This is a genomic window from Bradyrhizobium sp. BR 10261, assembly GCF_019455395.1.
GTDB classification, from domain to species: Bacteria; Pseudomonadota; Alphaproteobacteria; order Rhizobiales; family Xanthobacteraceae; genus Bradyrhizobium; species Bradyrhizobium manausense.
Map to the genome: position 1 here is coordinate 1 of NZ_JACOFQ010000037.1, position 57,084 is coordinate 57,084.

Sequence of the window (57,084 nt, forward strand, 5' to 3'; positions counted from 1 at the left end):
CGAAGAACGAGCCGATCGCGGCGATCGCCAGCGCCGGGCCGGCGCGGCCCTGCTTGGCCATGGCGTGGCCGTCGATGGCGGTGACGACCGATGTCGCTTCGCCCGGAATGTTGACCAGGATCGAGGTGGTCGAGCCGCCATACTGGGCGCCGTAATAGATGCCGGCGAGCATGATCAGCGCGCCGACCGGCGGCAGTCCGAAGGTGATCGGCAGCAGCATCGCGACTGTCGCGATGGTGCCGATGCCCGGCAGCACGCCGACCAGCGTGCCGACGAGCGCGCCGATCAGGCACATCAGAAGGTTGATCGGAGAGAAGGCGACGGCGAAACCGTGAGCGAGGTTGGCAAAAAGCTCCATGACGGCCTCACTGAACCAGGAAACGCGGGAACATCGGCATCGGCAGGCCGAGCACGTAAGGGAAGAGCAGCGCGCAGCCAGCTGTCAGGCAGGCGCCGACGATGGCGGCCTCGACCCATCGTGTTTCATGCGATCCGAGTGCGGCGATCATGAAGCTCATGAATGCCGAGACCACGAGGCCGAGCGGCCGGATCGCCAGGGCAAAGAACAGGATCGCACACATCACGAACAGCGGCCCGCGCCAGGAATAATGTGCCAGCGCCGGTCCCTCGCTCAAAAGGCCGGTCAGCGCGATCGCGGCGGACAGGCCCACCAGCAATCCGCCGAACATCCGCGGCGCGGTGCCAGCACCGAAGGAGAAGCCGCGCATGCCCTGCAAATCGCTCGAGGCCCACAGTGCGAACAGCGCCAGCGCCATCAGGATGACGCCGCCGATATAGTCCTGCGCCGACTTGATCGTCATGAACAGGGTGACGAATGCCACTGCGAACAACGGATAGGAATAGATCAGCGCCAGCAAGACATCCGATGACGCCTTCTTGGTCTCACCGCCGATCGCGCCAAGCAGCGCAGCGGGCGCGCCGGCGACGAGCGCCGTCGTGTGGCTGATCAGGACCGTAGCCGGACCGCGTCCAGCGCCCCAGCCGAAGATCGTCCCGATCGACCAGATCAATTCGAAAATCTGGGGCGCGAGCGCCAGCAGGCAGAAGCCGAGCGCCACCGAGGTGTTTCTGGTGGCTGTTGCCGAGTGGCCCATTGTGTCGGCCATGCATGTCTCCTCCGCGACCCGTAAGTCACGAGCACTGTTGTTCTAATCGGCTGGAAATGGATCCCCGCCCCGGATCATTGCCTAGCGATTTTCATCACACAATACCAGCAAAACCCAACAGTCCGCCCGCGAGCAGAAGCCACAGCGGATTGACGCGCGAGACGGAGGCGATCATCGCAATTGTCGCGGTCAGAAGCAGCGCAGCAATGCTGCGATCGATCGCCTGCGCGAGGATCAAGGCACTTGCCGCCATCAATCCAATCGACAGCGGAACCAGGGCAGCCTGGATCAGCGCAGGCCAGTGCGATTGGCTCGGCCGGTTCAGCAGCCGGGCGACACAGTAGGCTAGCAGGGCGGTCGGCAGGCACATCGCCAGTGTCGCGGCCAGCGCGCCTGGAATGCCGGCAACGGCATAGCCGATCAACGTGACGATCAGCACGTTTGGACCCGGCGAGAGCTGGGCGATCGCATAGGCGTCCGCGAACTGCTTCTCGGTCATCCAGTGATGGACATCGACAGCGATGCGGTGCATCTCGGGCACTGCGGCGGCAGCGCCGCCGACCGCGAATAAAGACATCAGTCCAAAGGTGGAGATCAGCGCCCAGATCGGGTTCTGGCTGCTCATGCTGCTGCCTTCCGTCGCATCGCATAGGTAGCCGCGATGCTGAACGGAATCGCGATGAGCAACACCGCCTGCAAGGGCCAACGAAACGCGCCAATGGCTGTGAACACGCCAAGCATCAGGATGAGCACGACAACGTCCATCCGCTTGAGCAGCGGGGTCATCATCCTGAAGACCACGGCGATCAGCAGGCCAACCGCGGCGCAGGAGGTGCCTGCGAGACTACGACGCAGCACCTCCGCATCGCCGAACCTGAAGTAGATGATCGCGAGCACCGTCATGATCAGCGTCGGCGGCAATAGCAGCCCGGTGAAGGCCGCGACACCGCCGGCGATGCCGCGCAGCCGCGATCCGAACACCATCGACAGATTGACGATGTTGGGCCCAGGCAGGAAATGGCAGAGCGCGAAGGTCTCGTTGAACTCGTCCGCGGTCATCCAGCGGTGCTGGTCGACGATGGCGTGCCGGGCGAATACCAGGACGCCGCCGAACCCGGCCAGCGACATCCGGCCAAAGGCCAGGAACAGCGCTATCAGGCCGGGCGGAGGGACGTGAAAGGCGGGATCATCCGACTCTTGGGCGGCCGGCGCTGAATCCGTGGACATGTCAGGAGTTTAGAACGCGAGCCGGAGGGCGGCCAAGATCAGGCTCCGGCCCATCGCGGACCTATCCAAAGGGAACCGGCCCTTTCCGCTTGAAACCCCTGTTTTTTGAAACCTTTGCCCCCTATATTGGGAGTGCCGGTTCGCCGGCTATGGAAATAAACGGTCGTCGCAATAAACCATTCGGACCCGGGGGCGGTACCCGGCGCCTCCACCAAAGCCCACCAGCGGGCACACCCGAAAGCGGGCTTTGGCGGGGGCGAAATAGGATCGACGAGGGCGTAAAGGGCGTACTTTTTCCCGGTATTGTTCCGCCGTTATCGGGCTACTGCAATAGTTGCCAACGACAACTTTGCTCCGGTTGCTCAGGCTGCGTAACGCAGTTTGAAAGACCAACTTAAAGTCCTAACGGGTTAAGCTCCGTTAGGCGGGGTTCGGAGGCACCTGGCAACAGAAGCCTCCACTTAAGCTCTGATTTCCTTCCCGGCGGGGACTCCTGCTGACCCGTCAGGCGCGGTACTATTGCGGCTTGGCGAGTCGGGGCCGACGGGGCCCGTCTCCTGGAATGCAACAGGACCACCATGGCGACCGATCACATCCGATACGACGTGCTGGCGAGCGAGGCGATGCGCGGCGTGGTCAAGAAAGTGCTGACTGACGCTGCGGCCCACGGCCTGCCGGGTGAGCATCATTTCTTCATCACCTTCGTATCGAAGGCCGAGGGCGTGAAGCTGTCGAGCCGGTTGCTGGCGCAATATCCGGAAGAGATGACGATCATCCTGCAGCACCAGTTCTGGGACCTGACCGTGCACGAGGACCGTTTCGAGGTCGGCCTGTCCTTCGGCGGCATTCCGGAGCGGCTGGTGGTGCCGTTCAGCGCCATCAAGAGCTTCCTCGACCCGTCCGTGAAGTTCGGCCTTCAGTTCGAAACCTCCGACGCCGAAGTGGCGGGCGAGAATTTGCCGGCCGCCCCTGCCCCGTCGGCTGTGCCGATGCCCGCGCCTGCTGTTGAGCCGACAGAGACCGCGGAAGAGCCGAGCCCGCCGAACCCAGGCGGCGCGGAAGTCGTGCGGCTCGATCGTTTCCGCAAGAAATGATCCAGGCTGGCCGCGAACCGTCGCGTCCGGCCAAACTCCCTATATAGAAGACCACATGAAGAGGCCGTGCGGCACCTCGCGCGGCGGAATGGATGTGCCCATGGCCAAAGCTGCGAAGACTGCTCGCCTCGCGACCCGCATCGAGACCGACAGTTTCGGTCCTATCGAGGTGCCCGCCGATCGTTATTGGGGGGCGCAGACCGAACGCTCGCGGCAGAATTTCCGCATCGGCATCGATCGCATGCCGATCTCGCTGGTCCATGCGCTTGGCATCGTCAAGCTTGCGGCGGCACAGTCCAACCTCGAGCTCGGCCTGCTCGACAAGCGCAGAGCCGGCGCCATCATCCGTGCCGCACACGAGGTGATCGAGGGCAAGCTCGACGATCATTTCCCGCTGGTGGTGTGGCAGACCGGCTCGGGCACCCAGAGCAACATGAACCTCAACGAGGTCATCGCCAACCGCGCCAACGAAATTCTGGGCAGCGAGCTTGGTGCCAAGAAGCCGGTGCATCCCAACGACCACGTCAATATGAGCCAGTCGTCGAACGACTCCTTCCCGACTGCGATGCATATCGCCGCGGCAAGCCGCATCAATGCCGATCTCGTCCCTGCCCTCGGCGAACTGCACCGCGCACTGCGTAAGAAGGAGAAGGAGTTCGCCAGGATCGTGAAGATCGGCCGCACCCACACCCAGGATGCGACGCCGCTCACCCTCGGCCAGGAATTTTCCGGCTATGCCGCCCAGGTCGAAAGCGGCATCGCGCGGCTGAAGGTCGCAGTCAGGGATCTCTATCCGCTGGCGCAGGGCGGCACGGCCGTCGGGACCGGCCTCAACTCGAAGCCGCGCTTTGCAAAGCTGTTTGCAAAGCACGTTGCCCGGATCACGAAGCTCCCCTTCACCAGCGCCGCCAACAAATTCGAGGCGCTCGCGTCCAACGACGCCTATGTGCTGGCGCACGGCGCCATCAATTCGGTCGCCACCGGCCTGTTCAAGATCGCCAACGACATCCGCCTGCTCGGCTCTGGCCCGCGCTCGGGGCTAGGCGAACTGATCCTGCCGGAGAACGAGCCGGGCTCATCGATCATGCCGGGCAAGGTCAATCCGACGCAATGCGAGGCGATGACCATGGTGTGCTGCCAGGTGTTCGGCAATCACACAACGATCACACTCGCCGGCAGCCAGGGACATTTCGAGCTCAACGTCTACAAGCCCGTGCTCGCCTACAACATGCTGCACTCGATCCGCCTGATGGCGGACGCGGCGCGCTCCTTCACCGAACATTGTGTCAGCGGCATCCGCGCCGACGAAAAGCACATCAAGGAATTGATGGAGCGCTCGTTGATGCTGGTGACCGCGCTCGCGCCGAAGATCGGCTACGACAACGCCGCCAAGGTCGCCAAGACTGCACATGCCAACGGCACCACGCTGAAGGAAGAGGCGCTGCGGCTCGGCTTCGTCTCGGCCGGCGAATTCGACCGCCTGGTGCAGCCGGACAAGATGACGCGGCCAGGATGAATTCCGAATTCCGATAGCCATCCGTAGTGATACGGAGCCCTAAAAGCTCATAATTATAAGGTTTAAAGGACAGGATTTGATTACCGTCAATGTGGCGGCCGGGATGCGTGTTACGGAAGGCCCCCTCCGCTCCTTGACGGGGCGAAATTCATCGTTTGATGGCCTCGAGGCCGATTGACGAGGACGAGCGAATGACGACGATCAAGTCTTGTTGGGCGCGAGGCTGCGCCCTGTTTCTGAATGTAACATCCTGCCCGAAAAGGATCGGGTGATGGAGACGCGGCATGGGGAACGTCATCAACCTGAATCGTTTCAGGAAGCGCGCCGAGCGGGAAGCCTCGGCGAAGCAGGCGGACGCCAACCGAACGAAGTTCGGCCGCACGAAGGCCGAGCGATCGGCGGAGGCGAAGCAGGCGGACCAGGCGAAGGCGCATCTGGACCAGCACCGGATCGATCGCGAGGAGCAGCCATGAAGTCGCCCGTGGTGAAGCGTTCGATCGTGGTCGCCGGCCACAAGACCAGCGTCAGCCTGGAAGAGGCGTTCTGGAACGGCATGAAGGAGATCTCGGGCCTGCGCAACATGACGCTGTCCGAGCTCGTCGGAGAAATCGACGGCGCCCGCCAGCAGGGTAACCTGTCCTCGGCGATCCGCCTGTTCGTGCTCGACTACTTCAAGAGCCGCGCCATGCAGCCGGACAAGGTCCCGGCGCAATAGCGACCGCCTGGCCACGCTTTTCGTGATCTGCACTTTAAAATCGCTCTAAGGTGCAGTTTCCACGGGCGCGCGCGCTTGACCTGCATGCCCTGCGTTGAAAATACAGGGCATGACCGACACTCATGATATGAGCCGCGAGATGCCGCTGGGCCTGGCCCAGCGCGGCTACACCGGCGTCATTCAGCACCTCGCCGCCAAGGAGGCGGGTTCGGCTCTCTCGGATATCGAGCTCGAGAGCCGGCTGATCGAGCTGGGCTTCGTCGAGGGCGCCCGGGTCGAGGTCCTGCACGAGGGGCTGGTCGGGCGCGACCCGATCGCCGTGCGTGTCGACAACATCACCATCGCGGTGCGCCGCCGTGAGGCCATGGCCATCATCGTCGCTTGAGTCACGCGACCGGAAATCCGATTCCATGGAATTACCCCTTCTGCATCTCGCCCTGGTGGGCACGCCAAACAGCGGCAAGACCTCGCTGTTCAATGCGCTGACCGGCAGCCGGCAGAAGGTCGCGAACTATCCGGGCGTCACCGTCGAGCGCAAGGAAGGTTTTTTCGTCACGCCGCTGGGGCGCCAGGTCTCGATCGTGGACCTGCCCGGCACCTATTCCTTGCGCGGCCGCAGCCCGGACGAGGAGATCACCCGCGACTTCGTGCTGGGCAAGGCTTCCGGCGAGATCGTGCCCGACCTCGTGCTGTGCGTTGCCGACTCCACCAATCTGCGCCTGACCATCCGCCTGCTGCTCGAGCTGAAGCGCACCGGCCGGCCGCTGGTGCTGGTGCTCAACATGTTCGACATTGCGAGCCGCCGCGGCATCTCGGTCGACGTCGTCAGGCTCGCCAAGGAGCTCGGTGTGCCCGTGGTCACCTCGATCGCGGTGCGCAAGGGCGGCACCGCCGACCTGTTGAAGCTGACCGACGATATTTCCGCCAGGCTCGCCGCCGAACCGCGGGAAAACAGCTGGCGCGCACTCAGCGTCTCCGAACTGCGCGCAACCCAGCGCGAGGCCGACCGCATCATCTCGGACTGCGTCAGCCTGCCTGCGAGACCCGACACCTTGACCGCGCGGATCGATGCGATCGTGCTGCATCCGGTCGGCGGCCTGATCGTGCTGGCGCTGATCCTGTTCGTGATGTTCCAGGCCGTGTTCGCCTGGGCGCAGCCCGCGATGGACCTGCTCAAGTCCGGCTTCGACGCGCTCGGGGCGCTCGTGCAGGCCACCCTGCCCGACGGCCTGCTGCAGAGCTTCCTGCAGAACGGCGTGATCGCGGGCGTCGGCAGCGTGATCGTGTTCCTGCCGCAGATCATCCTCATCTTCCTGTTCATCCTGCTGCTGGAAGATTTCGGCTACATGGCGCGCGCGGCGTTCCTGATGGACCGCATCATGGGCGGCGCGGGCCTGCACGGCCGCGCCTTCATTCCGCTCCTGTCGAGCTTTGCCTGCGCCATTCCCGGCATCATGGCGACGCGCGTCATCGACAACAAGCGCGACCGGCTGACCACGATCCTGATCGCTCCGCTGATGACCTGCTCGGCGCGCATCCCGGTCTACACGCTGATCATCTCGGCATTCATTCCGGCCAGGGACGTCTGGGGCTTCATCAACCTGCAGGGCCTCGTGATGTTCGGCCTCTACGCCGCCGGCATCACCAGCGCGCTCGTTGTCTCGTTCCTGATCAAATTCTTCATGCTGCGCGACTATGCGCCGGCGCCGTTCATGCTCGAGCTGCCGGACTACAAGGTGCCCAGGCTGAAATCGATCGCCATCGGCATCTTCACCCGCGCAAAAATGTTCCTGCAGCGCGCCGGCACCACGATCTTCTCGATGATGGTGCTGATCTGGTTCCTGGCCTCCTTCCCGCAGCCGCCGGCGGGCGCGAGCGAGCCCGCGATCAACTTCAGCCTGGCCGCCATCATCGGCAAGGCGATCGAACCGCTGCTCGCGCCCGTCGGCTTCAACTGGCAGATCGCGGTCGCGCTGATCCCGGGCATGGCGGCGCGCGAGGTCGCGGTTGCTGCGCTCGGCACCGTCTATGCAATCGAAGGCGGCAAGGAAGCGGCCGAGCAGATCGGCCAGGTGCTGGCGAGCAAATGGTCGCTCGCCACCGCGCTGTCGATGCTCGCCTGGTACATCTTCGCCCCGCAATGCGCCTCCACGCTCGCCGTCATCAGGCGCGAGACCGGAAGCTGGGGCTGGATGGCGGCGACCTTCGGCTACATGCTGGTGCTGGCCTATGCGGCGAGCCTTCTGACCTACAATGTCGCGGTCGCGCTCGGCGCCGGCTAGCGCCTCGTAAACCAAAACGCGAAAACAACCCCATGCACAGTAGACGGGGTTGTGAAATCGAATCCGGGATTCCTCGCACGGCTCCCCGCCGGTCCCGGATTGCGCTCCGCTCCATCCGGGCTACGGACTATGCACTTCGGAAAATCCGTTGACCCATCGGGCAAAACAATGGCAAGATGCCATCATCCCCGACAAGCATCTGCTGCCATGAATAGCTTCAGCACGACATGGCTGCTCGCCGGGCGCCTGCGCGAGGACACCTCGACTCTCGTCGCACCGCATCCCGATCCCGACGTCTCCCGCTAAATCCAACGCTGCCAAAGCGGCTTGTGTGCAATTGTGAACCGACCCTGCCTGGGCTGTTCGCGTCCTATGTGCCGGGATCGGATGAGGAGCCGCCGGGAACTCGATCGCTGATAGCGAGTTCCTATTGCGGACCTTTTTTCCTGACTCGCCTCGTGGAGGCTCGGGGCAATAGCGGCCTTTCCAGAGCGTATAGAGGTTTCAATTGACCGGTTCGCCCAATGCTTCAGGCAGCAATCCCTCGGATTTGCCGCGAATTTCGACCGGCAGCGATGGCCTGGATGACATCCTCGGCGGCGGGTTCGACGCCAACCGGATGTATCTGTATGAGGGACGACCCGGGACCGGCAAGACGACGATCGCGCTTCAATTCCTTCTGCGCGGCGTGCGCGATGGCGAGCGCGTGCTCTACATTTCGCTCTCCGAAACCAAGCGTGAACTGACTGTCGTCGCGCAGCGACACGGATGGACGCTGGAGGGCGTCGACATCTTCGAGCTCGTCCCGCCGGAAACGACGCTCGATCCGGACCGCGAGCTCACCGTATTTCATCCGGCCGAGGTGGAGCTGAGCGAGACCACCAGCGTGATCTTCAAGGAGGTCGAGCGGATCAACCCGACCCGCGTGGTGCTCGACAGCCTGTCCGAACTTCGCCTCCTGGCCCAGAACCCGCTGCGCTACAGGCGTCAGGTGCTGGCTTTGAAGCACTTCTTCACCAACCGCAACTGCACCGTCGTCCTGCTCGACGACCTGTCGTCCGCTCAAGACGATTTGCAACTGCATTCGATCGCCCACGGGGTCGTGATGCTCGAGCAGCTCGCAATCGATTACGGCGCGGAGCGGCGCCGGCTTCGCGTTATCAAGATGCGCGGCATCCGCTTTCGCGGCGGCTATCACGACTTCATCATCGAACAGGGCGGGCTGACCATCTTTCCCCGGCTCGTGGCCGCCGAACACCACAAGTCATTCACCGGAGATTTCACGCCGAGCGGCAACGCAGAGCTCGATCAGCTTCTGGGCGGCGGTCTTGAGCGCGGCACCAACGCCCTTCTCATAGGCGCGGCCGGCGTGGGTAAATCGTCGGTGGCTCTGACCTATGCGATCGCGGCGGCGGATCGCGGCGAGCATGCCGTATTCTTCGCGTTCGACGAGGGCCGCGGCACGGTCGAAGCACGTGCCAGGACGCTGGGGCTGCATCTCGACAAGCATATCGATTCAGGCCGCATCCGCTTCCAGCAAGTCGATCCGGCCGAGCTCTCGCCCGGCGAGTTCGCTGCCAATGTGAGGGACAGCGTCGAGCGCGACAATGCCCGAATCGTCGTCATCGACAGCCTGAACGGCTATCTGAACGCGATGCCGGACGAACGCTTTCTCATCCTGCAAATGCACGAGCTGCTCAGCTATCTCGCCCAGCAAGGCGTGTTGACCATCCTCATCCTTGCCCAGCATGGCTTGGTGGGCCCGACCGACACAAGCCTCGACATCAGCTATTTGAGCGATTCGGTGCTGATGCTCCGCTATTTCGAAGTCGGCGGAACGGTCCGGCGCGCTCTGTCGGTCGTCAAAAAGCGCAGCGGCAATCACGAGCATACCATCCGCGAGTTTCGGCTCACCAGCAGCGGCATCAAGCTCGGTCCGCCACTCAAGGACTTCACCGGCATCTTTTCCGGCACACCGCATTATACCGGTCCGGGGATGTCCGAAGAGACCGCTGCATGAGCGCCGCGCCGGATCAGCGGATTCTCGTCTTTGCTCCGATCGGGCGCGACGGGCCTGCATCGGTCGAGCTGTTCCGTAGCTCGAATCTGGACGCGATCAACTGCCGCAACCTGACCGAACTTGTCGGCGAGATGGCGCTCGGTGTCGGCGCCGTCTTCGTGGCCGAAGAAGCCCTGTTCGGCAAAGACACGGTGCCGCTGGCACAATGGATCGAGAGCCAGCCGCCCTGGTCGGATCTGCCCTTCGTCGTGCTGACCAGCCACCGTGAACAGCCGGCGGTCATGGCGTGGCGCCGCAGCCTTGTCTCGCTGCTTCGCAACGTTTCGCTGCTCGAACGGCCGGTGCAGCCGATGACGCTGACGAGCGCCGTTCAGTCGGCGTTGCGCGCCCGGGGACGCCAATATGAGATCCGGGCGCTGCTCGCCGCGCGCGAGCAGATCGCGCAGCAGCTCGAGAAACTCGTGGTCGAGAGGACGCGCGCGCTGGCGGAGGCCAATGAGCAGTTACGCCTGGAAATGGAGGAGCGCGCACGCGTGGAGGAGACGCTGCGCCAAGCTCAGAAAATCGAGGCTATCGGCCAGCTCACCGGCGGCGTCGCGCACGACTTCAACAATCTGCTGATGGTCATTTCCGGGGGCCTCGACATGCTCGACCGTCAGACCGATCCGGGCCGCCGTCGTCGCCTCATGGATGGAATGGTTCAGGCGGCGCAGCGCGGCGCCAGCCTGACCCGGCAGCTTCTTGCCTTCTCTCGCCGGCAGACACTCCGGCCAGAGCCGGTCGATGTCGCTGCGCAGATGGGCGGCATGCGCGAATTGCTCGATCGGAGCCTGCGAGGCGACGTCCACGTCGAGTTCGAGTTTCCGGACACGCTCTGGCCTGTCGAGGTCGATCCCGGCGAGCTCGAGCTCGTGATCCTCAACCTCGCCGTCAACGCCCGTGACGCCATGCCCAATGGCGGCACGATCATCGTGCGCGGGGAAAACCTTCCCGATCTGAAGGACGAGCAGATCGTGGGAGACTTTGTGCGCTTGTCGGTCATCGACACGGGTGTCGGCATGGGGCCGGAAATCCTGTCGCGCGTTTTCGAGCCGTTCTTCACGACCAAGGAGGTCGGAAAGGGCTCGGGGCTCGGGCTCGCCCAGGTCCACGGATTTGCGACACAGTCGCGGGGGACGGTCCGTATTCGATCGGAGGTCGGCAAAGGCACCAGCATCGAACTTTACCTGCCGCGATCGCACAATGTTCCCTCCCGAGAGCTGCACCTCGTGGATCTGAACATGGTACGGCCGAAGAAAAGCACCCACGGCCGAATTCTTTTGGTCGAGGACGACGACGAGGTCGCCGCCCTGGTGAGCGAGATGCTCGCAGACCTCGGCTACGAGGTCACCCACGCAGCGAGCGGCGCCGCCGCGCTCGGCGCTCTCGCCGACGGCCGGACGGTCGACCTCGTCTTTTCCGACATCATGATGCCCGGCGGCATGAATGGCGTGGAGCTCGCCCGCGAAATCAGACGGCGGCGAAGCGACATACCCGTGCTTCTGACCAGCGGATACTCCGAGGCCGCGGTTCACGAGGCCGAATTGGCGGGGATCCAGATCCTGCCGAAGCCCTACCATATCGAGGAACTGGCGGCAGCGCTGAGCGCGGTGACGTCAGACCTCGGGCGCGAAAAGGACACCAAGCGCTCCAACCGATGCTGATTTCGCTCGGCTTCTTTCAAACATACATGATGCCGTCGCGGCCCTTGATCATCGGACCGGGCACGCAGAGGATGCCTTTGCGAGTGGCGTCATCGATCCAGCCGTTATAACCGCCGGCGCCCGGAGCCTCGGCAGCGCGTGCACGCGCTTAGCGCTATCTCCGGCAAAAAAAGGCCCCGGACATGCCGGGGCCCGAGGTCACTGGGAGAACGCAAGCTCAATAGCGGGCGGTGACCGGCGCATTGAAGCCACCGAAGCGGTAGTTCACCCGAAGCGTGACCATATCGACATCCTGCTTGACGCCGTCGCCAAGGAGGGTGACCCCTCCAGGAGTGACGAAGCCGGCGAAGGTGGTGTTGTCACGCCCCATCCAGAGATGATCGTATTCGATACCGAACGACCAGTTCGGCGCGAAGCCATATTCCCAGCCGACACCAGCCGTACCGCCCCAGCGGGTGTGGCCTGCGGAGGCCAGCCCGACACCGGTGACGTTGTTGAAGACGTCAAAGCGGTTGTGCGTCACGGCGGCGCCGCCCTTGACGTAGAATAAGGACGCGTTCCACGCCCAGCCGAGTTGGGCCGTGAACAGGCCAATGCCATCGGTTTTGCCCGTGGTGGAGACCAGTGGATCGATCAGGGTCACCCGCGTGCGCTTGAGATCGGCCCAATCGCCTTGTGCTTCGAGGCCGAACACAAATTGATTGGTCTGCCATCGATACCCGATCTGCCCACCCAACACGCCACCGGAGCGATCAGCGCAACCACCTGCAACTGTTCCCGCTGGCGTCAGGAAATCGACGCAATTGTGACTTTGCCCCCAGCCACCATTGGCGCCGATGTAAAATCCGCTCCAGTTGTAGATTGTCGCCACCGGTGCCGGCGGCGGCGCCTTGACAGCCATGTCGGCCGCCATGGCCGGAGCTGCCAGGCTCAGCGTCGCGACGCTGATCGCCGCCATTGAGAGCTTTTTCATCGTTTCGTCCCCTTTTTCTCAATTCTCGACCGTTCAAAAAAACCGGCCCTTATGCAGGTTGGCGTGCATAAGTTCCACGAACATCCTGAAGTTTAAGCGCGAGGGGTGTTTTGGCCCGTATCAAAATGGCAACACCCAAGCGATATCGAAGTGCACGATACCGTGCTTACTCGTTTTGCAGGATTCCTCGCGACGGGGCACCATCGCTGTCATCGGCGAGCCATGCCTGGATGTCGGACGCGGGAATGAGCCGTCTGGGAACGTGGGGATTGATCGTTCCTGCAAACACGGCGAGCCCCTGGTCGAACTTTTCGCGCGCGAACTGCTTGGCTTCATCCTCGGTTGCAAATGTCATTGTCTCGCGCGGGCTCCGCTGCCTCGGCAAAAGTCCGCTCTTTCGATTTTCAAAGGTGACGTACCAGGTCGGATTCATTGCACCCATCGATTGCCACCCGCCCCAGCGCTGGTTGTCATATGGCCGTAATCTTCGCGATTGATCCAGATCAACCCCGCGCTTGACTGTCTGACGCGGGCAATCGACACGTTGGTCGCCATGGATCGTTTCAGCACCGACAGATTGAGCGCCGAGAAACTGCGCGAGGGCCACCTCGCCGACCTCGTCGCACTCCACCTCGACCCCGATGTCTCCCGCTATCTCGGCGGCGTGCGTTCCGCCGAGGTCACGAAGGCCTATGTTGCGACCAACGTGGCGCATTGGGACCGGCACGGCTTTGGGCTGTGGACGCTCCGCACCAAGGATGGCGCATTCGCCGGGCGGGCGGGCATCCGGCACGTCCTCATAGACGGCGTCGACGAGATCGAGATTGCCTACACGTTCAGGCGCGACCTCTGGGGCCAGGGGCTCGCCAGCGAGATCGCGACCGCGCTGACCGACATCGGGTTGTCACAGCTGAAGCTGCCGTCCCTGATCGGTCTCGTCTCTGTCGCGCACGGCGTCTCGCGGCGCGTGCTGGAGAAGTCAGGCTATGCACTGGAGAAACACACGACGCATCACGGCGAGGACGTCGTGATCTATCGGATCAGGCGATGACGCATGATATGCCGGCGGCTCACGGCCTCGTGAGCGCCGCAACCAGGTGTTCGGGATGAAACGGCTTTTCCAGCAACAGGCTGTTGGGCACGCCTTGTGACTTCCACAATGCAGCACCCGCGCCGCCGGTGATGTACACGACCGGAAGGGCCGGGTCCTTTTCCCGCATTCTCCGCGCGAGATCCCAACCATTGAGCTTGCCGCTCAGATAGACGTCGGTCACCAGCGCCTTGTGACGCTTGCCGCGCGCGAGGAACACCGTCATCGCCTCTTCGCCGGACGCAAGGATGTCGGAGGCAAAGCCTGCATCCGCCAGCACGCTCTCGAGCACGCCCTGCAGCGGATATTCGTCCTCCACGACCAGGATCGAAGGCGGTTCCGACATGTTGGACCTTTGGCTCACGCGATACAAATGTTCCAGTTCATCCCAACGCAACATATGTTTTTGGCTTTCTGACGATGGCCTGCGTGAAACCTGAACACCCATTCAAGAAAGTTTCTTGTCAGTTCCTGCAACAGGCGGCGGCGGCATCCGTTGACGAACCGACGATGCAGAAGGAGGAGGAACAGATGAGGAAGCTGACTTACGCTCTTGCGGCAGTTGCGACACTCGCAATCGGTGCCCCCACCATCGCCAACGCGGCCGGCTTCGGCGTCTATGTCGGCGGCGACCGCGACGACTATTACGGTCCGCGTGCCCGCATCTACGAGCATGATCGCGGCTGGCATCATGGCTGGTACCACCATGATCGCGACTACGATCGCGGCGTTGTGATCCGCCGTCACCACTGGGACGACGACTAGTTGGTGCCTGCACCGTGAGACAAGGAGGCCTCGCTTCGGCGGGGCCTTTTTGTGATGCTACGGACTGCGATCAATCGCATCGCGTCCGCCCTTGGCGTTAAAGCGTCACGCGCTCGTTCGGGCAAGGCCGCTGCGTCGCGTGGATAGGAGCTTGAACGTAGCGGTTCTTTCCAGCACGAGATTGCGATACGCGTCTGCATCAAGATTGCGATCGACGACGGCCGAAAGACCACGCGAAACTGGGAGGAGGAGATCGCCATCGAATTGTCCGCGCAGGGCGCCGATCGTGGCGGCATCCGCGCCCTGCGCGCCCAGCCCCGGTGCAAGTATGATCGATCGCGGCATGAGCTGCCGCAACCGCCTGCCCTCATGAACAGCCGTTGCACCAATAACGGCGCCAATCGCGCTCAGACGCTGCGCACCCTCCTGCGGAGACCCAATATGGGCGATCAAGTCTGCAACATGTTCAGAGATCAGCCTGTTCCCTGCCACCTTGTCTTGAAGCCAACCTGCGCCCGGATTCGATGTTCTGCAGAGAACAAACAGACCCTTACCGTAGCTACGCGAGCAATCGACGAAAGGCTCCAGCGTATCCGGGCCCATGAATGGAGCGACTGTCAGGCAATCGACTTCAAAGTCGCCGCTGCCACCGGCTGAGGCCGGGGTGAGATAGGCCCGGGCGTAGGCCGCTGCAGTCGATCCGATGTCACCTCGCTTGGCATCGAGAATGACCGCCATCCCGTTGGCCTTCGCCTGTCCAATGCCGGCCGACAGTGCCGTCAGGCCCCTTAGTCCGCAGGCTTCAAAATATGCGGACTGAAACTTTACAAAGCCCACCTGGCCCTTGAGTAGCTCAAGCATGAATGTGACGTAGTCTTCAATCCATGAGCCGTCTCCTCTATGATCGAAGAAGGCAGGAAGCTCAGGCAGATATGGATCGATGCCCGCCACCAGTTCGCCAAACTCGGTGGCATTGCTCTCGACGAGGTCGATCCAAGAGATAGTGGTCATCGCCAGCTCTCCAACGGCATCAGGAAGTTTCGGTCGAACTGTGGACAGGATGGTTTGAGTTTGTAGGACGGGTTGAGCCCCTGCGAAACCCATCACGCTGCAACACACTCGTATGCAATGATGGGTTTCGCAAGAACTCAACCCCTCCTACGCGCTGAAACAAACAAGGGACGTCGCTATGGCGAGAGACCGCCGAAACCGGCAAAGTCCCTCGCAACCGAGGGCCATCGCATACGGGCTCGTTGCGCGACCTGCGTGCACGCCTCGTCCTTCGAGACGACCGCTTCCAGCGGTCTCCTCAGGATGAGGCTAAACAGTTTCCGCACCCACTGATACTGCTGCCACAGGTCGAGGTACGACGACTGCTTCTGGCCCACGCCTGCAACAATCCCCACTCGGATTTGAATGGCGTTCGCGCGACCGGCTGTCTATGGTCTGACCATGTCACGCCTTCTCTGTCCCCTCGTTGCTGTCATCCTGTCGCTGCTGCCGGCCATCGTGCCTGCCGAGGCCGTCGCGAAAAAGCCCAGGCAAAGCTGGCACGGCTACGGCTTCCTGCCGGGCTATCGCCAGCCGCTCAGCAACACCCAGCCGATCTTCATGCAGAAGAATGGCTTTCGTCGTTACGCGCGCGAAAACCAGCGCCCCTGGTACATCGATCCGGTGCCGGCCTATTACCGTTTCTTCGACGGCGAATGGCATTATTTCGGCCGACCCGGGTTTGGCGGCTCGCGCTACAATGGCGGCAGCTTCGGTCCGTGCTGGACACGGACGCCGATCGGCGCGATCTGGAACTGTGGCTGATTGCGCGGCCGATTCATCAATCCCCGCCCGTTGAAGATCGTAGGGTGGGCAAAGGCGCACTTGCGCCGTGCCCACGAATCCGGCGCTACGATAGAAAGTCGTGGGCACGCTTCGCTTTGCCCACCCTACGATAGCTCGCGCCACTGTGAGGGGTGAGCTTGACGTCGTTACCTGAAATAACCCACCACCAGATCGGTATCCGCGCTGGCGGCGACCGTGCCGTTCAGCTCGGCGTCGATAACGCGGCGGCAGGCTTCGATCGCGGCGTGGTCGCCGAGATCGTTGGCGGCTTCCAGCACGAGCCAAGCGGCGTCGACCGTGGCCTTCTCCGGAGCCGCCCCGCCCGTCTCGGCGGGAAGCGTCTTGGCGAGGCTCTTGTTCTTGCGAATCGCGGTGCCGAATTGAGGCAACATTGCAAATACTCCCTCGATGTCCCGCTCAGTGGACCTGGAGCTCGGGCTGACGACCCGTGGCGGGATCGGCGCCGGCGTTGTTCTTGCGCGACTGGTAGAATTTCAGAATGCTGCGCGAGGTCTCGATCTTGAGCCGGCTGAAATCGCGCTCATTGTCGTGGAGCTCGCGCGCCGTGATCAGATGATCCTTGGCGCCGAGGAACAGCAGCGACATCGTCGTGTCCCAGGAGAAGTCGAGCGCCTTGCACAGCACCAGGATCATCTCGCGATTACGATCCATCAGCGCACGCTCGATCACGTCGACCGGCAGCGAGGACAGCAGCGACAGGCCGATCTGGACCTCGTCGAAGCGATGCTGGCGCGCATAGTTCGAGATCGAGACCTGGTTCAGGTTGCCCTGCCGGTACTGCGTCGTCACCACGCGCTTGGCGACGAAATAGCTGCGCGAGGACGGGCCGAACTTCGACTGCAGGTCGCCGGTGACCTCGGTCACCGAGCTCTGGATCTGCGACATCATCTCCGGGCGCTCGGTCTCGAGCCGGCGACGGACGTCCTCCGACGCCTTGGAGATGAGCTGCTGGAAGACGTGGCGCGGCACGTCCTTGCGCAGACCAAGTTGCTCGGCAAGAATCGAATCTCCCTCGGCGCGGCGGACCATGTGCAGCAGGCCCGAGCCGGAGAAGCGCGCCCCCTCGTTCCTGGCGACCGAGGTGACAACCTCCTGGTTACCACGCTTGACGAGAACGTCGGTCACGGCCTCGCCGATCGCCTCGCGCTGGGAGATCGCGAGCAGATGCGCCTGGCCCTTGGTCATGGCGCTCTCGACCAGCACCTTCTCGCCGATCCTGACGGAGTCGCGCAGCACGGGGCCGGCGACCGCGATCTCGTCGTCCAGCGCGAGCTTCTCGATGACGTTGAGCGGCGCGTGATCGCAGCCTGCCATCAATTCGGAGAGCTGCGCCCGCGCGGCGACCTCGATCTCATCGGCAAGCCGGCCGATGACCTCGCCGAACATGCTGATCTCGTCGTCGACGTAGCGACCGGTGATCAGAAGATCAGTCGCATGCCACAACGCCTTTGCCCGGCTCTCGTCTGTGCCGCGCGCGATTGCGTCGTCCAGATCCTGTAGAAGCGTTTTCGCCCCATCCATCGCGATAACCCCAGTTCTTGGTCCAGTTGCTGGCGAGCGATCCTGCCGATGCGGGCAGGACGCCGGATTCCTCTGGGGACCAACGCTAGGGAACAAACGCGAGAATCCAGTAAAACCGTCGCATCAGTTTTGCCGACGAAAATTCGTTCAAATGCGAGGGATTGTGGTGACCGGCGAGTAATGAGACGGTGCGCCCCTCTCGCGCTTGCCGGAGAATGGCGCCGGATGCGACTGCAGTAGCGTAGGGTGGGCAAAGCGAAGCGTGCCCACCAACGGTCTCGTGGGCACGGCGCTCTGCGCCTTTGCCCACCCTACGATTTTGGAGTCGCGGAGACATACCTCCCGGCAAGCGGGAGAGGTAAGAGGAGCCCGGGGCTCGAGCTCGCCAAATCAACTACGGGTTCTGCGGCGTCAGGACCAGCGGCGGCTTCGGCCGCGGCTTTGCGGGGGGTGGGCCCGGAGCGGGCCGCACCTCGATCGGCGGCGGCAAGGGGGCGACTTGCTGGCTCGCCAATGGCGGGCTCGGCGCGGCGGGCGCGGCCAGCGGCGGCTTCGGCGTCGGTGCGGCTTTGGGCTCCAGCTTCGCCTTCGGCGGCGGGCGGCGCGGATCGCGGCCGGGCATCGGCACCTCGGTCGGCGACGGCTCAGGCTCCGGCGAGACCAGCGTCGGCAGCGCGGCGGTTGCCGGCGGCGGCTCGCCACGCTCGATGGCATCGAGCCGTCGCGTCTCGCGATCGATCGTGCGCACCGCGAGCCACGACGACAACGGCGTGAGATCGACGGTGCGGCTGAGCTTGTCGGGAGGTCCGGCCGCAAACAGCTGGATCTCCGGCGGTGCGCCGGAGAGACCGGTCATGATCGGGGTCAGGCTGGCGCGGATATCGGCCTGGTCGGCGGGAATGTCGTAACCGCCGGAGACGATGGCATGGGCGTTCTTCGCTTCCAGCGGCGTTGCGCCGACGCGCAGGCGGCCGTCGCGGATCGTGAACGGGATCTGCGCCGAGGCGACCGCGATCGGCCCCGCGGACAATGCGGGCTCGACCAGCTGACGCAATCTGGTGTCGTCGGAGATCTGGCCACCGTCGCTGGCGCGAATGGCGATCTCGAAGGCGCGCGGATTGAGGCCGTTGATCTCGGCCGCATCAAGCGTCACCGTACCGTTGCCGGCGAGTGCGCCTGTCAGCGCCGAGACGCTGCGGCCCTGGCTCGTCAGCGTCATCTGCGCCGAGATGCGCCCCTTCGGCAGCGCCAGATCACGGTAGCGCAGCGAGGCCGCATCGACATTGCTGAGATCGAGATGCGCATTCAGCGCCAGACCGTTGGGGCCGTTGCGGGCATCGAGGCTTGCGGTCATCTCGCCGCCACCGAGGCTGCCTTTGAGTGCGTCGAGCGCGAGCGACTGGCCGTCGCCCCTGAGCGCGCCACTGAAGGGACGAATCTCGATTCCCCCGGGCAGGTTGCCGCGCAGCGCCTGGAACGCGACGCGGCCGCGCCAGCCGGTGATGAGGCCCGCGCTGAGCGGCTCGCCGCTGTCGCGCCCGGCGGCGCCGACGGCGAGCGCGAGCGCCGGCATCAGGTCGAGCGTGTCCAGCCCGACTTCGCCGTCGACGCTCTTCTCCTGATCGAGGGTCACGACGAGACGGCCGCGCAGGCGTGAACCCGATGCGGTGCCGTCGAGATCGTCGAAGGTCAGGCGATTGCCCGCCAGCGTGAGGCGGGAGGACAGGCTCGCAGTCTGAGCCGATTTATCGGCCGGACCGGTCCCGAACAGCGGCGCCAGATTGGCGTTGCGGACGTGCAGGTTCACGTTTGCTTTGGGCTCGGCCGCCGACAAGTCGACGCTCCCTTGCGCATCCGCGTCCAGGCCGCCGCCACCGAGCTTTGCGTTCAGCTGCATCGGCCGACGCCAGGCGCCGCTCAGCCTGCCCTCGATCTGCGCGGCGCCCGCGCCGGCGGCAACGATGCGATCGAGGCCGAGCAGCGCCGCCAGCGCGGCGGCCTGCGGCGTCGAGATTTTCGACTCCAGCGTGAAGTCGCTGCCCCGTAGTTTTTCGATGTCGAGGCCGCCAACCGCCGCGACCTGCGGCTGCGCGGCGAACGTCGCGGCGGCCTTGAGCTGCGGCGCGTCGAGGTCGAGCACGATGCGGGCATCGCTGCGATCGGGATGTTCGGCGTTGTTGTCGAGACTGAGGTCGAGCTTCAGGCGCGTCGCGCCCGGCAAGGCCGGGATGGCATCGAAGCGCGCGCGGACCGCAGGCGCGATCGGCTCCAGCAACGCCGTGAGATCGCGCAGAGAATTGGCCGACGATTTCAGCGCGAGCTTGCCGGTGGCCCTGGTGCGGTCAAAGCTGCCTGATGCCTCCGTGGTCACGCCGCTGGCCTGGCCGAAGTGCAATTGCTCCAGCGACAGCGCGGTCGGGCCGTAGCCGAGCCTGGCCGCGAACGGCCGCAGCTCCTGTCCCGCCGAAATCGCGCGGCCGATGTCGAGCGAAAGTTTCGCCTCCTCCGGCCACTCGCCTTGGGGACCTGCGAGCGCGCGGACAAAGCTCGTGGCGGCATCGAGATCGAGACGGTCCGCCTTCAGCTCCGCGTCGATCCGCGAGCCTTTGTTCGCGCCCGTTTGCACGAAGGCGATCCGTCCTTGGACGGTGCCACCTTCAATGTCGGCCTTCAGGGCGTCGATGGCCAGATGATTGGCCGCGATCGTCACATTGCCATCGAGACGGAGCGGCCGCGTGCTGCGCCTGATGATTTCGTTGCGGCCCTGCAGCCAGGCCACCAGCGTATCCGGATCGGAGGACTCGACACTGAGGCGGCCGCTGAAACTGTCGGCGCCGGGCGCGGCGCCGTTGAGCGAAACCTGCGTCATGCCGGGTGCGCGCAGCTCGAGCCGCTGAAAGGTCCAGGAGCGGCCATCGGTCTGAAGCTCGGTCGTGATGTTCTGGAGCGGACGGCCGCCCAGCATGATCTGGTCGGAGTTGAACTCGATCTGCGCCGGGATCGGCGCCTGCGGAATCGCCGCGAGACCCGCGCGCAGGGCCGGCAGGATACGCAGCGGCTCGGCATCGTCGCGGCCGGCGAGCTTGTCGGCATCGACCTGCCGCGCCGACAGCACAGCGCGCAGCAGCGGCGAAGCGCCGAACCTGAGGTCGCCGACGCCGCCGACCTTCAGCGCGCTGTCTTCCGCGCCGAAGCTCGCGTCGATCTGGTCGAACTTGGCACCGGCCGGATCGGCCTTGAGCTTTGCGGTGAGCTTCCAGGGCGTCGGCCCCGCCTCGCCTGCTTTCTTCGGTGGCGGCACGGCCAGCGTCAGCGCGCCATCGAATTTCGGCGAGCGGTTGTCGAAGGCAAGCACGCCTTCGAGATCGGCCAGAATGGCGCGCTCGCCGGGATCGATATTGAGGTGCACGCGGGTGGCGCTGCCGTCCGGGCTGGGGCCGGAGGAGACGCGGAACGGATAGCGCACGCCGTTGGCGGTGAAATGACCGTCGCCCCGCACCGATCCTGCAAGCGAGCGGACGTCGCCGGAGAAGCCGACGTCAATCAGCTCGAGCGTCGAGCGGCTGGCGACGTCGTGAAGGGCGATGCGGCCGGTGAGGTTGACCCGCTCGATGGCGAGCGAGGCGAGATTGAAGGTGCCGCTCGCGGTGGAGGGCAGATCGACCTTGCCCCTGGCGTCGAGGCCGAGATCGGCCGCCATGCCGCCGACCGAGAGCTCGGTGGCACGCCATTCGCCGCGCATCAACGAGCTCAGGCTGAACTCGACGTCGAGCTTGTCGGCGCGCAAGCGCCCGAGATCGTTGTTGCCGCCGAAGCTGACCGAACGCAGTCGCAATGTCGGCGCCGGCAGGAGCCGCGCATCGAGCTCGCCCGCCACGCGCACCGGCACGCCAATGATTCGGGTCGCCTCTGCCTCGAACTGGGGCCGGAACTGGTTCCAGTCGATGAAGTAAGGCCCGATCAGCGCGGCCAGCAGCGCTAAGATGAAGGCAATCGCCAATCCGAGCAGCGTCGTCTGCACGGGTCTCCCCTCGGCCAAGCCGGCACCCGGGTCAAACCCAAGCTGACAAACCAAGCTTCAGGCGCGCCGGAACAGCCCCTTATATAGGGGGAAGTGTGGCGAAGTCACAGCGACTGTTGCGCGCGGCGGTTAATGCAGGTGGGCGTGACCTCGTCATTAGGGGGCTCGCGCCCGAAGGAGGCGCGCCCCGGAATGACGAGATAGCGGCGATCACCAGCTGGCCGCAAGGCGCCTCAAGCCCCGCAACACGAAGGTCGGCCGCCATTCCGGGTTCTCGACGTCGTCGATGCGCAGATCCGGCAGGCGCCGCAGCAGCGTGGCGATGGCGATCTCGGCCTCGATGCGCGCCAATTGGGCCCCCAGGCAGAAATGGATGCCGCCGCCGAACGACAGCGGCCGGACGTTCGGCCTGGCGATGTCGAGCCTCTCGGGGTGGTCAGGATAAACCGCCGGATCGTGATTGGCCGAGCCGAGCAGGCAGAGCACGGTCTCGCCCTTGGGGATGGTCTTGCCGCCGAGATCGTCGATCTCCTCCAGCGCGACTCGGCCGGTCATCTGCACCGAGGAATCGTAGCGCAGGAATTCCTCGATCGCCTTGGTGATCAGCTCAGGCCGCGCCTTCAACAGCGCGAGCTGGTCCGGATTGCGATGCAGCGCGAGCAGGCCGTTGCCGATCAGATTGACTGTGGTCTCGTGGCCGGCGCCGAACAGCAGGATGATGTTCGCCGTCAGCTCCTCATTGGTGAGCTTGTTGCCGTCCTCCTCGGCCTGCACCAGCTGGGTGATGAGGTCGTCGCCGGGAGTCTTGCGGCGTAGCTCGAACAGCTGCTGGAAATACATCTGCGCCATCATGTTGGCGGCGTTGCCCTTGGCGATCTCCTCCGGCGTCATCGGCACCGGGTCGAGCAGCCGCCCGCCGTCGCGCGAACTCTTGTAGAAGACCTCGCGATGGTCCTCGGGAATGCCGAGCATCTCGCAGATGATGGTGACAGGCAGGCGGAAGGCGAAATCCTCGATCAGGTCCATCTGGCCGCGGTCGAGCACGGCATCGATGGTCTGGTCGACGATCTGCTGGATGCGCGGCCGCATGTCCTCGACGCGGCGGGCGGTGAACGCCTTCACGACGAGGCCGCGCAGGCGGGTGTGATCGGGCGGATCGGCCTGCAGCATCCAGTGCGCCATGCTGCGGAACACCGGCTCCTTCATGATGTCGGGGCCGTAACGGCGCGTCGTGCGCTCGACGAAATCCTTGCCGAAACGCTTGTCGCGCATCACGAGGCTGACCTCGGCGTGACGGCTGGCCACGAACTGGCCGAACGGCGTGACGTGGATCGGGTCGATCGTGCGCAGCCGGTCGTAATGCGGATAGGGATTGCGGATGAAGTCCGGCGCGAGCGGATTGAACAGGGGATCGCTGGCGACGCTCTGCACTTGCTCGTTCATGGTGACCTCACGTCGGTTGCCGCATGACACGATACGCCGGTTTGCAGCTCCGGAGCCGGCGTAACCATCCCTGATGATTTATCAACTCGATACATTGTTGTATCGAGTTGCATTCTGCCCTAACCTTGAGGGATGTCAAGACTGAGAACCAGGCCGACCAGGGACGACACGCGCGAGGCGCTGTTCGAGGCAGCCGCGCGCGTGTTCGAGCAGGACGGGATCGGCGGCGCCACCATCGAGGCGATCGCGGCGGAGGCCGGCTTCACCCGCGGCGCGTTCTATTCAAATTTCAAGAGCAAGGACGAGCTGATCTTCGCCATGCTCGAGGACCATGTCGAGCGATCGATCCGGCGCAACATGGAGATCCTGGCGCAGCACAGGAACCTCGACGACTTCATCGCGGCGCTGAAGACGATGGACCGCGCCCGGCAGGACCCCCTCGCCCGCTCGCCGCTGCTGCATATCGAGATGATCCTGTTCGTCGCGCGCGCCGAGAAGCGCCGGCCCGAGCTCGCCAAGCGCTTGCGGGCGCGGCGCAAGCTGATCGCCGACATCGTCGAGGCGACGTTGAGAGACAGCGCCAAAGGCGAGACGCTGAACCCGCCCTGGATGGCCTCGGTGGTGCTGGCGCTGGAAGACGGCTTTCGCCTGCACCGGCTGATCGATCCCGAGACCACGCCGGCGGACAGTTTTCTGCGGGCGATTACGGATTTGCGGCGGAGGACGGGGTTGGCCGAGGAGTGAGGGCGCAGTTGCGGCGCGCGCTTGCGGTCAAAAGGACACACTCAACTCCGGCGCCGCATATTGTACCAAAATTTAATTTGCACCTCGCGATTGCGCAACGTAACTGCCATTCGAGAGCGACGTATCCGGCAACGACCGGACGAAAACGCTGCACTAACAGCAAGAAAAGCAAGCACAGCAGCTACTTTTCGTTCAGGAGAATTCATTGCCCGGCATCGTCCATGTCGTGGATGACGACGCATCGTTCCTATCGGCCATCCAGCAAATTCTAGAGGCAAGCGGATACCGCGTTGCCACCTATGCATCGGCGCAGCAATTGCTGGAGCAGCAGCCCGACGAAAGCAAGGGTTGCATTCTGCTGGATGTCAGGATGCCGGGCATCAGCGGACTCGAGTTGCAAAGCCACTTGACGGAACGCGGCTCGACACTGCCCATCATCTTTCTGACCGCCTATCCTGATGTCAGCATCACCGTGAAGGCGATCAAGGCGGGCGCGGACGATTTCCTCATCAAGCCAGTTGGCTCGAGCGATCTTCTGAGAGCTATCGCACGCGCGATCGCGCGGCATCGCCATGCGCGCGAACTCGACGGCGAGCTGGAAGCGCTTCGAGGACGGCTTTCCACGCTCACGCCGCGCCAGAGGCAGGTCTTCGAGATCGTGGTCCGGGGCAGGACGAGCAAGCATGCCGCGCGCGAACTCGGCAGCAGCGAGCGGACCATCAAGGCGCATCGGAGCGCGATCATGGGCAAGCTTCAGGTCCAGTCGGTGGTCGAACTGGTCAGGATCGCCGAGCGGCTCGGCGTGCTCGACGCAGAGGACGAAGGGACGCGAGCGAATGAGGCGACAAACGGCCGCTAGCCAGCGATTGCGTTCGCCTTTGTTCGTGAGCAACGGGCATTGATCGGCTTCTCCTACGCCGAGCGCTTCACCGCAACAGCGCTCGCCGGTTCGACCTCAAGCCGCCCCAGCATCGCCCGCGCCTGCTCGGCGCAGTGCTCGATCAGCCAGCGCTCGAAGGCGACGGGCGCCAGCGCGGGGGCGTAGAGGAAGCCTTGCACGACGTCGCAGCCGAGCTCGGCCAGCATCTTGCGCTGGCCTTCGGTCTCGACGCCTTCGGCGACGACGGTCAGCCTAAGGCCCTGGCCGACCCGGACGACGGCGGTAGCGATCGCGAGTGCGCCGGCATCCTTCTCGATGTCGCGCATGAAACTGCGGTCGATCTTGAGCTCGCGGATCGGCAGATGGGCGAGCCGGCTGAGGCTCGAATAGCCGGTGCCGAAATCGTCCACCGACAGGCCGATGCCGAGGGCGCGGATCGCGTGCATCGTCTCCAGCGCAGCGGCGCCGTCCTGCATGAAGGTGCCTTCGGTGATCTCCAGCATGAGGGCATCGGGCGGCAGATCGTGTTCGGCGAGGACATCTTGGAGCCGCGCGGCCAACGTGACGTTGCGGAAATTGATCGGCGACAAATTCACCGAGACGCTGGGGATGTTGAGCCCGGCGCGACGCCAGGCCGCCATCTGCCGACAGGCCTCGCGCACCGACCACAGGCCGATCTGCTCGATCAGGCCGCATTCTTCGGCGAGCGGAATGAACTTGGCCGGCGAGACGTCGCCGAGCACGGCATCGTGCCAGCGCGCCAGCGCTTCGACGCCGTGGACGGCGTCGTCGCAGCTGCGGATCTGCGGCTGGTAGAACAGGCTGAGCGCACCCTCGGCAATGGCGCGGCGGAGTGCTGCGATCATGGCCAGCCGCTGTTCGGTCAGGCCGTTCATTTCGGTGTTGAACATGCAATGGGTGGAGCGGCCCGCCTGCTTGGCCATGTACATGGCGGCATCGGCCTGCTGCATCAGCGTGTCGATATCGGTCGCATGGTCGGGATAGAGGCTAATGCCGATGCTGGCCGACATCGGCATCAGCTTCGATCCGAGCCGCAGGGGCGCAGCCAGCGCCTCGGTGATGCGGGTCGCGACCCGCTCGGCGCTCTCGGCATTGCGATGCGGCAGCAGGATGACGAACTCGTCGCCGCCAAGCCGGCCCAGCATATCCTCGGGCCCGATCTGCTCGCGCAGGCGCTGCGCGAGCTGGATCAGAAGCTCGTCCCCGGCGGCATGGCCGAGCGTGTCGTTGACGTCCTTGAAGTGATCGACGTCGAGGAAGGCCAGCGCGACATGGCTGCCGGTCGGACAGGCATCGATCGCGGTCGTGATCAGGTGCCGTAATTGCGCGCGGTTGGGCAGGCCGGTGAGAATATCGTGATAGGCCAGCCGCGCGATCTCGGCGCGCGCTTCCTTGCGTTCGATGGCGAAGGCGGCGAGGTCGACGCAGGCATCGACGATGCGCCGGTGCCAATCGCTCGGCGCGCGAGGCTCGCGGTAGTAGAATGCGAAGGTGGCAATGACCCGGCCGTCCTTGGCCTTGACCGGGGTCGACCAGCAGGCCCGCAAGCCGGTCGCGAGCGGCATGGCCTTGTAAGGCTGCCAGCGCGGATCGGTGTCGAGATCTTCAGCCAGCACCGGCTCGCCATAGAAGGCGGCGGTGCCGCAGGAGCCGACGTCAGGTCCGATCGCGATGCCGTCCAGCGCGCTGGAATACTCCTCGGGCAGGCTCGGGCCCCCGAGCGGGTGAATCAGGCCTGCGGCATCGACATGCAGCAGCGAGCAGACGACGTCGGGTGCGATCTCCTCGACGCGGCGGCAGAGCCGGTCGGCGATCTCGGTGATCGGGACCTCATCGGCGAGCGCGCTCATGATGAGCTGCTGCAGCGAGCGCAGCTGCCTGCTCTCGGTGATGTCCTCGACCAGCGCGAAGATGTGCCTGAGCCGGCCTTTGTTGTCGCGGAAGGCGTCGAGCCGCGCACAAACCCAGATCTCCTCGCCGCTCTTGTCGTAAACGAGTGTCTCGACCTCGCCGCGGCGGCCGCCGGCCATGAGCCGCTTGACGAGCTTCGCGATCGCCCTGCGGTTGGTATGGCAACCGGCGATGAGCTCCGCCGCAGGTCGTCCCTCGGCTTCCTCGCTGGTATAGCCAAACAGCGCGGTGAAGGCCGAATTGACGTAGCGGATGTTGTGCTCGACGTCGGCGATGATCACGGCGCGATTGGTCTGGTCCGAGACTGCGTTGAGCAGCCCGATCCTGACGCGACGCTCGGCCTCGGCGGTGACGTCGCGCGCGAATATGATGTGATTGATAGTACCGTCGATGCTCGTCGACGACAGCGCAATCGTGGCCTTGATCCGGCTGCCGTCGCGCCTGACGAGGCTGATCTCGTCGCGAAAGTCCACGACCGGATCGGCTTGAAGACATTTGAGCGTGAGAATGGCGGCGTCTCCGCCGAGCACGTCGGCACGCGCAAGCTTCCAGATCCGCTCAGCGCCGGCGTTGAAATAGGTGATGCGACGCGCATCGTCGACGATGACGATGCCGTCGTCGGCGCATTCGAGCGCGGCGCGCAGCACGTCCGGCATTCTGGTCAAGGGGCAGTCGGAGGCAGACATCATTCGACCCGGCAGCATCGGCAAGATACGGCAAGCAGCCCAAGGCTACCGCGCCGATGGTGTCCAAGACCTTTTTGCAACCGGCCCGGGTTCGGCCAAGCCGCGACATGCTTAACAGTCCGAGAAAAATGCCGTGCTAATGCAGAGCGAGCGGAACCTATTCGGCGCGGGTTCCCGCCCGGAGCATGTGCAGCCGGCCGGCCACGGCCCGAACCTTGCCCGGCGAGGCCCGCCAGACCGACAGCGCCGAGAGAAGGCCGACGATGATCGCAATGCCAAATGCGAGCGTGTAGTCGCCGGTGCGGTCATAGAGCAGGCCGGTCACCCAGGGCCCGGCCGCGCCGCCCGCCAATGCCGCGAGCATGATCATGCCGAAGATGCTGCCCTGGTGGCGGCCCGCAAAAATCTCGAACACCACTGCGCCCATTATCGAGGTGAGCCCGTAGCCGAGCGCGCCTTGTGTGAACACCATCAGCCAGACCAGCCAGAACGAAGGCTGGTATTTCAGCGCCATCAGCGCCGCGAAGCAGATCGCAAACCCCACACAGCTGATGGCCCAGACCGATTCCCGCCCGATCCGGTCGGAGATATGGCCGAGGAAGATCTGGCCGGGGATGCCGAGCAGGCTGACAGCGCCGAGCGCCCAGACCGCAACGCTCGGGCTGAAGCCGATGTCGAGCAGGAATTTGGTCTGGTGCACCTGCACCGCGTACCAGATGTACAGACCGCAGAAATAACCAAGCGCGAGCCACCAGAAGCGCGCAGTCGCAACCGCCCGCTTCAGCGTCCAGTCGATCGCGGCCCAGTCGGGATCGACGATGTTGGAGACCGGCTTGGCGGCGCCCGTGACCGGCTCGCCGTCGCCATCGGGCCGCAGGCCGATGTCTTCGGGGTGCTTGTGCAGCAGCAGATTGATCGGCGCCAGCACGACCAGGATCATCAATCCCATCGCGGTGCACGCGGTGCGCCAACCGGTCTGCTCGATCATGTGCTGCACCCATGGCAGCAGCGTCACGGATCCGATGCCGACGCCGGCGAAGGCGATACCGATGGCAAAGCCGCGCTTGCGGATGAACCAGTTCGGCAGGAACAGTGACTGGCCGGAATAGCCGAGGCACACGGAGCCGGCGCCGACCATGACGCCGATCGTCACGTAGAGATGCCAGGGCTGGCTCGTGAGCGGCGCGAGCAGCAGCCCGCCGGCCATCAGCGCCACGCCGAGTTCCATGACGGCGCGCGGGCCGGCACGGTCCATCAGCCTTCCGATCAGCGGGCTGGCCACGGCGGACGCGATGAAGCCGAAGGAGAACGCGCCCGCAGTCACGCCGCGCTCCCAGCCGAACTCGGCAATGATGGGCGGAAAGAACAGCGAGAAGGAGGTGCGCGCGTTGACGCCGATGGCCATGGTGACGAACGTCACCGCAACCACGACCCAGCCGTAGAAGAACGGAAGCCGCATTTTTCTTGTTTCATCCCTAGACGATCCTTCGGACCATCTCGGTGCGCCCGGGTCAAGCGAATTTCGCGAATGCCTCTACATCGTGATGTTCAAATGCTGCGAGGCATGCGCTCACGCGGCGTCGCGCTGCGAGCCTTCGGCCGGCCCGTCAAGCTCGATCTGGTCGATCGGCAGCGGGCGGCTGAACAGATAGCCTTGCGCAAAATTGACGCCGAGTGCCTTCAGCCGCTCGAACTCCTCTGATGTCTCGACGCCTTCGGCGGTGACCGACATGTCGAGCCCGCGCGCCAGTGTCACGATCGAGGAGATGATCGCGGAGGAGCGCGGCTGGTGCGTGAGATTGCGGATGAACGATTTGTCGATCTTGATCTTGTCGAACGGAAATGCGGTGAGATAGCTCAGCGAGGAATAGCCGGTGCCGAAATCGTCGAGCGCGAGCTCGACGCCGATGCTCTTCAGCCGCTCCATGAAAGCAAGGTTCTCGGTGCCGCGCTCCAACAGGACGGATTCGGTGATCTCGATCTCGAGCCGTTGCGGCGACAGGCCGGAATCCCGCAAGGCCGCGTTGATGACGTCGAACAGATCGGCTTCCTTGAACTGGATCGGCGAGAGATTGACCGCGACCATCAGGTCCGACGGCCACGCCGCCGCATCCGCGCAGGCGCGGCGCAGCACGAATTCGCCGAGCGGCACGATCAGCCCGGTCTCCTCTGCAAGCGCGATGAACTGATCCGGCGGGATCAGCCCGCGGGTCGGATGCCGCCAGCGCACCAGTGCTTCGAAGCCGCGCCGCGCGCCGGTGCCGGCATCCAGGAACGGCTGGTAGTGCACCTCGAGCTGGCAGAGCGCGATGGCGTCGCGCAGATCCCCTTCCAGCGTGTTGCGCGCCTCGAGCTCGGCCGACATCGCCTCGTCGTAGATGGTGAAACAGTTGCGGCCGGCCGATTTCGAGCGATACAGCGCAAGGTCGGCCTTCTTCAGCAACTGCTCCTGGTCGCTGCCGTGATCCGGCGCCACCGCAATGCCGATGCTGGTGCCGATCTCGACGCGATGCCCCGGCAATGGGAACGGCTCGGCGAGGAGCTTGGCGATCCGCGCGGCCAGTTCGGTCGACGATGCGCGCTGATCCTCGCAGCCCTCCTGGATGATAGCGAACTCGTCGCCGCCGAGCCGCGCCAGCACGTCGGTGGCGCGCGCGGCGGATTTCAGCCGCTGCGCCACCAGGCGCAGCAGCGCATCGCCGGCGCCATGACCAAGGGAATCGTTGACGTTTTTGAAGCGGTCGAGGTCGAGCATCAGGATCGAGAAGGTCCAGCCGCCGTTCTTCAGCTGATCATTAAGCTCATCGAGCCGGGCAAGGAAGAAGGCGCGGTTCGGCAATCCGGTCAGGACGTCGGTCTGCGCAAGCTCGAGCACGCGACGGTTGGCCAGCGAGAGCCGCCGCGAGTTGCGGCTTGCCAGCGTCAGATAGATCGACAGTGACATTGTCAGCAGGATGCCGACGGTGAGGACCGCGCCGGCGCGGTCGTAGGTCATCTCGAGCGAACCGCCGACCGTCGGCATCGCGCGCACCTGCCAGTCGGTGTCCCCGATCTTGAGATGGCCCGACCAGTGCAGGCCCCGCGCGACGTCGCGCATCGACTGCGGCGAAGAAGGTGCCGACGAATAATCCGGCATCGTCTCCTCAAGGCCGACGATCCGCGCCGTGAAAGGCGGATACACGTTCACGCTGACCGCAGGGCTTGCGCCGGTCGTGACACGAATGGCCTCTATCAGCAGCGGCAGGTCGAACACGCCGACCACGTAGCCTGTGAGATTGCGGCGCCGGTCCGCGACCGTGTCGCGAGAGGTCCCCTTGGCGTAGACGGGAACGGCGACGAGAGCATAGGACAGTCGGCCACCCCCGCGCGGATCGTAGAGGCGCGCACGAACGCCGGCGATTCGGTCGTTGTCACGCGCGCGCTCGAGCGCCGCGGCGCGTTCCGGAACACTGGCATAGTCCATGCCATAGACGGGCGACGTCTTCGGGTAGGTCGAATAGAACACCGGAAAATATTCATCGCTTTGCGGCGCAGTCGCAAAACGCTCACCCTGGAGCGACTTGACGCGATAGCCGGACAGGCCGTCCGCGACCGCGGCGGCCTCGTATTCGGCGCGTTCCTTGCGGTTGACGCGCGGCAGCCAGGAGATGCGCAGCATGCCGGGATGATGCTCGAACAGCCGGGCGCTGAACGTCTCGAACTCGCTGCGGGTGATTTCCTCGTTGGCCGATTCGAACAGGGTGCGCAGCGCGACGAGCCGGCTGATATATTCGTTCATGCCGTTCTGCATGACGATGGAATCGGTCTCGGCCGTGCTTTCGAACTCGATCCTGTTGACGCGGTCTTCCCACCGCGCCACGGCCGCGGCGCCCGCCAGGGAGAACAGCAGACCGACGCCGGCTGCGACGAGAGCAGGACGATAGAGCCCGAGCAGCGGCGCGGCGTGCCACCATCCGGCAGCCCATTTCCGACCCTGAACATTCTGACCGCGATCGCCCATCCGTAAAGCCGCCGTCCACTCTTCGCAGCGGGCCGCACTTCTGGTTGAACCGCCGAGGTGGCAATCGGACAAGGGACGCGGTTAAGAACTGCACAATTTCGGAACCCGGCTCTCCCACATTGCGGGGATTAGTTAACGAAGTGAGCGGGTGAACTGGCCGGATCAGCGCAACCTGCCTGTTCTACCCGGATTACTACGGAGCTGCCGAAAGCGCTGATTAGCGAGCTATTCAGGCTGCCCGACTATGCTCGGCGCGCTTTCCAGCATCCGGCAACACTTCCTGATGAACCTGTTTCGATCAGCGACACGCATCATGCTGACCTTCGTACTGCTCGCCGCAGCCACGTGTGCTGCAAGCGGCGACGAGGTCGGCGTCAGTGCGGACGCGATCCTGTTCGGCCAGACGGCTGCGTTCGCAGGCCCCTCAGCTTTGCTCGGTCAGCGCATGCGGCAAGGCATCGTCGCAGCATTCACCGAGATCAACGCAAATGGCGGCATCCATGGCCGCAAGCTGCAGCTGATCACCCGCGACGACGGCTACGATCCCGACCGTTCGGTGGCGCAGACGCTGCGGCTGATCGAGGACGACAAGGTGTTCGCGCTGATCGGCGGGGTTGGCACGCCGACGGCGATGGCAACGATTCCGATCACCAGCGCCCGGAACATTCCCTTCATAGCACCGTTCACCGGCGCCGAATTTCTGCGCGACCTCAAGCTTGCGAACGTCGTCAACATCCGCGCGAGCTATGGCGCGGAGGCCGAGGCCTGGATCAAGCACCTCACCGAGGACCGCAAGTTCACCCGCATCGGCATCTTCTACCAGGACGATTCCTTCGGCCGTGACGGCCTTGCCGGCGTGAAGAACGCGCTGGCCCGGCGCGGGCTCGAGCTCGCCGCCGAAGGCACCTTCGAGCGCAACACCCGCGCCGTCGGCGCGGCCTGGCGGGTGATCAAGCGCGCCGAGCCCGAGGCGATCGTCATGGTCGGGACCTACGGTCCCTGCGCCGAATTCATCAAGCTGGCACACCGCAGCGGCCTTGCGCCGACGTTCGTCAACATCTCCTTCGTCGGCGCCACCGCGCTTGCCAAAGAGCTCGGCCCCGAGGGCGAAGGCGTCATCGTCTCGCAGGTCGTGCCATTTCCGTGGGATCGCTCGCTCAAGCTCGTGGCCGACTACCAGGCCGCACAGAAGATACTCGACCCGACGCTGACCCCGGACTTCGTTTCGCTCGAAGGTTATCTCGCCGGCCGCTTTGTCGCCGCGGCCCTCAAACATCTCGGACCGATCCCGACGCGGGCGGAGCTGATGCGGATCATCAACGACGTCGGCCGCTTCGACATCAGCGGCACCGTCATCACCGTCGGCTCACGCGCCATCGAGACGCCACCGAAGGTGTTTTTGACGGTGATCCAGAAGGACGGGACGTTCAAGGCGGTGGATAGGCTGTAGGGGTCGCTGTCGAGATGAACTCCCAATAGCGCCGCGACGAAGGTGCGCTCCCTCCCCCCTTTGTGGGGGAGGGTTGGGGAGAGGGGTAGCCCAGCAAAAGGTGCCAATGTTGGACGTCGAGCCGCGTGCTGGCTGCGCGATGGAGAGAGTCCCCGTGTGGCCCCCCTCCCTGCCCCTCCCCCGCAAGGGGGGAGGGAACGGAGAGACGCTTCAAGCCCGCCGCGTCCAGCGGTCGGCGTTGACGGCGCCGTGCGGCGCTTCGCCCTTGATGATGGCCTCGACCTGCCGCACCGTCTCCAGCGACTGATATTCGATCGCCTGCGGCGTCAGGCCGCCGATATGCGGCGTGGCGATGACATCAGGCAGCTTTGCCAGCTCCGGCGTCGGCATCTGGTCGGGTGCACGGCCGACATCCATTGCCGCGCCGGCAATGCGGTTCTCCAGCAGCGCGCGTGCCAGCGCCGCCTCGTCGACGAGATTGCCGCGCGAGAGATTGATGAAGAATGCGTGCTTCTGCATGCGGGCCAGCGCCGTCTCGCCGATCAGCTTCTCGGTCTGCTCGTTGGCGATGGCGAGGCAGACGACGAAGTCCGATGCCGCGAGCAGCTCGTCGAGCGCGACGTGCCGGATCGCACTGTCGCTGACATCGGCGAAGGGATCGGCCACCAGCACCTGCATACGCAGCACTTTTGCGATCTCGGCGAGGTATCGCCCGATGCTGCCATAACCGATGATGCCGATGGTGCTGCCGGCCAGCTGGCGGCCCATCCGCGCCCCCGGCTTGCGGCCGGCGTGGTAGTCGGCCGTCGCTCGCGCCACGCCGCGCGACAAATCGACCATGAAGCCGACCGCGAGCTCGGCGACCGCCTGCACGAAGCCGGGACCGGCCCGTGTCACCAGCACGCCGGCTTGCGAGGCCGCCTCGACATCGACGTTCCTGATATCGACGGCACAGCGGACGAAGGCACGCAGGCCCGGCAATTGCGCAAAAATCTCGCCGCGACCTTCGGTCATGCGATCGGCGACGATGATGTCGGCGTCCTTGGCCGCACTGACGAGGCCCGCAGAATCGAGCACCTGGTCGCCTTCGTGCAGGACCACGTCGGCGACGGCGCGCAGGCCGTTCAGGCTGCGATCGCCATAGTAATTGCGGCGCATCTCCGGCGTATGGGCCAGCAGAACTTTCACGACAGCACTCCCTTAGTAGCCGAACGCGCGCGGCAAGGCGGTGCTCAGCCATGGCACGAAGGCGATGACGAGCAGGCAGAGGAACAACAGGCCGAGATAGCCGAGGATCGGCTTCACCGTCTGCTCGATCGGCACATTGCCGATCAGGCAGGCGCCGTAGAGCCCGAGCCCCAGCGGCGGCGCGAACAGGCCGACGCCCATTGCAATCACCAGCACCACGCCGAAATGCAGGGGATCGATGCCGAGCTGCACTGCCACCGGCAACAGCAGCGGGCCGAAGATGATCAGCGCGGCCGCGCCTTCCAGCACCGAGCCCATCACGATCAGCACGGCGATCGCGAGCAGGATGAACAGCCAAACACCCGACGTCTTGGACAGGCCCAGCATGAAATCGCCGACCGCATGCGGCACCTGCTGCAAGGTCAGCGTGAAGGCCAGCGACTGCGCGGCGGCGACGATGAACAGCACCAGCCCCGCACGCGTTGCCGCCTGCACGAAGCTGTGCGCGGCCGATCTGAAGCTGAGCTCGCGGAACACGACGCTGCCGACGACGAGCGCATAGGCCACGGCAAAGGCGGAGATCTCGGTCGCGGTGGCAAAGCCGCTCTTGAAGCCGAAGAAGATCATGAAGATCAGGCCGAAGGAGGCGATCGCGCCGCTCCACAGGCCTGACACAGGCACCTGCGGCTCGATCTGCTCGGCGTTGTCAGGCGTCTTGCCGAAGACGATGGAGAAGGCGATCAGCACCGCCGCCATCAGCGCCGCGGGCAGCAGGCCTGCCATGAACAGGCCGCCGATCGAGAGGTTTGCGACAAAGCCCAGGATGATCAGGTTGATGCAGGGTGGGATGGTCTCCGCCATCACCGCGGACGCCGCCAGCAAGGCGACCGCGCTGCCGGGATTTTGCTTGGAACGTCGCGCCGCCGGGATCAGCACGGAGCCGACGGCAGCGACGTCGGCCATCTTCGAGCCCGAGATGCCCGAGAACAGCACCATCGAGGCGACCATCACGACGTTCAGGCCGCCGCGCATGCGCCCGACCGCGCGCTGCAGCAGCTCGATCAGGCGCACCGACATGCCGTTGGCTTCCATGAGGTAGCCGACCAGGATGAAGAACGGGATCGCCAGCAGCACGAAATTATCGATGCCGCGCGCCATCTGCTGGGCGAAGATGACGCCGGGCAGCGCGCCCTCGACCCAGATGAAGATCAGAGCGGCCAGCGCCAGCGCGAAGCCGATCGGCAGGCCGCCGAACAGCGTGGCGAAGAAGCCGATCAGCATCAAGGTGCCCGCCGACGGCACCGAGGACGGCGACAGATAATTCCAGGCAAGATAAAGGCCGGTGACGACGGCGACCGCAACAAGCCCCCTGACAACATCGGGGAGCGGCCGCGCGCAGAGATGGTCGATCGCGAACACCGTCATGAACAGCGCGCCGATCCCCATCGGATAGAAGGTGAGTTCGAGTGGCAGGCCCGAGCCGGTGGTCTGGCCTGAGGTCAGCGAGCCCAGCTTGATGGCGTTGTAGGCGACATAGCCGGAGATCAGCACGACGAGCAGGCTGCTTGCCGCATCGACCAGCGTGCGCAGCCGCCCCGGCAACAGATCGCGGAAGAAGGACACGCCGACATTCTCGCCGCGCGCCAGCGCACTGGCCGCGCCGAAGAAGGCAGATCCAACCATCAATCCGCGCGCGACGTCATCGGACCATTCGACCGGCGCGTTGAAAAAGAAGCGCAGCAGCACCGAGCCGCAGACGACCGCGAGATCGGCGGCCAGCAAGATGGCCGCGATCGCGTCGCTGAGGCGAAGCAGCAGGGCGATGCTCCCTTGGCGGCCGCTTGGGAGCGATACGGCGTCTGCCATCACCATCTCAGGCTTGCGTCGAACGAATGATGTCGATGACGGGCTTGGACTCCGGCCGCGCCTTGATGAAGTTTTCGATCTGCGGCGCGACACGCTTCTTGAAGGCCTCGCGGTCGCATTCGGCCACCGTCACGCCCTTCTCCGTCAGGGCCGTCAGCGCCTCTTTCTCGACCGCAAGCCCATGGGCCCGCGTGTCGACCGCGGCCTTCTTGGCGGCGTCGAGGAAGCCCTCGCGCAGCTTCGGATCCATGCGGTTGAACGTCATGTCGCTGAAATAGACCGCGAGCGGCGAGAAATTGTGCTGCGTCAGCGCATAGAATTTTGCTGTTTCGAAGAACTTGCTGGCGAGGATGGTCGGAGGATCGTGCTCGAGACCGTCGAGCACGCCGGCCTGCAGCGCCGTGTAGATCTCGCCGAACGCCAGCGGCGTCGCGGCGGCGCCCATCAGCCGCAGGCATTCGGTGATGACGGGATTGGGCAGCGTGCGGATCTTGAGGCCGGCGAGATCCTCAGGCGTCTTCACCGGCTTCTTGGCGAGCACGCTGCGCGAGCCGAAATTATAGGCCCAGGCGATGATACGGATGTTGCTGCCCTTGAGCAGCGCGTCCTCGATCGGCTTGGCGGCGCCGGCATCGAACGCCTTGGTCTGCTGCGGGAAGCTCGAGAACAGGAAGCCGAGATCGTAGGTCCCGACCAGCGGCACCAGATTGGCCGAGATCGACGAGCCCGAGATCATGAGGTCGATGACGCCGAGCTTCACCGAATTGATGACGTCGATCTCCTGACCGAGCTGGTTGTCTGGGAAGAAGGCGACCTCGACCTGCTCGCCGATGCCGTTGGCCTTAATCTGCTTCACGAGGTTGTCGTAATAGACGCGGCCGTTGGCGAATTTGGGGTCGTTCGGCAGCGAGGAGGAGCATTTCAGCTTCAGCGTCGCAGCTTCTGCGCGGCCGATGATGGCGGGAGAGAGCACAAGGCCGGCGGTCAGCGCCGTCGACGACTTGATGAACGTGCGACGGCTGACGGGCACAAGGGTCATGGTGTTTCTCCCCAATATTTTTTGTTTGCCGGCCGCGGTCGTTGCCACGGCCTGTTGCGCGGAGAGTAGGGCCAAAGCGACGGAGCAGGCAAGGCTTGCCGCGAAGTGCGATGCGCGCGCGAGCGGCAGGCGCTCAGGCGCGAATTGCCGAGGAATGCCTATATCTGCCGATGTTTTCGATCATGCCGCAACGCGGCCGAACGACGTCCATGCAAGATTGCCGCAGATCGATCCAATTCAGGTATGGATCAATGCCGAACGCAGATCGATGGCACGCAGCAAAAAGCTGCGGGACCGGGATCCCGCAGCTCTGTCATTTTCCGCGATCGATGAGATCAGCGCGACGGGGCGACGCTCAGCTGTCCGTTCGCCGCCTCGACATCACGCGAGGGCCGCAGCGCGAAGGCACCGTCGCCAAGCAGCGCCTGCGCAGCCAGCGCAATCGCCCAGAAGGCGGGAAATTCCCAGCCGCCCTTCGGGTTGGTGAAGAAGAAACCGGCCGCACCGTGCACGGTGAAGATCGCACCAAGCAGGACGGGAATGCCTGCCAGCGCCGCATAACGGGTCCAGACGCCGAGGATCAGGGTGATGCCGCTCAGCACTTCCACTGTCATGACGATGTAGGCGAGTTCCGGCGGGAAGCCGAGGCTGCCGAAGAACTTTGCGGTGCCGGCGGGGGTGAAAACGAACAATTTCAGGCTGGCATGGGCCAGGAACAGCGCGCCCAGGGTCACACGCAGCACCAGCGCGGCGTAGGGGGCGGTACGGGAATCGATCATGGCGGTCTCCATTGTTGGGCGATCTATGATCTATTCTCAGAACAATGATAATCTGCTATTTTAGAAATATACTTCACACCACTAGAGTGAAATAGATGCTCGACCGCCTGACCAGCCTGGAAGTCTTCGCCAAGGTCGCGGCGAACGGCAGCCTGTCAGGCGCGGCCCGGGCGATGGGCCTGTCGCAGACCATGGTGACCAAGCATGTCGCCTCGCTGGAGGCGCGGCTCGGCATCAAGCTGTTTCACCGCACCACGCGGCGGCTGTCGATCACCGAGGCCGGCCGGCTCTATCTGGAATCCTCCGAACGAATCCTCGCCGACATGGAGACGGCCGACGCCGCGGTCGCGCGCGAGCGCGTCGAGCCGCGCGGCTCGCTGCGGGTCAATGTGCCCGTCGTGTTCGGCACACGCCAGATCGCACCGCTGATTGCCGACTTCTCGGAGCGTCACCCCGAGGTGACGATCGAGCTCGGCCTCAACGATCGCCTGGTCGATCTCGCCGAGGAAGGCTGGGACCTCGCGATCCGGATCGGCACATTGCGCGACTCCAGCATGGTGGCGCGCAAGCTCGCGCCGAACCGCCTGGTGGTCTGCGCGGCCCCTTCCTATCTCGCCAAGCACGGCACGCCGCGCAGCGTCGCCGATCTCGCCGGGCATAATTGCCTCGGCTACACGCTGTCGCAGCAGGCAAGCGCCGCCGAATGGCTGTTCGGCGCGGAGGGCGAGATCCGCGTCCAGGTCTCCGGCAATCTGCGCGCCAACAATGGCGATGCGCTGCGCGCGGCGACGCTGGCCGGCCTTGGTCTTGCGCGGCAGCCGACCTTCATCGTCGCCGACGATTTGCGCGCCGGCACGCTGGTCGCGCTTCCGCTCGACCAGCCGGAGGTGCAGTCATCTGCCGTGCATGCAGTCTACCTGCCCGACCGTCGTCCGCCGGCAAAGGTGCGCGCCTTCATCGATTTCCTCGCCGCGCGCTTTGCGCCGGAGCCGCCGTGGGACCACGGCCTGTTCTGACGCTGCACGGCGCAACACGTCGGCTCCGGCAGACGCCTGCCCAATCGCGGCTCGTTGCAACGTGAGCTAGCGCACAGACGGAGCAATGGCGGACGATTAGAAAAGGTGACATCCTTGCACCCATTGCCAGTGGAGGTGACCTCATGCGCCGTCCAGTCCTTTGCAATTTGATCCTTGCCTCCGGTCTCCTTGCGCTTACCCAGTTGATGACGCCGACGGATGCTGCGGCCGAAGCCCGGCTTGCATTGGTGATCGGCCAGTCCGCCTATCGCACGGTGCCGGAGCTGCCCAACGCTGCCAATGATGCCAAGGGGATGGCCGAGCTGCTGGGCAACGCCGGCTTCACCGTCACGGCAGCCCCGAACCTCGCGCAGAACGAGATGCGCCAGGCGATCTCGGATTTCGCCGGCAAAGTCGGCGCCGCCGGCGCCGACACCGTAGCGCTGGTGTTCTATGCCGGTCACGGCCTGCAGATCGACGGCGAGAACTACCTCGTGCCCGTCGATCTCGACCCCAAGCGCGAGGCGGACATTCCGCTGCAGGGCGTGCGGCTAAACGACCTGCTCAACACGCTCGGCGCGCTGCCGACGCGGGCCCGCATCTTCATGCTCGATGCCTGCCGCAACAACCCGTTCCCTGCGCTCTCGGGTGCCGGCCACGGGCTCGCGATCGTCGACACCAAGGCCGGCGCACCCGGCTCGTTCATTTCGTACTCGACCTCGCCCGGCGCCGAGGCCGAGGACGGCAATGGCATCGACAGTCCCTACACCACGGCGGCCCTGACCGTCGCCAAGCAGCCGAACATTCCGATCGAGGAAGTGTTCAAGCGCATCCGCATCGCGGTGGCGCAGTCGACCGACGGGCGCCAGATTCCCTGGGAAAGCTCGTCGCTGACGACCGACTTCAAGTTCTTCGGCGAGAGCAGCGGCCAGCCGCCTGCGCCGGGCGCAAATTCGATGGCGCTCGCCAGCGCCTCGCGCAGCGTCGCTGACTGGCGCAAGGATTTGCAGGGTAAGGATGCCAAGGTCGCCTATGATCTCGTGATCGCCGACGACACGGTGGAAGCCTATCAGGCCTATATCGAACTGTACGCGCAGGATGTCCGCACGCCGCGCTTGCGCACCGTCATGGAGCGCCGACGTCAGATGCTGGCGTGGGACCGCGCGGTGGCGATCAACACCCGTGCGTCCTATGAGACTTATCTCGCGAACTGGGACAACAGCGATCTCGCCGCAACCGCGCGGCGGCTGCTGCTGCGCGTGCAGAACCGCAACTATGCCTTACCGGTTGCCGCCGCTGCGGTCCCGGTCGCCGTCGCGATGGCGCCGACCTGCCCGTGCTCGGCACCGCCCCCGCCGGCATCGACGCCGATCAACCCGACGGTGGCGCCCATCATCAAGAGGCGCGTCGACGACACGCCGCCGCCGTCAAAGCGCAAGGTCGTCGACACACCGCCGAAGCGTAAGCCGCCGACGGATGAAGTCGTCGAGCGCGCGCCACCTCAACAAGGCCCGCCGCCCGCCGCCATCATGCAAGGCATCGGCATCGGTGTCGGGATTGGCATGGGAATGGGCATGGGTGGCCGCGGTGGCGGCGAGATGGGACACGGCGACTACGGTCGCAGCAACAGATACTGAGGCTATTGATCGCGAAGCGGAGGGCAAACTCGCCCTCCGTCATTGCGGAGAGGTCGTGGCCTGCCCCCCTTCCGGAAATGCTGTAGTCTGACCGGCAGACTCAGGCCTTTCCGGGGACACAGCATCGATGCCGCAAGACGCAGACGCCAAAAGCTCATGGCCGCTCTTTCGATCGCTCGCGTCCTATGCTTTGCCCGGCGATCTCATGGCGGGACTGACGCTCGCGGCGATCGCCATCCCCGAGCAGATGGCGACCGCGCGGCTCGGCGGCTTTGCGCCGCAGATCGGCTTTTTCGCCTTCATGGCGGGCTCGCTCGGATTTGCGCTGCTCGGCGGCAATCGCTTCCTGTCCTGCGGCGCCGATTCCACGATCACGCCGATTTTTGCCGGCGGGCTCGCAGCGCTCGCCACGACAGGTTCACCTGAATATCAGGGCCTTGCCATCGCGCTGGCCTTGATGGTCGGCGCGATGATGCTCGCAGGCGGCGCGTTCCGGCTCGGCGGCATCGCCAATCTCTTGTCGATGCCTGTCATGGTCGGCTTCCTCGCCGGCATCTCCGTCCACATCATCGTGTCGCAATTGCCTGGCGTGCTCGGACTGGACTCGCCTGGTGGTCCGACGCTCGACCGCATCGGTGTGCTCGCGAGCGAGGTCGGGCGCACCAATCCCATCACGTTCTGCATCGGCCTCGGCGTGCTCGCCGTGGTCTTCATCTGCGAGAACGTCAGCGCGAAAATTCCCGGCGCGCTGATCGGCCTCGTCGGCGCGACGCTGGCCACCGTCGCGCTCGGTCTCGAGAGCAAGGGCGTCAACGTGGTCGGCACAGTGCCGGGCACGCTGCCACGACCGACCTTGCCCGACCTCGCACCCGAACTGTGGGTGCGTCTCGTGCCGCTCGCCTTCGTCATCACGGTTGTTGTGATGGTGCAGACGGCGGCGACGACGCGGTCGTTTCCGTCGGATCCCGATAAGCCCGCCGATGTTGATCGCGACTTTCTTGGCGCAGGCGCCGGCAGCGTGCTGTCAGGCCTGTTCGGCGCGTTTCCGGTCAATGCCAGCCCGCCGCGCACCGGCATCGTCGCCGAAACCGGCGGACAATCGCAGCTCGCAGGCCTTGCCGCGGCGGCGATCGTGCTGGCGCTGCTCGCATTCGGCACCGGATTGTTGCGACACGTTCCGGACGCTGCGCTTGGCGGCATCCTGCTGTTTGTGGCGCTGCGGATCATCCGCGTGCAACAGATCGTGACGATCTATCGCCAGTCGTTCAGCGAGTTCCTGCTGATCGTCGCCACCGCCGCGCTGATCATCGTGCTGCCGATCCAGCAGGGCGCCTTTCTCGGCATCGTGCTGTCGCTTCTGCACGGCATCTGGAGCACGACGCGCGCGAGACTCGTCGAGTTCGAGCGCGTGCCGGGCACCACGATCTGGTGGCCGGCGCATCCGCATATCGCCGGCGAGCGTGTCGCGGGCGTCGCCGTGATCGGGCTCCAGGCGCCGCTGTCCTTTCTCAACGCGCCGGGCTTCCGCAGCGACGTGGCGAAAGTTCTCACGACAGCCGCGCCGCAATTGCTGGTGCTGGAGGCGAGCGGCATGGTCGAGATCGACTTCACTGCCGCCCAGATCCTGCTCGACGTTTTCAAGGCGTGCAATGCGCAAGGCGTCACGGTCGCGCTGGCACGGCTGGAATCGCTGCGCGCGCAGGACGCTTTCGAGCGGTTCAGATTGTTCGACGTCCTGCCGAAGGAGCACGTCTTCCACAGCGTGGACGAGGCCGTGCACAGACTGGCGAAGTAGAAGACCGATCGTGCCGCGGGCTGCCAACCTCTCCCGCTTGCGGGAGAGATCGCGCCCAACGGGTCGCGCGACAGGCTCCGGCGCGGGTGAGGGCTTTCTCCTCTAGGGATTGTCCCGTTGAGGAGAGACCCTCTCCCCAGCCCTCTCAGCGCGAGCGAAGCTCGTCGCGCCCCGCAAGCGGGGAGAGAGCGTACCTTCGATGCCGCAACACCTACTGCACCAAGGCCGGATGATCCCGCTGCGCCACCTCGCGGATCCAGCTGGTGTGGATCGCGCGGAACAGGATCCGCGCCGTCTTGAGGTCGTTCGCCGTCATGCAGAGATTGACGATGCGATGCACGGCGTCGTCGCGCATCAGGCCGTCGGAGATCTTCATCGCGATCTCCATCGCGACCTTCGCCGCGCGCTCATAGCGCGCGCTGTCGCCCTTGTCGCTACGGGCACATCCTGCGGCGCTCTGGGCCGCAGCGTCGCAGATGGCGCGGATGCGCGCGGCAGCTTCGATGTCGCCGAGCGGCGTTTCGATCGCTTCGTCCCAGATGTCCGCCCGCTTCTGCCTCGCGAACCACTTCATCGCCCCACCGTCGATTGACCGCGCTTCAGGCTCACCCAGCATAGAGAGCCCAACCGAGATCGGCGAGATGATTTTTACATCACCGTTTCTCGCGCGACGCGTTCAGGACGTCCGACGCGGTCCGATGGCCTCGAACTGCGCCTTCTGCTCGTCACTGAGCGTGCCGTAGAAATCCTCCAGCGCGGCGCGAACCGACTTGACGCCGTCAAGCATGACATCGAGCCGCTTGCGGACCGCTGCCATTCGCGCCGGCGGCGTCATCACGTCGGCCGGCTGGCACGCCGCCTTCAGCGATGCGCTGGCCCTGGCGCTCGTGTCCTGGAGCACTTGCAGCGCGGCGCGCTGAGTGTCGCTCGGACGAAGCCTCGCCTCGATGTCGGCAGTGGGCCAATCGAGCGCGGCGGGCGCACCGCAATTCTGGATCAGCGACGTCCCGGCGCTGCCGGAATCCGTCGCGCGCCGCTGGTTTTCGGCGAGCGCGTTGAAGCGCAGCTTCTGTTCGTCGGTCAGCGAGCCGTAGAATTTATCGAGCGCGGGCTGCACGAGATCGATGGCCTTCTCCATCGCCTCGATGCGCTGCTGCATCGCCGCCAGCCTGCCGGGCGCCGTCGCCGCGACCTGCGTCGGACAGGAGGCGCGGATGATGCCGGCCGCTTCGATCGAGGCATTGCCGAGCTCGTCGAGGCTTGCACCTTGCGCTTCGGTCGGCTGTACCGCGGCGGCAATCTGGTCGATCGGCAGACCGACGATCTCGCGGCGATCGCTGCCGCAAAGCTGATCCAGCGCCACGCCGCGCGCTTGCCGGCGACCCTGCGGCCGCGACGGCAGATAGGCTGACAAACCGTCATAGCCATAGGGCGCGAACAGGCCGGCATAGATGTCCTGAAAGCCGTAGCCCCAGAAACCGAGACCGTCGCCCCAGATCGTGTAGTCGTAGACATCGTTGTAGGCGAACGGCCAGAACAGCGGTCCGACCCAGCCGTAACCGCCTCCTGGATGTTGCCACCATCCGCTGCTTGCACCATGCCAGCCGGCAAGCGCCGCCGCCGCTGCGAGCTGGGCGCGCGCCGCGGGGTTGCTGATCAACCGACCGTTGCGGAAAGCGCTGGAATGCAGATTGAACGCATTGCGGAAATGCGCCGGGCCGACAGCCGCATTGCGAATCTGACCGAAGTTCGGACCGCCATGTCGCGCGCCCGCCGCAAAGCGAGGTCCGCCATGATGCCCGCCACCATGCGCGTGCCCACCACCATGACCACCACCATGATGACCACCACCATGTCCGCCGCCATGAAAATGGCCACCGCCGTGCCCGCCGCCGTGCCCGCCGCCGTGACCACCACCGCCATGGCCGCCACCGTGTCCGCCTTTACCCAGAGCCGCGCCCGCCAGCACGCAGGCAAGCGCCGCAGCGGCTACTCCAATGACCGGTCGCAACATCGCATCCTCCCGAGAGAAGCCGCGCCATGGAGGCATCGGAAATTGTTCGGCAGATGGAACCGGCATGGCCGCGGAAAGTTCCGCGACCACGACAGGCTAGGCCTCCGGCACGATCTTGCCGGGATTGAAGATGTTTTGCGGATCGAGTGCCTTTTTCAGCGCGCGCATCGCATCGAGCGCTTCAGGGCCGAGCTCGGCCTTGAGGTATTTCTGCTTGCCCTGCCCGATGCCATGCTCGCCGGTGCAGGTTCCGTCCATTGCCTGGGCGCGCTCGACCAGGCGATGCATGAACTCCTCGCCGCGCGCCATCTCCTCGGCGTCGTTGGTGTCGCAGACCAGCGAGCAGTGGAAATTGCCGTCGCCGACATGGCCGACGATGGGCGACAGCAAATTGAGACGCTTGAGATCTTCCTCGGTCTCGCTAACGCAATCGGCAAGCCGCGAGATCGGCACGCAGACATCGGTTGCGACCACGCCGATGCTGTCGCCGGGGCGCAGCGCCTTGACGGACCAATAGGCATCGTGGCGCGCCTGCCAAAGTTTCGTGCGATCCTCCGGCTTGGTGGTCCAGGAGAAATCGCCGCCGCCGCAGTCTTTCGCGATCTCGCCGAACGCCTTGGACTGTTCGGCGACCTCGATCTCGCTGCCGTGGAATTCCATCAAGAGCAGCGGCGTCTCCGGCAGCGTCAGCTTCGAATAGGCGTTGCAGGCCTTGACCTGCGCGGCATTGAGCAGCTCGATGCGCGCCACCGGAATGCCGGTCTGGATCGCCAGGATCACGGCCTGACACGCCCCGTGCACTGACACGAACGAGACCGCGCCGGCCGCAATCGTCTCGGGGATGCCGCGCAGGCGAATGGTCAGCTCCGAGATGATGCCGAGCGTGCCTTCGGCACCGACGAACAGATGCGTCAGGTCGTAGCCGGCGGACGATTTCTTGGCGCGCGTCCCTGTGGTGATGATCTCGCCGTCGCCGCGCACCACCTTCAGCGCCAGCACGCTGTCGCGCATGGTGCCGTAGCGCACGGCGTTGGTGCCTGAGGCACGCGTCGAAGCCATGCCGCCGAGCGAGGCATCGGCGCCGGGATCGATCGGGAAGAACAGGCCCTGGTCACGCAGATGCTCGTTGAGCGCCTTTCGGGTGACGCCGGGCTGGATCACGCAGTCGAGATCCTCCGCGTGCACCGCGAGCACCTTGTTCATGTCGCGCAAATCGATCGAGATGCCGCCGGCGGGCGCGTTGACCTGGCCCTCGAGCGAGGTGCCGGTGCCGAAGGGAATGACCGGCACGCCGTTCCTTGCGCAGATCCGCACCACGTCCTGGATGTCGGCGGTTTCCTGCGCCATCACCACGCCGTCGGGGGGCTGGTTGACGATCCATGTGGTGGTGTGGCCGTGCTGCTCGCGGACGGCCTGCGAGGTGATGAGGCGGTTGCCGAAGCGTGCAGCAAGCTGCTCCAGCGCGCTCGCGAGGGCTTTCGGCTCCGGCCGCGGCGGATTATTGGTGATGGTCGTACCCACGGATCGTCCTCCCGACAGAACAAACCGTGGCAAAGGACATCTGACCGGTCAAGTCAAGCGACCGGACGCATAGCCAGGGAATGAGACATGCCGGAGAGTGCCGCTTCGAAACCCGCCGAGCCGTTCAGAAGCTCGATCATGCAGATCGAGCCGCAATGGATCGACTATAACGGCCATCTCAACATGGCCTATTACAACGTGATGTTCGACCGGGCGATCGACGAGTTCTGGCTCGAGCTCGGGATCGGTCCGGTCTACAAGAACGAGCGCCACGGCTCGACCTTCACCGCCGAATGCCATGTGCGCTATTTGCGCGAGATCCATCTCGGCGATCCCGTGCAGATCCTGGTGTGGCTGCTGGCCGCCGACGACAAGCGGCTACATACGTTCGAGGAGATGAGGCATGGGACGGAGGGCTGGCTGTCGGCCACCTCCGAAAACATGTCGCTGCACATGGACATGAAGGCGCGGCGCGTTGCGCCGTTTCCGCCCGACATCCAGCAGCGCATCGCAGGCATTGCCAGGACCCATAGCGCCCTGACGCAGCCCGAGGGCATCGGCCGCAGCGTGGCGATGCCAGTCAAACGTTGATGTCCGGCGCTTGCCTCACCTCTCCCTACGGGAGAGGTGAAGAGAGCGCTAGATCCTGCGGCCGCGGGCCAATCCGACCACGGCCGAGACCAGGAACAGGACGACCGCGATGAAGAAGATGATCTTGGCGATCTCGATCGAGGCGCCGGCGATGCCGCCGAAGCCCAGGATGCCGGCGATCAGTGCGATAACCAGAAACGTTACAACCCAGCCTAGCATGGTCAAACCCTCGTCTTGATGTCTGTCGGCGATCGGCGCGGCTGCCCGCGCCACCTATCCAGACAATCTCGACGCGGGAACGATGGTTCCGGCACGCATAACGGCGAAATTCGCACCTCGCGCTGGAACAAATCGGGCCGCCGTGCACGTGGAAAACCTCTCCCCGCCGCCCCATATAGGCGCTAATCCCTGTTAAGAAGGCTCCCTCCCGTCACCCCGCGGTGCCATCGTGGGGCCAAATGATTCGCATGACCGAGCCGAGCAAGATCACAGGCGTACCCGACCACCAGCCCGCAGCCGGCGGCATCGCCGCGCGTGCGCGCGCCTCGGTCGGCCCGAAATACCTCACCGGGCTCAATCCGGAGCAGCGCGAAGCTGTCGAGACGCTGGACGGCCCGGTCCTGGTGCTGGCCGGCGCCGGCACCGGCAAGACGCGCGTGCTGACCACGCGCATCGCCCATATCCTGAGCCAGGGCCGCGCCCGCCCCGCCGAGATCCTGTCGGTGACCTTCACCAACAAGGCCGCGCGCGAGATGAAGCACCGGCTCGGCCAGATGCTCGGCCATGCCGTCGAAGGCATGCCGTGGCTCGGCACCTTCCACTCCATCGGCGGCCGCATCCTGCGCTTCCATGCCGAGCTGGCGCAGCTCAAGTCGAACTTCACCGTGCTCGATGTCGACGACCAGGTGCGGCTGCTCAAGCAACTGCTGCAGGCCGAGAATATCGACGACAAGCGCTGGCCGGCGCGGATGCTGGCCGGGCTGATCGACGGCTGGAAGAACCGCGGCCTGATGCCGTCGCAGGTGCCCTCGGGCGAGGCCGCAATGTTCGCCAACGGCAAGGGCGGCAAGCTCTATACGAGCTACCAGGAGCGGCTGAAGATCCTGAACGCCGCCGATTTCGGCGACCTGCTGCTGGAAAACATCCGCATCTTCCGCGAGCACCCGGATATCCTGCGGCAGTATCAGCAGCGCTTCAAATTCATCCTGGTCGACGAGTATCAGGACACCAACGTCGCGCAATATCTGTGGCTGCGGCTGCTGTCGCAGGCGCCGTCATCCAACTCGTCATTGCCGGGCTTGACCCGGCAATCCATCGATTCTTTGCAGGATGGATCACCGGGTCTCGACGCTTCGCGTCGGCCCGGTGATGACGACAATGATGATGTTGCGCTGCCCGCTGCGAACGAAAAGTCCCACGTCAAAAACATCTGCTGCGTCGGCGACGACGACCAGTCGATCTATGGCTGGCGCGGCGCCGAGGTCGACAACATCCTGCGCTTCGAGCACGATTTTCCGGGCGCAAAAGTCATTCGCCTCGAGCGCAATTACCGTTCGACCGGCCACATCCTCGCCGCCGCCTCGCATCTGATCGCGCACAATGAAGGCCGGCTCGGCAAGACGCTGCGCACCGAGGACGTCGAGGGCGAGAAGGTCACGGTGACGGGCTCGTGGGATTCCGAAGAGGAGGCCCGCGGCATCGGCGAGGAGATCGAGCAGCTGCAGCGTCAGGGCGAGAAGCTCAACGAGATCGCGATCCTCGTGCGCGCCTCCTACCAGATGCGCGAATTCGAAGACCGCTTCGTCACGCTCGGCCTGCCCTACCGCGTCATCGGCGGCCCGCGCTTCTACGAGCGTGCCGAGATCCGCGATGCGCTGGCGTACTTGCGCGTGATCAATTCGCCGGCCGACGATCTCGCCTTCGAGCGCATCGTCAACGTGCCCAAGCGCGGCCTTGGCGATGCCACCATCCAGTTGCTGCACGATCACGCCCGCAAGCGGCGGATTCCGCTGTTCGAAGCGGCGCGCGCCGTGGTCGAAACCGACGAGCTGAAGCCGAAGGCGCGCGGATCCTTGCGCGACGTCGTCGCCCAGTTCGATCGCTGGCGCGTCCAGCGCGAGGTCACCGCCCATACGGACCTCGCCCAGATCGTGCTCGACGAGAGCGGCTACACCGAGATGTGGCAAAAGGACCGTTCGGCCGATGCCGCGGGCCGGCTGGAGAACCTCAAAGAGCTGGTGCGCTCGATGGAGGAATTCGAGAACCTGCAAGGCTTCCTCGAGCACATCTCGCTGGTGATGGACCGCGAGGGCGACGCCGAGGACGACGCGGTGTCGCTGATGACGTTGCACTCGGCCAAGGGTCTCGAATTCGACAATGTGTTCCTGCCCGGCTGGGAAGAAGGCCTGTTCCCGAGCCAGCGCACGCTGGACGAACAGGGCCGCGCGGGGCTCGAGGAAGAGCGCCGGCTCGGCCATGTCGGCCTGACCCGTGCCCGCCGCCGAGCCATGATCTATTTCGCGACCAACCGGCGCATCCATGGCACCTGGTCCACCACGATCCCGTCGCGCTTCCTCGACGAACTGCCGGCGGCCAATGTCGAGATCACGGAATCCAAGGGCGGCTCGGCCTGGGGCGGCACCGGCGGCTACGGCGCGTCGCGCTTCGACGACATGGAAGCCTTTGGCTCGACCTATTCGACGCCGGGCTGGCAGCGCGCTCAGGCCAATCGCAACCGCGGTGGCGGCCGCAATGGCGGCGGCAGAAGCGGCGGCCTCGAGGAAGAAGCCGCAACGTTCTCCTCGCCGTCGTCTTCGGGTCCCGATTTCGGCAGCTTCTCCTCGCGCCGCCGCGGTCCCCTGACGATCGAAGGCGAGCTGGTCGCGAAATCCACCGGCACGACCTCGGAATTTTCACTCTCCGACCGCGTCTTCCACCAGAAATTCGGCTACGGCCGCGTCACCAAGATCGACGGCAACAAGCTCACCATCGCCTTCGACAAGGCCGGCGAGAAGAAGGTCGTGGACAGCTTTGTGCAGCGGGCGTGAGGCGGGCATGCCTCACTACATTGCCATCATCGAGGACAATGGCCCGGACGAAGCCGTTGGCATGTGGTTTCCGGACCTGCCCGGCTGCATATCAGGCGGCGACGATATCGAGGAGGCCCTGGAGAATGCGCCCGAGGCGGTTGCGCTTTATGCGCAGGAGCTGAACGAAGACGGCCGCGAGCTTCCTCCGCCGCGGACCTTGGACGAGCTCAAGGCCGATCCGGCATTTGCCGACGACCTCCGGAACCACACGGCGGTGCTGATCGAGTGGCCACCCCTCGCTGCGGAGTGAGGACTGTTCGCCGCACTCGCCGGGCTCCTGACGGTTCGGGGGCGATCAGCCCTTGACCATGGCGAACTTCCCCGTATCAGATGCAATCATGGTCCGGGGCTTCGTCACATCAGTCGTGCTTGCATTGGGGATGCCGTCGCTTGCGACGGCGGAGACCATGAGCTTTGGCGATTCGATCGGGCTCCTGGCCAGGAGCTGCGGCGCGGAAATCGTCGCCAATTGCCGCGGCGTCAATCCTGATTCCACGCGCCTGAAGGAGTGTCTCTCCCGCAACCGGGACGTGCTCTCCCAACAGTGCCTGAGCGACTACCTCACGGTGTTCGACGCCATCCAGAAGCGCGTCGCCGCCCGCGTCACCGTGGCGAACGCCTGCCAGCGCGAGATCGTCAAGGTCTGCGGCGGCTCGACCAAGGAGACCAGCAAGTCGATCCCCTGCCTGGTCTCGACGCCCAAGGGCATCAGCAACAACTGCCTGAAGGCCGTCGACGAGGCGGGGTATCGATGATTCGCGCAACCGGGCACATCGCCGCGGGCATCGGCATCGCGTTGGGCCTCGCACTGCTCGCCGGCGCAGCCTTTGCACAGACCGCGCCGACCCGTGACGATATCGTCGGCAAGCTCAATCATTTCGAGGAGACCCCTGAGGTCGACTTCCCCGCGCTGAAGCAGCAGGTGATGGAGCGGGCCAAGGCCAGGATCAAGAACGATCCGGGTCCGGTGAATCGGCCGCCGATCGCGCCTGATCTCGCCAAGCTGCCCGCCTTCAATGCGCAGATCCAGTTCGACGCCGACACGCCGATCATCCAGCCGGAATCCTACCAGACCGTCGGCCGGATCGCCGACGCGCTGGTTCACGCCTCGCTGCTGCCCTATACGTTTCTGATCGTCGGCCACGTCGAATCCAATTCGAAGACGCGCGAGGCCAACGCGATCCTGAGCCAGCGCCGGGCCGATGCGATCCGCGACGTGCTGGTGAACACGTTCAAGATTTCGACCAAGCGGCTGCAGCCGATCGGTCTCGGCGAGGAGCAGTTCCTCGACCGTGCCAAGCCGACCTCACCCGTCAACGGCCAGTTGCAAATCCTGACCTTTGCCAAAGTGCCCGAAGAAGCGCCCGCGCATCCCGCAGCAGCCCCTGCGCCTGCGGCGAAAAAGCCCGCCAAGAAGCATTAAGCGTGCAAACTTCGCGGCCCGCGGAACCCCTTGAAGTTCTGGTTATTTTGTGACCTGTCTCACAGCGCGACAACAAGGCCTTGCGCGACAATAGTGCCGGTTTGTGCACTGCCCTCCCAGGTGCTATAGGCTGTTTTCGCCCTTCCCGACCCCGTGCTGCATGAGACCAAGATGGGTGGCTTTTTTCAACGCCAACTTGCCGTTTATGTCGAGTACCATCGCGATCCCCGGAACACGGCGATGCATGTGGTGGGCATCCTCCTGCTGTTCACCGGAGCGGTGATGCCGCTGACGCTGGTGAAGGTCCCGCTGTTCGGGTCCGAGGTCAGCCTGGCGGTGCTCCTGGCCTTGCCGGTTCTGATCTACTGGCTGCTGCTCGATGTGGCGCTCGGGGCCGGCATTCTAGCCGTCGCCATAGTGCTGTTCTCGATCGCCTCCACCATTGCGGCGCAAGTGAGCACCGTGACGATGTGGGCGATCTTTGCCGCCCTGGTCGTGCTCGGACTCGCCGCGCAAGCCATCGGCCACAAGGTTTTTGAGGGGCGCGAAGCCTCGTTATTCACGTTTCCGTCGCATCTGTTGCTGGGACCGATGTTTGTCATGGCAAAATTATTCATTGCACTGGGCTTCCGTCGCGACCTTGCCGCGATTCTGGCGCCTCTTCCGGCCAACTCCCTTTCAACCCGATAGCTTTCTCAAGCGGAACAGCAAAACCTACTTCATGGCTCTCGTACTGGTTACCGGTGGCAGCGGTTTCATCGGACAGCATCTGGTCGAAGCGCTCCGCGCCCGTGGGCAGCGGGTGCGTGTGCTCGATGTCCGCTCGCCGGCGACCGCGAATGCGGACGTCGAGTATGTGCCCGGCTCGGTGCTCGACGCTGCGACGGTCGATGCTGCGGTTTCCGGGGTAGATCAGGTCTATCATCTTGCCGGCCTGCCCGGCATGTGGGTCGCCAACAAGCAGGACTTTCACGACGTCAATTTCCGCGGCACCGAGGTCGTGCTTGCAGCTGCGATGAAGCGCAACGTCGCGCGCTTCCTGCATTGCTCGACGGAATCGATCCTGTTCCCCTACGCCAACCTCAACGGCGTGGCCGCCGAGGAAGCCTTGCAGCCGGCCGACGCGATGCCCGGCGCCTATACGCGTTCGAAATCGCTTGCGGAGCATCACGCGGCGAAGGCCGCGGCCAGCGGCTTCCCGCTCGTGATCGGCACCCCGACCATGCCGATCGGCGCCGCCGACCACAATCTGACGCCGCCGACGGCGATGCTGTGGTACTTCCTGCAGAAGAAGGTGCAGCCGCATCTCGACTTCCTGGTCAATCTCGTCGACGTCCGCGACGTCGCCATGGGTCTGGTGCTGACGATGGAGCGTGGCCGCATCGGCCAGCGCTACATCCTCGGCGGCGATTGCGTCAGGCTCGGGCAGATCCTGCGAATGATGTCGGCGATGAGCGGACGGCGGCAGTATCCGGTCGTCGTTCCCGGCAAGATCGCCGAACTCTCCGCGATCTTGCTCGAGAAGATCTCGGATCACATCACGCATCGTCCGCCCAACGGCACCGCCGAGGGCGTGCGCATCGCGCTTGCCGCGAGCGACCTTTCGATCGGCAAGGCCCGTGACGAGCTCGGCTATGCGCCGCGCCCGATCGAGCCGGTGCTGCGCGAAACCATCACCCATCTGCTCGCCCGCGGCGGCCAGGCCGCGTCCGATGCCATCGAGCATCACGCGCTCTCCTCGCGCGCGAGCTGATCTGCTCCCCAACCCAAAGAACCTTCCTTATGTCCTTCGATTCCAACAAGCTTCTGTCGGTCGCCTGGGGTGGCTGGACCACGACCTGGCCGACCGAACTCCTGGCCTTGATCTGGCTCGCCTTTCTCGCCAGCTGGGTGGGCGCCTCGTTCTGGCAGGGGCGGACCAAGAAGCAGGTCATGACGCTGGAGTCGCAGCGCTATCGCCTGCCGATCCTGATCGGCGGCATCCTGTACACGCCCTTCATTGCCGAGGTGATGGGCTGGAAGCCGCTCTGGGTGCTCGGCAACACCGGCATCACCATCGCCGCGGTCCTCTCGATCGCCGGCATCGCCTTCGCCTGGTGGGGACGGCTGCATCTCGGAAAATTCTGGTCCAACACCATCACCCACAAGGAAGATCACCGCGTCATCGACACCGGGCCCTACGGCATCGTGCGCCACCCGATCTACACCGGGCTGATCTTCGGCATGCTGGTGACCGGCGTTGCGATCGGCCTGGTGACGACGATCCTCGGCGCCATCCTGATCTCGCTCGGCATGTGGCAGAAGGGCCGGATGGAAGAGGTGTTCCTGTCGAAGGAGCTCGGCGAGGACGCCTACGGCGCCTATTGCCGCCGCGTGCCGATGATCATCCCGTTCACGTCGCCGCGGTGAAGTAACGGGACGTGAGCCGACCGCATTCGCCGCAGAGCGCTCCCCACGTCCCGTCATCCTGAGGTGCGAGGTTTGCGATGCGTATGCATCGGGAGCCGAGCCTCGAAGGATGCACGGCCGAGATGCAGCCGGGCCGTTCATCCTTCGAGGCTCCCCATGGCGCGCGTTGCGCGCCCAGGCTCGCACCTCAGGATGACGGTCACAAGTTGGCGCGGGGAACCTCCCGCCAGGAACCGCTTCTCCCCTCACCCGTTAGCCCCGCGACACCTGCACCAGACGCAGAGCATCGCGCCATGTCGGACGCCTATGATTATTTTCGTGCGCACGCGATTGCGGCAGTCCGCAAGGCGCGCGCGCTGCCGCCAGGGCGGCCGAAGCTGAAGCAGCGCACGGTCGCGCGCGTCTATCATCTCCTCGCCAAGGAGGCCGCGCTTGCTCCGAACGTTCATCACCTCGATGATTTCAGGCACGCGCGACGGGCGGAGCGGCAGGTCCGGCACTGATCAGCATCTCCCATGCAAATTCGATCAGCAGCCATTCCCCGGGAATAGACACCGGGCCAGTTCCGCCCCGGTTGACCTTTTGACCGCCACCCAGTTGGATGCGCGCGCAAAATATGGGCGCGACCAAACTTCGACAGGGGCTCCGCATGACCTTTTCCAGCATCTTCGCGCAATTCGTCGCAGTGCTCGGCGGCATCGCGCTGCAATGGCGGAAGCTGACCGGCACCGAGGCCGCGCCGGCCTGGGGCCAGACGCCGGCCATTCCCGAAGCCAAGCCGCAAGGCGCGATCCCGACCCTGAAGATGCCGACCGCGCGCGGCTGGAGCCACGGCCAGAAGCCGACGGCCGCAGCCGGGCTCAAGGTCAACGCGTTCGCGACCGATCTCGACCATCCCCGCTGGATCGAGGTGCTGCCGAACGGCGACGTGCTGATCGCTGAAGCGACGCAGATCGCAGGCCCCCCGCGCAGCGTATTCCACTATGCGATGCAGGCGACGATGCGCCGTGCCGCGGCGCTCGGCGTCTCCGCCAACCGCATCACGCTGCTGCGCGACAAGGACGGCGACGGCGTCGCTGAGGTCCGCGGCGCCTTCATGGAGAACCTCAACCAGCCGTTCGGCATGGCGCTGGTCGGCGACACCTTCTATGTCGGCAACACCGACGGTGTGATGGCCTTTCCTTACGTCGCCAATGCCGATTGCATCACCGCGCCGGGCAAGCGGCTCACCACTTTCAAACCTAGCGGCCACTGGACGCGCAGCCTGCTCGCAAGCCCTGACGGCAAGAAGCTCTATGCCGGCGTCGGCTCGCTCAGCAACATCGCCGAGATGGGCATGGAGGTGGAGGAAGGCCGGGCCGCGGTGTACGAGCTCGATCTCGTCGCCGGCACGCATCGCATCTTCGCAAGCGGCCTGCGCAATCCGGTCGGGCTTGCGTGGGAGCCGAACACGGGCGTGCTCTGGACCGTCGTTAACGAGCGCGACGGGCTCGGCGACGAGACGCCGCCGGACTATCTCACGTCAGTGCGCGAGGGCGGATTCTATGGCTGGCCCTATTGCTATTGGGGCAAGACGGTAGACGACCGCGTGCCGCAGGATCCGGCGATGGTTGCCAAGGCGATTCAACCTGATTACGCGCTCGGCGGCCATACTGCGTCGCTCGGCCTGTGCTGGATGCCCGCAGGCACCTTGCCCGGCTTCGGAGACGGCATGGTGATCGGCCAGCATGGCTCGTGGAATCGCAGCACGCTGTCCGGCTACAAGCTGGTGTTCGTCCCGTTCGCGAACGGCAAGCCCTCCGGCCCCGGCCGCGACATCCTGTCGGGATTCCTGTCCCCGGACGAGAAGGAATCCTACGGCCGCCCGGTCGGCGTCGTGATCGGCCCCGACAAGAGATCGCTGCTGATGGCCGACGACGTCGGCAACGTGATCTGGCGCGTGACAGGCGCTTAAGCAGGCGCCGCGGCGCGTATGTATTCCGTCATCCTGAGGTGCGAGTATTGGGGCGCGAAGCGTCCCATCAGGAGCCTCGAAGGATGAACGGCCACGATGCAGCCGGGCCGTCGCCCTTCGAGGCTCGCCGAAGAGGCGAGCACCTCCAGCGACAACGTCTTCGCCGTTGCGCGGGGGTGACGGGGATAGAGCGCGCCGCGTCCGGGCTAACAAAGTCTCACGCTGATTACGTCCCAACGCTCAGCGTGGCGCGCTGCTTGCGGAGCAGTGCGATCACCGACAGCGCGGTGATCATTCCGGTCTTGGGATTTTCGGACGGGATGTTCTCGATGCCCATCGAGAATCGCGCCGAATCCGCTTCGACCTCGATGCGATGAACATTGCGCGTTACGGTGGGGTCGGCCCAGACCTGGATCTGGGTGCGATCGGGCCCGATGCCCGCCAAGGATAGCGCAACGGCGACATTGACGTTGGCAGGAAAGCCCTTTGCGGCGTCGCGCGCGCTGCCCTCGAACAGCTTGAGCGGCTCGCGCAGATTGTCGATGTCGATGTTGTTCTGAACGATGAACGGCGCGCCTCTCAGCCCGTCGATCGGCTTGCGCGTGACCATCTTCACCGAATGGATGGTGCCGAGCGCGGCGGCGTTGACGGCATCGAGCCCGATCAGCGCGCCGGTCGGGACAAGAATGCGACCGCCCTTGGCGCGGGCGAGATCGATGAGATCAAAATTGTCGAGCAAACCGCCGACGCTGACCACGACCGCGGACCTGCCGCGCTTCACCGCAGGCTCCACGATCGCGCGCAACTGGCTGCTCGGCGCGCACTCGACCACGATGTCGGCGACCTCGCCGAGCTGATCGATCGGCAGGATTTGGGGCTGATGACGCAGGCCGCCCAGATACGCCTGATGCTTGGCGGGATCGCGCACGGCCACGGCTGACAGCATCAACCCCTCGATGCCATGATCGAGCGCGGTCGCGATCTTGCTGCCGATCGAGCCCAGCCCGGCGATGGCCACCCGCAACTCTTTCGTAGCTTTCTGCCCAGTCATCGCGTCATACCCCTTTTGTCCAAGCCCGTGTCATAGCCGCTCACGCCTCCCGCGCATAGGAGCGCAGGCGCGCCTCCAGCACTGCCAGCATGGCATCGCGGGCCGGATCACGTGAGCCGCGCAGCCAGGCCGCCGCCAGCGGCAGCCGGCCGACCGGGCCGCTCTGCCTCAATCGGAGCGGCACGAAGCGCACGCCCGAAACCGCCATCCGCGTGGTCCAGCGCGGCACGATGGCAACGCCGAGCTTGGTTGCCACGAGGTTGACGATGGTCTGCTTCTCGTCGGCGACCTGCACGATGCGCGGCGTCAGGCCCGCCTGCTCGAACAGCTTGACGGTGAGGTTGTAGCTGTCCGGCCGCGAACGGCGATCCGGCACCAGCATCGCCTCGCCCGCAATGTCCGCCAGCGTGATCGATTTCCGTGCCGCGAGCGCATGGCGCTGCGGAAACGCCACGATCGCGGTTTCCTGCAGCAACGGGCGAAACTCGAGCCGTTTGTCCGCCCGATCCGGCGGACGGACGAAAGCGAGATCGAGCGCGCCGGTCAGGATCTTTGGCAACAGCCTGACGGTCTTGTCCTCCAGAAGCTGGACCGATACTTCGGGATGCCTGCTGCGGAAGTCACGCAGCAGCGGCGGCACCAGCCCCGCCGCAGCGCTGTCGACGG

The 57,084-nt window shown here is 64.9% G+C and carries 53 protein-coding genes and 1 other RNA gene (1 of these 54 only partly in view); 28 read left to right on the forward strand and 26 right to left on the reverse strand.

Features of this window, described 5'->3' with window-relative positions:
• The 4 genes from HYH07_RS31420 to HYH07_RS31435 all read right to left on the reverse strand — a co-directional run.
• Positions 1-358: tripartite tricarboxylate transporter permease (locus HYH07_RS31420; RefSeq protein ID WP_220006102.1), on the reverse strand; the 358-nt coding region annotated here is incomplete at its 3' end.
• Positions 359-365: 7 nt separating this feature from the next.
• Positions 366-1,127, reverse strand: a complete 762-nt coding sequence (locus tag HYH07_RS31425) for a tripartite tricarboxylate transporter TctB family protein (RefSeq protein ID WP_220006103.1) — start codon at positions 1,125-1,127, stop codon at positions 366-368.
• A 94-nt stretch (positions 1,128-1,221) separates the two neighbouring features.
• Positions 1,222-1,752 carry a chromate transporter gene (locus HYH07_RS31430; protein WP_220006104.1) on the reverse strand — a complete coding sequence of 177 codons (531 nt, stop codon included), beginning with the start codon at positions 1,750-1,752 and terminating at the stop codon, positions 1,222-1,224.
• Entirely contained in the window at positions 1,749-2,354 is a 606-nt protein-coding gene (locus HYH07_RS31435; RefSeq protein ID WP_220006105.1) for a chromate transporter, read from the reverse strand. The genes HYH07_RS31430 and HYH07_RS31435 overlap by 4 nt, the downstream gene beginning before the upstream one ends.
• Before the next feature lie 95 nt (positions 2,355-2,449).
• On the opposite strand from HYH07_RS31435, the gene ssrA reads away from it, so the two are divergent.
• The 9 genes from ssrA (at position 2,450) to HYH07_RS31480 (ending at position 11,684) form a co-directional block, all read left to right on the forward strand.
• Positions 2,450-2,816, forward strand: a transfer-messenger RNA (tmRNA) gene (gene ssrA / locus HYH07_RS31440).
• Between the two features lie 116 nt (positions 2,817-2,932).
• Positions 2,933-3,448, forward strand: coding sequence for an SspB family protein (locus HYH07_RS31445; protein ID WP_220006106.1), 516 nt, complete (start codon positions 2,933-2,935; stop codon positions 3,446-3,448).
• A gap of 88 nt (positions 3,449-3,536) precedes the next feature.
• Entirely contained in the window at positions 3,537-4,964 is a 1,428-nt protein-coding gene (gene fumC, locus HYH07_RS31450; RefSeq protein WP_220006157.1) for a class II fumarate hydratase, read from the forward strand.
• 284 nt (positions 4,965-5,248) lie between these two features.
• Positions 5,249-5,437 carry a DUF4169 family protein gene (locus HYH07_RS31455; protein ID WP_220006107.1) on the forward strand — a complete coding sequence of 63 codons (189 nt, stop codon included), beginning with the start codon at positions 5,249-5,251 and terminating at the stop codon, positions 5,435-5,437.
• Positions 5,434-5,679, forward strand: a complete 246-nt coding sequence (locus HYH07_RS31460) for a ribbon-helix-helix domain-containing protein (RefSeq protein WP_057747235.1) — start codon at positions 5,434-5,436, stop codon at positions 5,677-5,679. Before HYH07_RS31455 ends, HYH07_RS31460 begins: the two co-directional genes overlap by 4 nt.
• 109 nt (positions 5,680-5,788) lie before the next feature.
• Complete coding sequence (locus HYH07_RS31465; protein ID WP_220006108.1) at positions 5,789-6,064, forward strand: FeoA family protein; 276 nt, start codon at positions 5,789-5,791, stop codon at positions 6,062-6,064.
• A gap of 25 nt (positions 6,065-6,089) precedes the next feature.
• Positions 6,090-7,961: a ferrous iron transporter B gene (locus HYH07_RS31470; RefSeq protein ID WP_220006109.1), complete on the forward strand. Its 1,872-nt coding sequence runs from the start codon at positions 6,090-6,092 to the stop codon at positions 7,959-7,961.
• A gap of 508 nt (positions 7,962-8,469) precedes the next feature.
• The gene (locus HYH07_RS31475) at positions 8,470-9,981 is read left to right on the forward strand and encodes an ATPase domain-containing protein (protein WP_228749878.1); all 1,512 of its coding nucleotides are present in this window, start codon (positions 8,470-8,472) and stop codon (positions 9,979-9,981) included.
• Positions 9,978-11,684, forward strand: a complete 1,707-nt coding sequence (locus HYH07_RS31480) for a response regulator (RefSeq protein WP_220006110.1) — start codon at positions 9,978-9,980, stop codon at positions 11,682-11,684. The genes HYH07_RS31475 and HYH07_RS31480 overlap by 4 nt, the downstream gene beginning before the upstream one ends.
• A gap of 217 nt (positions 11,685-11,901) precedes the next feature.
• Here HYH07_RS31480 and HYH07_RS31485 read toward each other — a convergent pair whose 3' ends face one another.
• On the reverse strand, positions 11,902-12,657 hold the full coding sequence (locus tag HYH07_RS31485; protein WP_220006111.1) for an outer membrane protein: 756 nt from the start codon (positions 12,655-12,657) through the stop codon (positions 11,902-11,904).
• 166 nt (positions 12,658-12,823) lie between these two features.
• The gene (locus tag HYH07_RS36885; protein ID WP_409363924.1) at positions 12,824-13,264 is read right to left on the reverse strand and encodes a hypothetical protein; all 441 of its coding nucleotides are present in this window, start codon (positions 13,262-13,264) and stop codon (positions 12,824-12,826) included.
• On the opposite strand from HYH07_RS36885, the gene HYH07_RS31495 reads away from it, so the two are divergent.
• A complete protein-coding gene (locus tag HYH07_RS31495; protein WP_220006112.1) occupies positions 13,211-13,708 on the forward strand; it encodes a GNAT family N-acetyltransferase in 498 nt (165 codons plus the stop codon). The genes HYH07_RS36885 and HYH07_RS31495 overlap by 54 nt on opposite strands.
• A 19-nt stretch (positions 13,709-13,727) precedes the next feature.
• Here HYH07_RS31495 and HYH07_RS31500 read toward each other — a convergent pair whose 3' ends face one another.
• Positions 13,728-14,195: a response regulator gene (locus HYH07_RS31500; RefSeq protein ID WP_312016712.1), complete on the reverse strand. Its 468-nt coding sequence runs from the start codon at positions 14,193-14,195 to the stop codon at positions 13,728-13,730.
• 83 nt (positions 14,196-14,278) lie between these two features.
• On the opposite strand from HYH07_RS31500, the gene HYH07_RS31505 reads away from it, so the two are divergent.
• Complete coding sequence (locus HYH07_RS31505; protein WP_063958233.1) at positions 14,279-14,512, forward strand: hypothetical protein; 234 nt, start codon at positions 14,279-14,281, stop codon at positions 14,510-14,512.
• A gap of 105 nt (positions 14,513-14,617) precedes the next feature.
• Here HYH07_RS31505 and pyrF read toward each other — a convergent pair whose 3' ends face one another.
• On the reverse strand, positions 14,618-15,523 hold the full coding sequence (pyrF, locus tag HYH07_RS31510; RefSeq protein WP_220006113.1) for an orotidine-5'-phosphate decarboxylase: 906 nt from the start codon (positions 15,521-15,523) through the stop codon (positions 14,618-14,620).
• A 441-nt stretch (positions 15,524-15,964) separates the two neighbouring features.
• Here pyrF and HYH07_RS31515 point away from each other — a divergent pair, with 441 nt between their 5' ends.
• Positions 15,965-16,327 carry a hypothetical protein gene (locus HYH07_RS31515; RefSeq protein ID WP_220006114.1) on the forward strand — a complete coding sequence of 121 codons (363 nt, stop codon included), beginning with the start codon at positions 15,965-15,967 and terminating at the stop codon, positions 16,325-16,327.
• 167 nt (positions 16,328-16,494) lie between these two features.
• Here HYH07_RS31515 and HYH07_RS31520 read toward each other — a convergent pair whose 3' ends face one another.
• The 4 genes from HYH07_RS31520 to HYH07_RS31535 all read right to left on the reverse strand — a co-directional run bounded on the left by HYH07_RS31520 (position 16,495) and on the right by HYH07_RS31535 (position 23,354).
• Positions 16,495-16,740, reverse strand: a complete 246-nt coding sequence (locus HYH07_RS31520) for a hypothetical protein (RefSeq protein ID WP_220006115.1) — start codon at positions 16,738-16,740, stop codon at positions 16,495-16,497.
• A 25-nt stretch (positions 16,741-16,765) separates the two neighbouring features.
• A complete protein-coding gene (locus HYH07_RS31525) occupies positions 16,766-17,890 on the reverse strand; it encodes a DUF2336 domain-containing protein (RefSeq protein WP_220006116.1) in 1,125 nt (374 codons plus the stop codon).
• 394 nt (positions 17,891-18,284) lie between these two features.
• On the reverse strand, positions 18,285-21,911 hold the full coding sequence (locus HYH07_RS31530; RefSeq protein WP_220006117.1) for an AsmA-like C-terminal region-containing protein: 3,627 nt from the start codon (positions 21,909-21,911) through the stop codon (positions 18,285-18,287).
• A gap of 210 nt (positions 21,912-22,121) precedes the next feature.
• On the reverse strand, positions 22,122-23,354 hold the full coding sequence (locus HYH07_RS31535) for a cytochrome P450 (RefSeq protein WP_220006118.1): 1,233 nt from the start codon (positions 23,352-23,354) through the stop codon (positions 22,122-22,124).
• 132 nt (positions 23,355-23,486) lie between these two features.
• On the opposite strand from HYH07_RS31535, the gene HYH07_RS31540 reads away from it, so the two are divergent.
• Complete coding sequence (locus HYH07_RS31540) at positions 23,487-24,098, forward strand: TetR/AcrR family transcriptional regulator (protein WP_220006119.1); 612 nt, start codon at positions 23,487-23,489, stop codon at positions 24,096-24,098.
• 205 nt (positions 24,099-24,303) lie between these two features.
• Positions 24,304-24,957, forward strand: a complete 654-nt coding sequence (locus HYH07_RS31545) for a response regulator transcription factor (protein WP_220006120.1) — start codon at positions 24,304-24,306, stop codon at positions 24,955-24,957.
• A 53-nt stretch (positions 24,958-25,010) separates the two neighbouring features.
• Here the strand turns inward: HYH07_RS31545 and HYH07_RS31550 are convergent, their stop codons facing one another.
• From HYH07_RS31550 to HYH07_RS31560, 3 genes are all read right to left on the reverse strand, one after another.
• Positions 25,011-27,596 carry an EAL domain-containing protein gene (locus HYH07_RS31550; protein WP_220006161.1) on the reverse strand — a complete coding sequence of 862 codons (2,586 nt, stop codon included), beginning with the start codon at positions 27,594-27,596 and terminating at the stop codon, positions 25,011-25,013.
• Between the two features lie 157 nt (positions 27,597-27,753).
• A complete protein-coding gene (locus HYH07_RS31555; RefSeq protein WP_220006121.1) occupies positions 27,754-29,055 on the reverse strand; it encodes an MFS transporter in 1,302 nt (433 codons plus the stop codon).
• Positions 29,056-29,166: 111 nt separating this feature from the next.
• Entirely contained in the window at positions 29,167-31,596 is a 2,430-nt protein-coding gene (locus tag HYH07_RS31560; RefSeq protein WP_220006122.1) for an EAL domain-containing protein, read from the reverse strand.
• 283 nt (positions 31,597-31,879) lie between these two features.
• On the opposite strand from HYH07_RS31560, the gene HYH07_RS31565 reads away from it, so the two are divergent.
• Entirely contained in the window at positions 31,880-33,046 is a 1,167-nt protein-coding gene (locus HYH07_RS31565) for an ABC transporter substrate-binding protein (RefSeq protein ID WP_220006123.1), read from the forward strand.
• A gap of 210 nt (positions 33,047-33,256) precedes the next feature.
• Here the strand turns inward: HYH07_RS31565 and HYH07_RS31570 are convergent, their stop codons facing one another.
• The 4 genes from HYH07_RS31570 to HYH07_RS31585 form a co-directional block, all read right to left on the reverse strand.
• Positions 33,257-34,234, reverse strand: coding sequence for an NAD(P)-dependent oxidoreductase (locus HYH07_RS31570; protein WP_220006124.1), 978 nt, complete (start codon positions 34,232-34,234; stop codon positions 33,257-33,259).
• Positions 34,235-34,246: 12 nt separating this feature from the next.
• Positions 34,247-36,100: a TRAP transporter large permease subunit gene (locus HYH07_RS31575; RefSeq protein ID WP_409363923.1), complete on the reverse strand. Its 1,854-nt coding sequence runs from the start codon at positions 36,098-36,100 to the stop codon at positions 34,247-34,249.
• Positions 36,101-36,107: 7 nt separating this feature from the next.
• Positions 36,108-37,139, reverse strand: coding sequence for a TRAP transporter substrate-binding protein (locus HYH07_RS31580; protein WP_220006126.1), 1,032 nt, complete (start codon positions 37,137-37,139; stop codon positions 36,108-36,110).
• A gap of 335 nt (positions 37,140-37,474) precedes the next feature.
• Positions 37,475-37,918 carry a DoxX family protein gene (locus tag HYH07_RS31585; RefSeq protein ID WP_220006127.1) on the reverse strand — a complete coding sequence of 148 codons (444 nt, stop codon included), beginning with the start codon at positions 37,916-37,918 and terminating at the stop codon, positions 37,475-37,477.
• A 95-nt stretch (positions 37,919-38,013) separates the two neighbouring features.
• On the opposite strand from HYH07_RS31585, the gene HYH07_RS31590 reads away from it, so the two are divergent.
• The 3 genes from HYH07_RS31590 to HYH07_RS31600 all read left to right on the forward strand — a co-directional run bounded on the left by HYH07_RS31590 (position 38,014) and on the right by HYH07_RS31600 (position 42,366).
• Positions 38,014-38,934: a LysR family transcriptional regulator gene (locus HYH07_RS31590; RefSeq protein WP_220006128.1), complete on the forward strand. Its 921-nt coding sequence runs from the start codon at positions 38,014-38,016 to the stop codon at positions 38,932-38,934.
• A 143-nt stretch (positions 38,935-39,077) separates the two neighbouring features.
• On the forward strand, positions 39,078-40,571 hold the full coding sequence (locus HYH07_RS31595; RefSeq protein ID WP_220006129.1) for a caspase family protein: 1,494 nt from the start codon (positions 39,078-39,080) through the stop codon (positions 40,569-40,571).
• Positions 40,572-40,698: 127 nt separating this feature from the next.
• Positions 40,699-42,366 carry a SulP family inorganic anion transporter gene (locus tag HYH07_RS31600; RefSeq protein WP_220006130.1) on the forward strand — a complete coding sequence of 556 codons (1,668 nt, stop codon included), beginning with the start codon at positions 40,699-40,701 and terminating at the stop codon, positions 42,364-42,366.
• A 211-nt stretch (positions 42,367-42,577) separates the two neighbouring features.
• On the opposite strand, the gene HYH07_RS31605 is transcribed toward HYH07_RS31600, so the two are convergent.
• From HYH07_RS31605 to HYH07_RS31615, 4 genes are all read right to left on the reverse strand, one after another.
• Positions 42,578-42,940 (reverse strand): hypothetical protein, encoded by a 363-nt coding sequence (locus tag HYH07_RS31605; RefSeq protein ID WP_220006131.1) that lies wholly within the window; start codon positions 42,938-42,940, stop codon positions 42,578-42,580.
• A gap of 102 nt (positions 42,941-43,042) precedes the next feature.
• The gene (locus tag HYH07_RS31610; protein WP_228749879.1) at positions 43,043-44,026 is read right to left on the reverse strand and encodes a Spy/CpxP family protein refolding chaperone; all 984 of its coding nucleotides are present in this window, start codon (positions 44,024-44,026) and stop codon (positions 43,043-43,045) included.
• Positions 44,023-44,289, reverse strand: a complete 267-nt coding sequence (locus tag HYH07_RS36455; RefSeq protein ID WP_228749880.1) for a hypothetical protein — start codon at positions 44,287-44,289, stop codon at positions 44,023-44,025. The genes HYH07_RS31610 and HYH07_RS36455 overlap by 4 nt, the downstream gene beginning before the upstream one ends.
• Positions 44,290-44,476: 187 nt before the next feature.
• Positions 44,477-45,901 carry an FAD-binding oxidoreductase gene (locus HYH07_RS31615; protein WP_220006133.1) on the reverse strand — a complete coding sequence of 475 codons (1,425 nt, stop codon included), beginning with the start codon at positions 45,899-45,901 and terminating at the stop codon, positions 44,477-44,479.
• Positions 45,902-45,988: 87 nt separating this feature from the next.
• On the opposite strand from HYH07_RS31615, the gene HYH07_RS31620 reads away from it, so the two are divergent.
• Complete coding sequence (locus tag HYH07_RS31620) at positions 45,989-46,492, forward strand: thioesterase family protein (protein WP_220006134.1); 504 nt, start codon at positions 45,989-45,991, stop codon at positions 46,490-46,492.
• Between the two features lie 48 nt (positions 46,493-46,540).
• Here the strand turns inward: HYH07_RS31620 and HYH07_RS31625 are convergent, their stop codons facing one another.
• A complete protein-coding gene (locus HYH07_RS31625) occupies positions 46,541-46,711 on the reverse strand; it encodes a DUF1328 domain-containing protein (protein ID WP_014493008.1) in 171 nt (56 codons plus the stop codon).
• 239 nt (positions 46,712-46,950) lie between these two features.
• On the opposite strand from HYH07_RS31625, the gene HYH07_RS31630 reads away from it, so the two are divergent.
• From HYH07_RS31630 to HYH07_RS31670, 9 genes are all read left to right on the forward strand, one after another.
• Complete coding sequence (locus HYH07_RS31630) at positions 46,951-49,539, forward strand: ATP-dependent helicase (RefSeq protein WP_220006135.1); 2,589 nt, start codon at positions 46,951-46,953, stop codon at positions 49,537-49,539.
• Between the two features lie 7 nt (positions 49,540-49,546).
• Positions 49,547-49,831, forward strand: a complete 285-nt coding sequence (locus tag HYH07_RS31635) for a type II toxin-antitoxin system HicB family antitoxin (RefSeq protein WP_220006136.1) — start codon at positions 49,547-49,549, stop codon at positions 49,829-49,831.
• Between the two features lie 88 nt (positions 49,832-49,919).
• On the forward strand, positions 49,920-50,336 hold the full coding sequence (locus tag HYH07_RS31640; protein ID WP_220006162.1) for a hypothetical protein: 417 nt from the start codon (positions 49,920-49,922) through the stop codon (positions 50,334-50,336).
• A complete protein-coding gene (locus tag HYH07_RS31645; RefSeq protein WP_220006137.1) occupies positions 50,333-51,004 on the forward strand; it encodes an OmpA family protein in 672 nt (223 codons plus the stop codon). Before HYH07_RS31640 ends, HYH07_RS31645 begins: the two co-directional genes overlap by 4 nt.
• Positions 51,005-51,175: 171 nt before the next feature.
• Positions 51,176-51,694: a DUF962 domain-containing protein gene (locus tag HYH07_RS31650; RefSeq protein WP_220006138.1), complete on the forward strand. Its 519-nt coding sequence runs from the start codon at positions 51,176-51,178 to the stop codon at positions 51,692-51,694.
• 31 nt (positions 51,695-51,725) lie between these two features.
• Positions 51,726-52,757 carry an NAD-dependent epimerase/dehydratase family protein gene (locus HYH07_RS31655; protein WP_220006139.1) on the forward strand — a complete coding sequence of 344 codons (1,032 nt, stop codon included), beginning with the start codon at positions 51,726-51,728 and terminating at the stop codon, positions 52,755-52,757.
• 29 nt (positions 52,758-52,786) lie between these two features.
• A complete protein-coding gene (locus HYH07_RS31660; RefSeq protein WP_220006140.1) occupies positions 52,787-53,413 on the forward strand; it encodes an isoprenylcysteine carboxylmethyltransferase family protein in 627 nt (208 codons plus the stop codon).
• Positions 53,414-53,706: 293 nt separating this feature from the next.
• Positions 53,707-53,916 (forward strand): hypothetical protein, encoded by a 210-nt coding sequence (locus HYH07_RS31665; protein WP_220006141.1) that lies wholly within the window; start codon positions 53,707-53,709, stop codon positions 53,914-53,916.
• A gap of 146 nt (positions 53,917-54,062) precedes the next feature.
• The gene (locus HYH07_RS31670; protein ID WP_220006142.1) at positions 54,063-55,367 is read left to right on the forward strand and encodes a sorbosone dehydrogenase family protein; all 1,305 of its coding nucleotides are present in this window, start codon (positions 54,063-54,065) and stop codon (positions 55,365-55,367) included.
• A gap of 226 nt (positions 55,368-55,593) precedes the next feature.
• Here HYH07_RS31670 and HYH07_RS31675 read toward each other — a convergent pair whose 3' ends face one another.
• The gene (locus HYH07_RS31675; RefSeq protein WP_220006143.1) at positions 55,594-56,418 is read right to left on the reverse strand and encodes an aspartate dehydrogenase; all 825 of its coding nucleotides are present in this window, start codon (positions 56,416-56,418) and stop codon (positions 55,594-55,596) included.
• A 40-nt stretch (positions 56,419-56,458) separates the two neighbouring features.
• Positions 56,459-57,084: the 3' portion of a LysR substrate-binding domain-containing protein gene (locus HYH07_RS31680; protein WP_220006144.1), read on the reverse strand. Its footprint extends 292 nt past the window's final position; 626 of the gene's 918 nt are visible here — the last part of the coding sequence; its start codon lies beyond the right edge, outside the window — the gene reads right to left on this strand; the stop codon is at positions 56,459-56,461.

Bases quoted from the DNA above. Each gene is read 5' to 3' on its own strand.
- HYH07_RS31550 (WP_220006161.1), bottom strand. From the start codon at position 27,596: ATGTCTGCCTCCGACTGCCCCTTGACCAGAATGCCGGACGTGCTGCGC.
- HYH07_RS31565 (WP_220006123.1), top strand. From the start codon at position 31,880: ATGAACCTGTTTCGATCAGCGACACGCATCATGCTGACCTTCGTACTG.
- HYH07_RS31585 (WP_220006127.1), bottom strand. From the start codon at position 37,918: ATGATCGATTCCCGTACCGCCCCCTACGCCGCGCTGGTGCTGCGTGTG.
- HYH07_RS31595 (WP_220006129.1), top strand. From the start codon at position 39,078: ATGCGCCGTCCAGTCCTTTGCAATTTGATCCTTGCCTCCGGTCTCCTT.
- HYH07_RS31590 (WP_220006128.1), top strand. From the start codon at position 38,014: ATGCTCGACCGCCTGACCAGCCTGGAAGTCTTCGCCAAGGTCGCGGCG.
- HYH07_RS31630 (WP_220006135.1), top strand. From the start codon at position 46,951: ATGATTCGCATGACCGAGCCGAGCAAGATCACAGGCGTACCCGACCAC.
- fumC (WP_220006157.1), top strand. From the start codon at position 3,537: ATGGATGTGCCCATGGCCAAAGCTGCGAAGACTGCTCGCCTCGCGACC.
- HYH07_RS31425 (WP_220006103.1), bottom strand. From the start codon at position 1,127: ATGGCCGACACAATGGGCCACTCGGCAACAGCCACCAGAAACACCTCG.
- HYH07_RS31660 (WP_220006140.1), top strand. From the start codon at position 52,787: ATGTCCTTCGATTCCAACAAGCTTCTGTCGGTCGCCTGGGGTGGCTGG.
- HYH07_RS31655 (WP_220006139.1), top strand. From the start codon at position 51,726: ATGGCTCTCGTACTGGTTACCGGTGGCAGCGGTTTCATCGGACAGCAT.
- HYH07_RS31540 (WP_220006119.1), top strand. From the start codon at position 23,487: ATGTCAAGACTGAGAACCAGGCCGACCAGGGACGACACGCGCGAGGCG.
- HYH07_RS31500 (WP_312016712.1), bottom strand. From the start codon at position 14,195: ATGGGTGTTCAGGTTTCACGCAGGCCATCGTCAGAAAGCCAAAAACAT.
- HYH07_RS31620 (WP_220006134.1), top strand. From the start codon at position 45,989: ATGCCGGAGAGTGCCGCTTCGAAACCCGCCGAGCCGTTCAGAAGCTCG.
- HYH07_RS31465 (WP_220006108.1), top strand. From the start codon at position 5,789: ATGACCGACACTCATGATATGAGCCGCGAGATGCCGCTGGGCCTGGCC.
- HYH07_RS31650 (WP_220006138.1), top strand. From the start codon at position 51,176: ATGGGTGGCTTTTTTCAACGCCAACTTGCCGTTTATGTCGAGTACCAT.
- HYH07_RS31560 (WP_220006122.1), bottom strand. From the start codon at position 31,596: ATGGGCGATCGCGGTCAGAATGTTCAGGGTCGGAAATGGGCTGCCGGA.
- HYH07_RS31495 (WP_220006112.1), top strand. From the start codon at position 13,211: ATGGATCGTTTCAGCACCGACAGATTGAGCGCCGAGAAACTGCGCGAG.
- HYH07_RS36455 (WP_228749880.1), bottom strand. From the start codon at position 44,289: ATGGCGGTGGTGGTCACGGCGGCGGGCACGGCGGCGGGCACGGCGGTG.
- HYH07_RS31480 (WP_220006110.1), top strand. From the start codon at position 9,978: ATGAGCGCCGCGCCGGATCAGCGGATTCTCGTCTTTGCTCCGATCGGG.
- HYH07_RS31435 (WP_220006105.1), bottom strand. From the start codon at position 2,354: ATGTCCACGGATTCAGCGCCGGCCGCCCAAGAGTCGGATGATCCCGCC.
- HYH07_RS31600 (WP_220006130.1), top strand. From the start codon at position 40,699: ATGCCGCAAGACGCAGACGCCAAAAGCTCATGGCCGCTCTTTCGATCG.
- HYH07_RS31525 (WP_220006116.1), bottom strand. From the start codon at position 17,890: ATGGATGGGGCGAAAACGCTTCTACAGGATCTGGACGACGCAATCGCG.
- HYH07_RS31665 (WP_220006141.1), top strand. From the start codon at position 53,707: ATGTCGGACGCCTATGATTATTTTCGTGCGCACGCGATTGCGGCAGTC.
- HYH07_RS31635 (WP_220006136.1), top strand. From the start codon at position 49,547: ATGCCTCACTACATTGCCATCATCGAGGACAATGGCCCGGACGAAGCC.
- HYH07_RS31505 (WP_063958233.1), top strand. From the start codon at position 14,279: ATGAGGAAGCTGACTTACGCTCTTGCGGCAGTTGCGACACTCGCAATC.
- HYH07_RS31670 (WP_220006142.1), top strand. From the start codon at position 54,063: ATGACCTTTTCCAGCATCTTCGCGCAATTCGTCGCAGTGCTCGGCGGC.
- HYH07_RS31430 (WP_220006104.1), bottom strand. From the start codon at position 1,752: ATGAGCAGCCAGAACCCGATCTGGGCGCTGATCTCCACCTTTGGACTG.
- HYH07_RS31675 (WP_220006143.1), bottom strand. From the start codon at position 56,418: ATGACTGGGCAGAAAGCTACGAAAGAGTTGCGGGTGGCCATCGCCGGG.
- HYH07_RS31575 (WP_409363923.1), bottom strand. From the start codon at position 36,100: ATGGCAGACGCCGTATCGCTCCCAAGCGGCCGCCAAGGGAGCATCGCC.
- HYH07_RS31470 (WP_220006109.1), top strand. From the start codon at position 6,090: ATGGAATTACCCCTTCTGCATCTCGCCCTGGTGGGCACGCCAAACAGC.
- HYH07_RS31455 (WP_220006107.1), top strand. From the start codon at position 5,249: ATGGGGAACGTCATCAACCTGAATCGTTTCAGGAAGCGCGCCGAGCGG.
- HYH07_RS31445 (WP_220006106.1), top strand. From the start codon at position 2,933: ATGGCGACCGATCACATCCGATACGACGTGCTGGCGAGCGAGGCGATG.
- HYH07_RS31580 (WP_220006126.1), bottom strand. From the start codon at position 37,139: ATGACCCTTGTGCCCGTCAGCCGTCGCACGTTCATCAAGTCGTCGACG.
- HYH07_RS31605 (WP_220006131.1), bottom strand. From the start codon at position 42,940: ATGAAGTGGTTCGCGAGGCAGAAGCGGGCGGACATCTGGGACGAAGCG.
- HYH07_RS31485 (WP_220006111.1), bottom strand. From the start codon at position 12,657: ATGAAAAAGCTCTCAATGGCGGCGATCAGCGTCGCGACGCTGAGCCTG.
- HYH07_RS31460 (WP_057747235.1), top strand. From the start codon at position 5,434: ATGAAGTCGCCCGTGGTGAAGCGTTCGATCGTGGTCGCCGGCCACAAG.
- HYH07_RS31515 (WP_220006114.1), top strand. From the start codon at position 15,965: ATGTCACGCCTTCTCTGTCCCCTCGTTGCTGTCATCCTGTCGCTGCTG.
- HYH07_RS31625 (WP_014493008.1), bottom strand. From the start codon at position 46,711: ATGCTAGGCTGGGTTGTAACGTTTCTGGTTATCGCACTGATCGCCGGC.
- HYH07_RS31535 (WP_220006118.1), bottom strand. From the start codon at position 23,354: ATGAACGAGCAAGTGCAGAGCGTCGCCAGCGATCCCCTGTTCAATCCG.
- HYH07_RS31645 (WP_220006137.1), top strand. From the start codon at position 50,333: ATGATTCGCGCAACCGGGCACATCGCCGCGGGCATCGGCATCGCGTTG.
- HYH07_RS31520 (WP_220006115.1), bottom strand. From the start codon at position 16,740: ATGTTGCCTCAATTCGGCACCGCGATTCGCAAGAACAAGAGCCTCGCC.
- pyrF (WP_220006113.1), bottom strand. From the start codon at position 15,523: ATGACCACTATCTCTTGGATCGACCTCGTCGAGAGCAATGCCACCGAG.
- HYH07_RS31555 (WP_220006121.1), bottom strand. From the start codon at position 29,055: ATGCGGCTTCCGTTCTTCTACGGCTGGGTCGTGGTTGCGGTGACGTTC.
- HYH07_RS31640 (WP_220006162.1), top strand. From the start codon at position 49,920: ATGGTCCGGGGCTTCGTCACATCAGTCGTGCTTGCATTGGGGATGCCG.